The sequence below is a fragment of the Pseudomonas sp. NS1(2017) genome, assembly GCF_002269425.1.
In the GTDB taxonomy this organism is placed as follows: domain Bacteria; phylum Pseudomonadota; class Gammaproteobacteria; order Pseudomonadales; family Pseudomonadaceae; genus Aquipseudomonas; species Aquipseudomonas reactans.
Window position 1 is genome coordinate 2,958,389 of record NZ_CP022960.1, and the last position, 56,043, is coordinate 3,014,431.

Annotated in this window: 53 protein-coding genes, 1 tRNA gene and 1 pseudogene (1 of these 55 running past the window's edge); 28 read left to right on the forward strand and 27 right to left on the reverse strand. The window is 59.3% G+C overall.

What is annotated here, in order from left to right:
* Positions 1-35: 35 nt before the first annotated feature.
* Positions 36-1,052, reverse strand: a complete 1,017-nt coding sequence (locus tag CI807_RS13945; protein ID WP_095015049.1) for a DUF4917 family protein — start codon at positions 1,050-1,052, stop codon at positions 36-38.
* A 123-nt stretch (positions 1,053-1,175) separates the two neighbouring features.
* On the opposite strand from CI807_RS13945, the gene yiaY reads away from it, so the two are divergent.
* The 6 genes from yiaY to CI807_RS13975 all read left to right on the forward strand — a co-directional run bounded on the left by yiaY (position 1,176) and on the right by CI807_RS13975 (position 7,610).
* A complete protein-coding gene (yiaY, locus tag CI807_RS13950; RefSeq protein WP_095015050.1) occupies positions 1,176-2,324 on the forward strand; it encodes an L-threonine dehydrogenase in 1,149 nt (382 codons plus the stop codon).
* Between the two features lie 91 nt (positions 2,325-2,415).
* Positions 2,416-3,090, forward strand: coding sequence for an NAD(P)H-binding protein (locus CI807_RS13955; RefSeq protein WP_095015051.1), 675 nt, complete (start codon positions 2,416-2,418; stop codon positions 3,088-3,090).
* Positions 3,090-3,998, forward strand: a complete 909-nt coding sequence (locus tag CI807_RS13960; protein WP_095015052.1) for a LysR family transcriptional regulator — start codon at positions 3,090-3,092, stop codon at positions 3,996-3,998. The genes CI807_RS13955 and CI807_RS13960 overlap by 1 nt, the downstream gene beginning before the upstream one ends.
* Positions 3,999-4,087: 89 nt before the next feature.
* Positions 4,088-5,281: a CaiB/BaiF CoA-transferase family protein gene (locus CI807_RS13965; protein WP_095015053.1), complete on the forward strand. Its 1,194-nt coding sequence runs from the start codon at positions 4,088-4,090 to the stop codon at positions 5,279-5,281.
* The gene (locus CI807_RS13970; RefSeq protein WP_095015054.1) at positions 5,278-6,219 is read left to right on the forward strand and encodes a hydroxymethylglutaryl-CoA lyase; all 942 of its coding nucleotides are present in this window, start codon (positions 5,278-5,280) and stop codon (positions 6,217-6,219) included. The genes CI807_RS13965 and CI807_RS13970 overlap by 4 nt, the downstream gene beginning before the upstream one ends.
* A gap of 59 nt (positions 6,220-6,278) precedes the next feature.
* Entirely contained in the window at positions 6,279-7,610 is a 1,332-nt protein-coding gene (locus CI807_RS13975) for an MFS transporter (RefSeq protein WP_095015055.1), read from the forward strand.
* Here CI807_RS13975 and CI807_RS13980 read toward each other — a convergent pair whose 3' ends face one another.
* The gene (locus CI807_RS13980) at positions 7,611-8,099 is read right to left on the reverse strand and encodes a DMT family transporter (RefSeq protein ID WP_095015056.1); all 489 of its coding nucleotides are present in this window, start codon (positions 8,097-8,099) and stop codon (positions 7,611-7,613) included.
* A gap of 77 nt (positions 8,100-8,176) precedes the next feature.
* On the opposite strand from CI807_RS13980, the gene CI807_RS13985 reads away from it, so the two are divergent.
* Positions 8,177-9,085, forward strand: a complete 909-nt coding sequence (locus tag CI807_RS13985) for a LysR family transcriptional regulator (protein ID WP_256578761.1) — start codon at positions 8,177-8,179, stop codon at positions 9,083-9,085.
* A gap of 8 nt (positions 9,086-9,093) precedes the next feature.
* Here CI807_RS13985 and CI807_RS13990 read toward each other — a convergent pair whose 3' ends face one another.
* Both CI807_RS13990 and CI807_RS13995 read right to left on the reverse strand, forming a co-directional pair.
* Complete coding sequence (locus tag CI807_RS13990; protein WP_025855368.1) at positions 9,094-9,378, reverse strand: type II toxin-antitoxin system RelE/ParE family toxin; 285 nt, start codon at positions 9,376-9,378, stop codon at positions 9,094-9,096.
* Positions 9,368-9,607 (reverse strand): CopG family ribbon-helix-helix protein, encoded by a 240-nt coding sequence (locus CI807_RS13995; protein WP_016975132.1) that lies wholly within the window; start codon positions 9,605-9,607, stop codon positions 9,368-9,370. Before CI807_RS13995 ends, CI807_RS13990 begins: the two co-directional genes overlap by 11 nt.
* Before the next feature lie 104 nt (positions 9,608-9,711).
* Between CI807_RS13995 and fos the strand changes: the two genes are divergently transcribed.
* The 3 genes and pseudogenes from fos to CI807_RS14010 all read left to right on the forward strand — a co-directional run bounded on the left by fos (position 9,712) and on the right by CI807_RS14010 (position 11,197).
* The gene (gene fos / locus CI807_RS14000) at positions 9,712-10,122 is read left to right on the forward strand and encodes a fosfomycin resistance glutathione transferase (RefSeq protein ID WP_095015058.1); all 411 of its coding nucleotides are present in this window, start codon (positions 9,712-9,714) and stop codon (positions 10,120-10,122) included.
* Between the two features lie 5 nt (positions 10,123-10,127).
* A pseudogene (locus CI807_RS14005) lies at positions 10,128-10,550 on the forward strand (LysE family translocator); the annotation flags it as partial.
* A 119-nt stretch (positions 10,551-10,669) separates the two neighbouring features.
* Positions 10,670-11,197 carry a DUF4142 domain-containing protein gene (locus CI807_RS14010; protein ID WP_016975135.1) on the forward strand — a complete coding sequence of 176 codons (528 nt, stop codon included), beginning with the start codon at positions 10,670-10,672 and terminating at the stop codon, positions 11,195-11,197.
* 54 nt (positions 11,198-11,251) lie between these two features.
* On the opposite strand, the gene CI807_RS14015 is transcribed toward CI807_RS14010, so the two are convergent.
* From CI807_RS14015 to CI807_RS14030, 4 genes are all read right to left on the reverse strand, one after another.
* Positions 11,252-11,677 carry a low affinity iron permease family protein gene (locus CI807_RS14015; protein WP_038842343.1) on the reverse strand — a complete coding sequence of 142 codons (426 nt, stop codon included), beginning with the start codon at positions 11,675-11,677 and terminating at the stop codon, positions 11,252-11,254.
* 82 nt (positions 11,678-11,759) lie between these two features.
* Positions 11,760-12,260 (reverse strand): methylated-DNA--[protein]-cysteine S-methyltransferase, encoded by a 501-nt coding sequence (locus CI807_RS14020; protein ID WP_028619316.1) that lies wholly within the window; start codon positions 12,258-12,260, stop codon positions 11,760-11,762.
* 79 nt (positions 12,261-12,339) lie between these two features.
* A complete protein-coding gene (locus tag CI807_RS14025; RefSeq protein WP_095015059.1) occupies positions 12,340-12,660 on the reverse strand; it encodes a hypothetical protein in 321 nt (106 codons plus the stop codon).
* 142 nt (positions 12,661-12,802) lie between these two features.
* On the reverse strand, positions 12,803-13,696 hold the full coding sequence (locus tag CI807_RS14030; protein WP_095015060.1) for a LysR family transcriptional regulator: 894 nt from the start codon (positions 13,694-13,696) through the stop codon (positions 12,803-12,805).
* A gap of 95 nt (positions 13,697-13,791) precedes the next feature.
* On the opposite strand from CI807_RS14030, the gene CI807_RS14035 reads away from it, so the two are divergent.
* Both CI807_RS14035 and CI807_RS14040 read left to right on the forward strand, forming a co-directional pair.
* On the forward strand, positions 13,792-14,955 hold the full coding sequence (locus CI807_RS14035; RefSeq protein ID WP_095015061.1) for an MFS transporter: 1,164 nt from the start codon (positions 13,792-13,794) through the stop codon (positions 14,953-14,955).
* Positions 14,952-16,118: an MFS transporter gene (locus CI807_RS14040; RefSeq protein ID WP_095015062.1), complete on the forward strand. Its 1,167-nt coding sequence runs from the start codon at positions 14,952-14,954 to the stop codon at positions 16,116-16,118. Before CI807_RS14035 ends, CI807_RS14040 begins: the two co-directional genes overlap by 4 nt.
* Here the strand turns inward: CI807_RS14040 and CI807_RS14045 are convergent.
* Both CI807_RS14045 and CI807_RS14050 read right to left on the reverse strand, forming a co-directional pair.
* Positions 16,111-16,419, reverse strand: a complete 309-nt coding sequence (locus CI807_RS14045) for an addiction module antidote protein (RefSeq protein WP_016975142.1) — start codon at positions 16,417-16,419, stop codon at positions 16,111-16,113. The genes CI807_RS14040 and CI807_RS14045 overlap by 8 nt on opposite strands.
* 2 nt (positions 16,420-16,421) lie before the next feature.
* Positions 16,422-16,715: a type II toxin-antitoxin system RelE/ParE family toxin gene (locus CI807_RS14050; RefSeq protein WP_095015063.1), complete on the reverse strand. Its 294-nt coding sequence runs from the start codon at positions 16,713-16,715 to the stop codon at positions 16,422-16,424.
* 468 nt (positions 16,716-17,183) lie between these two features.
* Here CI807_RS14050 and CI807_RS14060 point away from each other — a divergent pair, with 468 nt between their 5' ends.
* Complete coding sequence (locus CI807_RS14060) at positions 17,184-17,423, forward strand: DUF6124 family protein (protein WP_095015065.1); 240 nt, start codon at positions 17,184-17,186, stop codon at positions 17,421-17,423.
* A gap of 218 nt (positions 17,424-17,641) precedes the next feature.
* Here the strand turns inward: CI807_RS14060 and CI807_RS14065 are convergent.
* The 4 genes from CI807_RS14065 to CI807_RS14080 form a co-directional block, all read right to left on the reverse strand.
* Positions 17,642-17,715, reverse strand: a tRNA-Gly gene (locus CI807_RS14065).
* Between the two features lie 210 nt (positions 17,716-17,925).
* The gene (locus CI807_RS14070) at positions 17,926-18,810 is read right to left on the reverse strand and encodes an alpha/beta fold hydrolase (RefSeq protein WP_016975147.1); all 885 of its coding nucleotides are present in this window, start codon (positions 18,808-18,810) and stop codon (positions 17,926-17,928) included.
* A 305-nt stretch (positions 18,811-19,115) separates the two neighbouring features.
* Positions 19,116-19,808, reverse strand: a complete 693-nt coding sequence (locus CI807_RS14075) for a 16S rRNA pseudouridine(516) synthase (RefSeq protein WP_095015066.1) — start codon at positions 19,806-19,808, stop codon at positions 19,116-19,118.
* Positions 19,808-20,020, reverse strand: a complete 213-nt coding sequence (locus CI807_RS14080; protein WP_095017545.1) for a cysteine-rich CWC family protein — start codon at positions 20,018-20,020, stop codon at positions 19,808-19,810. The genes CI807_RS14075 and CI807_RS14080 overlap by 1 nt, the downstream gene beginning before the upstream one ends.
* Before the next feature lie 185 nt (positions 20,021-20,205).
* Here CI807_RS14080 and CI807_RS14085 point away from each other — a divergent pair, with 185 nt between their 5' ends.
* Entirely contained in the window at positions 20,206-20,568 is a 363-nt protein-coding gene (locus CI807_RS14085; protein WP_095015067.1) for a hypothetical protein, read from the forward strand.
* Between the two features lie 48 nt (positions 20,569-20,616).
* Here CI807_RS14085 and CI807_RS14090 read toward each other — a convergent pair whose 3' ends face one another.
* Positions 20,617-21,729 (reverse strand): enoyl-CoA hydratase/isomerase family protein, encoded by a 1,113-nt coding sequence (locus CI807_RS14090; protein WP_095015068.1) that lies wholly within the window; start codon positions 21,727-21,729, stop codon positions 20,617-20,619.
* 136 nt (positions 21,730-21,865) lie between these two features.
* Here CI807_RS14090 and ung point away from each other — a divergent pair, with 136 nt between their 5' ends.
* The 4 genes from ung to CI807_RS14110 all read left to right on the forward strand — a co-directional run bounded on the left by ung (position 21,866) and on the right by CI807_RS14110 (position 29,640).
* Positions 21,866-22,558: a uracil-DNA glycosylase gene (ung, locus tag CI807_RS14095; protein WP_095015069.1), complete on the forward strand. Its 693-nt coding sequence runs from the start codon at positions 21,866-21,868 to the stop codon at positions 22,556-22,558.
* A 230-nt stretch (positions 22,559-22,788) separates the two neighbouring features.
* Positions 22,789-24,819: a hypothetical protein gene (locus CI807_RS14100; protein ID WP_095015070.1), complete on the forward strand. Its 2,031-nt coding sequence runs from the start codon at positions 22,789-22,791 to the stop codon at positions 24,817-24,819.
* A gap of 361 nt (positions 24,820-25,180) precedes the next feature.
* Positions 25,181-27,139, forward strand: coding sequence for a hypothetical protein (locus CI807_RS14105; RefSeq protein ID WP_095015071.1), 1,959 nt, complete (start codon positions 25,181-25,183; stop codon positions 27,137-27,139).
* Between the two features lie 206 nt (positions 27,140-27,345).
* On the forward strand, positions 27,346-29,640 hold the full coding sequence (locus CI807_RS14110; RefSeq protein ID WP_095015072.1) for an autotransporter outer membrane beta-barrel domain-containing protein: 2,295 nt from the start codon (positions 27,346-27,348) through the stop codon (positions 29,638-29,640).
* Between the two features lie 112 nt (positions 29,641-29,752).
* On the opposite strand, the gene CI807_RS14115 is transcribed toward CI807_RS14110, so the two are convergent.
* From CI807_RS14115 to CI807_RS14145, 7 genes are all read right to left on the reverse strand, one after another.
* Complete coding sequence (locus tag CI807_RS14115) at positions 29,753-33,364, reverse strand: YncE family protein (protein WP_095015073.1); 3,612 nt, start codon at positions 33,362-33,364, stop codon at positions 29,753-29,755.
* A 141-nt stretch (positions 33,365-33,505) separates the two neighbouring features.
* Entirely contained in the window at positions 33,506-36,115 is a 2,610-nt protein-coding gene (locus CI807_RS14120) for a YncE family protein (RefSeq protein WP_256578762.1), read from the reverse strand.
* Between the two features lie 391 nt (positions 36,116-36,506).
* Positions 36,507-37,535: an AbrB family transcriptional regulator gene (locus CI807_RS14125; RefSeq protein WP_095015074.1), complete on the reverse strand. Its 1,029-nt coding sequence runs from the start codon at positions 37,533-37,535 to the stop codon at positions 36,507-36,509.
* Positions 37,528-39,042: a tripartite tricarboxylate transporter permease gene (locus CI807_RS14130; RefSeq protein ID WP_012722750.1), complete on the reverse strand. Its 1,515-nt coding sequence runs from the start codon at positions 39,040-39,042 to the stop codon at positions 37,528-37,530. Before CI807_RS14130 ends, CI807_RS14125 begins: the two co-directional genes overlap by 8 nt.
* Position 39,043: 1 nt before the next feature.
* On the reverse strand, positions 39,044-39,502 hold the full coding sequence (locus tag CI807_RS14135; protein ID WP_016975160.1) for a tripartite tricarboxylate transporter TctB family protein: 459 nt from the start codon (positions 39,500-39,502) through the stop codon (positions 39,044-39,046).
* Positions 39,503-39,561: 59 nt separating this feature from the next.
* Positions 39,562-40,545, reverse strand: a complete 984-nt coding sequence (locus CI807_RS14140) for a tripartite tricarboxylate transporter substrate binding protein (RefSeq protein WP_033902662.1) — start codon at positions 40,543-40,545, stop codon at positions 39,562-39,564.
* A 33-nt stretch (positions 40,546-40,578) separates the two neighbouring features.
* Positions 40,579-41,871: an OprD family porin gene (locus CI807_RS14145; RefSeq protein ID WP_095015075.1), complete on the reverse strand. Its 1,293-nt coding sequence runs from the start codon at positions 41,869-41,871 to the stop codon at positions 40,579-40,581.
* A 234-nt stretch (positions 41,872-42,105) separates the two neighbouring features.
* Here CI807_RS14145 and CI807_RS14150 point away from each other — a divergent pair, with 234 nt between their 5' ends.
* Together CI807_RS14150 and CI807_RS14155 are read left to right on the forward strand one after the other, a co-directional pair.
* Entirely contained in the window at positions 42,106-42,777 is a 672-nt protein-coding gene (locus tag CI807_RS14150) for a response regulator (RefSeq protein WP_010212220.1), read from the forward strand.
* Complete coding sequence (locus tag CI807_RS14155; RefSeq protein ID WP_095015076.1) at positions 42,770-44,155, forward strand: sensor histidine kinase; 1,386 nt, start codon at positions 42,770-42,772, stop codon at positions 44,153-44,155. Before CI807_RS14150 ends, CI807_RS14155 begins: the two co-directional genes overlap by 8 nt.
* Here CI807_RS14155 and CI807_RS14160 read toward each other — a convergent pair whose 3' ends face one another.
* Together CI807_RS14160 and CI807_RS14165 are read right to left on the reverse strand one after the other, a co-directional pair.
* Complete coding sequence (locus CI807_RS14160; protein WP_095015077.1) at positions 44,156-44,977, reverse strand: HDOD domain-containing protein; 822 nt, start codon at positions 44,975-44,977, stop codon at positions 44,156-44,158. It lies immediately after the preceding gene.
* A 36-nt stretch (positions 44,978-45,013) separates the two neighbouring features.
* Positions 45,014-45,955, reverse strand: coding sequence for a folate-binding protein YgfZ (locus tag CI807_RS14165; protein ID WP_095015078.1), 942 nt, complete (start codon positions 45,953-45,955; stop codon positions 45,014-45,016).
* Positions 45,956-46,095: 140 nt separating this feature from the next.
* Here CI807_RS14165 and CI807_RS14170 point away from each other — a divergent pair, with 140 nt between their 5' ends.
* Both CI807_RS14170 and CI807_RS14175 read left to right on the forward strand, forming a co-directional pair.
* A complete protein-coding gene (locus CI807_RS14170; RefSeq protein WP_014717362.1) occupies positions 46,096-46,350 on the forward strand; it encodes a succinate dehydrogenase assembly factor 2 in 255 nt (84 codons plus the stop codon).
* Entirely contained in the window at positions 46,334-46,780 is a 447-nt protein-coding gene (locus CI807_RS14175; protein ID WP_095015079.1) for a protein YgfX, read from the forward strand. The genes CI807_RS14170 and CI807_RS14175 overlap by 17 nt, the downstream gene beginning before the upstream one ends.
* On the opposite strand, the gene nadB is transcribed toward CI807_RS14175, so the two are convergent.
* Positions 46,749-48,365: an L-aspartate oxidase gene (gene nadB / locus CI807_RS14180; RefSeq protein WP_095015080.1), complete on the reverse strand. Its 1,617-nt coding sequence runs from the start codon at positions 48,363-48,365 to the stop codon at positions 46,749-46,751. The genes CI807_RS14175 and nadB overlap by 32 nt on opposite strands.
* 463 nt (positions 48,366-48,828) lie before the next feature.
* Here nadB and rpoE point away from each other — a divergent pair, with 463 nt between their 5' ends.
* The 4 genes from rpoE (at position 48,829) to CI807_RS14200 (ending at position 52,682) form a co-directional block, all read left to right on the forward strand.
* Positions 48,829-49,410: an RNA polymerase sigma factor RpoE gene (gene rpoE, locus CI807_RS14185; RefSeq protein WP_003172477.1), complete on the forward strand. Its 582-nt coding sequence runs from the start codon at positions 48,829-48,831 to the stop codon at positions 49,408-49,410.
* Positions 49,411-49,442: 32 nt separating this feature from the next.
* On the forward strand, positions 49,443-50,030 hold the full coding sequence (locus CI807_RS14190; RefSeq protein WP_016975168.1) for a sigma-E factor negative regulatory protein: 588 nt from the start codon (positions 49,443-49,445) through the stop codon (positions 50,028-50,030).
* Positions 50,031-50,045: 15 nt separating this feature from the next.
* Positions 50,046-51,008 carry a MucB/RseB C-terminal domain-containing protein gene (locus CI807_RS14195; RefSeq protein WP_095015081.1) on the forward strand — a complete coding sequence of 321 codons (963 nt, stop codon included), beginning with the start codon at positions 50,046-50,048 and terminating at the stop codon, positions 51,006-51,008.
* Between the two features lie 234 nt (positions 51,009-51,242).
* A complete protein-coding gene (locus CI807_RS14200; RefSeq protein ID WP_016975170.1) occupies positions 51,243-52,682 on the forward strand; it encodes a DegQ family serine endoprotease in 1,440 nt (479 codons plus the stop codon).
* Between the two features lie 65 nt (positions 52,683-52,747).
* On the opposite strand, the gene CI807_RS14205 is transcribed toward CI807_RS14200, so the two are convergent.
* A complete protein-coding gene (locus CI807_RS14205) occupies positions 52,748-54,181 on the reverse strand; it encodes a M48 family metalloprotease (RefSeq protein WP_016975171.1) in 1,434 nt (477 codons plus the stop codon).
* A gap of 94 nt (positions 54,182-54,275) precedes the next feature.
* Between CI807_RS14205 and CI807_RS14210 the strand changes: the two genes are divergently transcribed.
* Both CI807_RS14210 and CI807_RS14215 read left to right on the forward strand, forming a co-directional pair.
* Positions 54,276-54,515 carry a sulfurtransferase TusA family protein gene (locus tag CI807_RS14210; protein WP_095015082.1) on the forward strand — a complete coding sequence of 80 codons (240 nt, stop codon included), beginning with the start codon at positions 54,276-54,278 and terminating at the stop codon, positions 54,513-54,515.
* Positions 54,516-54,546: 31 nt separating this feature from the next.
* Positions 54,547-55,617: an AI-2E family transporter gene (locus CI807_RS14215; protein ID WP_016975172.1), complete on the forward strand. Its 1,071-nt coding sequence runs from the start codon at positions 54,547-54,549 to the stop codon at positions 55,615-55,617.
* Positions 55,618-55,743: 126 nt separating this feature from the next.
* On the opposite strand, the gene CI807_RS14220 is transcribed toward CI807_RS14215, so the two are convergent.
* Positions 55,744-56,043: the 3' portion of a peroxiredoxin gene (locus CI807_RS14220; protein WP_016975173.1), read on the reverse strand. The gene runs 174 nt beyond the window's last position; 300 of the gene's 474 nt are visible here — the last part of the coding sequence; its start codon lies beyond the right edge, outside the window; its stop codon occupies positions 55,744-55,746.

A 56,043-nucleotide genomic window follows, 5' to 3' on the forward strand; every position in this document is an offset into this window, starting at 1 on the left:
CCGCATTCGCGAGCAAGCCCGCTCCCACATTTTGATCAGCGTTCGACAGGCACTGACAGCGCTGAATTGCCCAATGGATGCGTGCGCGCCGCAAAAAACTTCAGTTCTACACCCGTCCCATCGAACAACTCCGAATACCGCCGCTTCTGCTGACGGATAAATCCCTCACTGCGTCCCGACACCGAGATCGCCAATGTAGTCAGCCTGGCCTGGCGAATCGCATCCACCAGGTGTTTATCCTGCGTTCCCAGGTCATGGCCAAAGATGCACAGTGCACCTTCGTGGCTGAGCAACTGCTCATAGCAGAACGACAGGTAATCCGAACTGCGGATGGTCTTGAGCTTCTCCTCAACCTTGCCCTCGCTGACAAACAGCGGCACGTCATCAAGAGTCTTGATCGTGTTGTTGATCGCAAAGCTGCTGAGCAAGGTGCTGTCGGTGGTCGGCAATTTGCGCGCGGTACCATCCAGGTTGCGCACCAGGTGCAGGCCGCCGTGCAGGTAGAGGATGCGCGTGGCGTCGGTGCGGGTATTGCGCAGGTCGAAGCTGGCGTCGGCGCTGCGGAACAGGTCATCGATGCCTGGCGTGTGCAGGATCGCCCAGTAGTTGAGCAGGTCATAATTGCTGGTGAATACCGTTGAGTAATGTTTCAGCTCAGCGTTGATCGTCGCCAGCGTCGACGGCTGCACCAGGCGCCACGGGATATGCACCGCGTGGATGGTATTGATCAAGGCTTCCTTGATCGCGTAATAGCGATTGCGCGGCGCCGCCGAGCTGACCGCCAGGGCCTTGTTGACCCGGCTGGTGGTCTTCAACGCGCCCAGGGCTTGCTCGAAACTGCGGGTTTGCAGGGCGTCGAATACGCTGAGCTCGGACTGGCTCAGGGGCTTTTCCTCAACGGTACGGGCGTTTTCGAACAGCGAGTCGTAGGCAAAGTCTTCCCAAATGGCACGGCTCGCACCATTGCCGATCAGAATCCCGTTGAAGTCCGTACTGCTGCGCAGGGCGCTCCAGTCTTCAAGGTGGGCGTCAATATCCTGGAAATCCTTCATTGCGGCGGGTCTACTCGAAATCGGCTGGACGGAGACTTTATCACGGGTCGGTGTTGATCCTGATCAAGATGCGGCGGGTAGCGCAGGTTGATGCTGTAGGCATAAAGCCTCTGAGGATTGACCATGAGCAGCACCTTCTTTATCCCCGCCGTGAACATCATGGGCACCGACTGCCTCGACGAAGCCATGACCGCCATTCGCAACTATGGTTTTCACAAAGCGCTGATCGTTACCGACGCTGGCCTGGCCAAGGCCGGCATCGCGAGCATGATCGCCGAGAAACTGGCGATGCAGGACATCGACTCGGTGATCTACGACGGCGCCAAGCCCAACCCGAATGTGGAAAACGTCGAGAAAGGCCTGGCACTGTTGCAGGAAAGCGCCTGCGATTTCGTGGTGTCCCTGGGCGGCGGTTCACCCCATGACTGCGCCAAAGGCATCGCCCTGTGTGCCACCAACGGTGGGCATATCGGCGACTACGAAGGCGTTGACCAGTCCGGCAAACCGCAACTGCCCCTGGTGGCCATCAACACCACCGCCGGCACCGCCAGCGAGATGACACGTTTCTGCATCATCACCGACGAAAACCGCCATGTGAAAATGGCCATCGTCGACCGCAACGTCACGCCGCTGCTGTCGGTCAACGACCCGGCGCTGATGGTCGGCATGCCCAAGGGGCTTACCGCCGCCACCGGCATGGATGCGTTGACCCATGCCATCGAAGCCTACGTGTCCACCGCCGCCAACCCGATCACCGACGCCTGTGCCATCAAAGCCATCGAACTGATCAGCGCCAACCTGCGCCTGGCGGTACGCGACGGCAGCGACAAGGCCGCCCGAGAAAACATGGCCTATGCGCAATTCCTCGCCGGCATGGCCTTCAACAACGCATCCCTGGGTTTTGTGCATGCCATGGCGCACCAATTGGGTGGTTTCTACGACCTGCCCCACGGTGTCTGCAACGCGGTGTTGCTGCCCCATGTGCAAAGCTTCAACGCCAGCGTCAGCGCCAAACGCCTGAGCGACGTGGGTCGTGCGTTGGGGGCCGACGTCAAGGGCATCACCGACGAAGAGGGCGCCCAGGCCGCTATCGCCGCGATTCGCAGCCTGGCCCACGATGTAGAAATCCCGGCCGGACTGCGCGAACTGGGCGCCAAGTTGCAGGACATTCCTTTACTGGCGACCAACGCGCTGAAAGATGCCTGCGGCCTGACCAACCCTCGGCGGGCGGATCAGCGTCAGATCGAGGAGATCTTTCGCAGCGCGTTTTGATAGGGGCAGCCTTTAGCCGCAAGCGTTAAGCTACACGCTGAATGCGTTCAACTTGAGCTTGAAGCTTGCGGCTTGCCGCTGAGGTCCCCCTATGAGAGTTCTGTTATTCGGCGCCACCGGCATGGTCGGCCAGGGCGTGCTGCGTGAGTGCCTGTTGGCCGCCGACGTGCAGGAAGTCGTCGCCGTCGGCCGCACAGCCCTGACCCAGGAACACGGCAAGCTGCATCAGGTGCTGCACAGCGACATGCTGGATTTCCAGCCGTTGGAAAACCTGTTGCAAGGCTTTGATGCGTGTTTTTTCTGCCTCGGCGTTTCGTCGGCGGGGATGAATGAAGTCAAGTACACCCACCTCACCTACGACCTCACCTTGGTCGCCGCCAGCACGTTGGCGCGGCTCAATCCACACATGACGTTTATCTATGTGTCCGGCGCCGGTACCGACAGCTCCGAGGCGGGCAAGTCGATGTGGGCACGGGTCAAGGGCAAGACCGAGAACGCGTTGCTGCGCCTGCCATTCAAAGCGGTGTACCTGTTCCGTCCGGGCGTCATCCAGCCGTTGCATGGCGTGCGTTCGAAGACGCCGCTTTACCAATCCTTCTACTCGGTGCTTGGCCCCCTGTTGACGTTTGTGCGGCGGCTGAAACCGGGTTGGGTGGTGAGCACCGAGACGGTGGGCCGGGCGATGTTGCAGGCCGCGAGCCAAGGCGCGCCGCAGCCGGTGGTGGAGCAGGCCGAGATCAATCGGCTGGCCAGCGAGCGTCGCTGATGCTGCACAAGAGCCTGGTGCGGCGGCTGGACCTGATCACGCTGCAGCTGTTCGTCGCGGTATTTGAGGAAGGCACGCTGACCCGCGCCGCCAACCGCGAAGCCATTGCCGTGTCGGCCGCCAGTAAGCGCTTGATGGAATTGGAGCAGGTGCTGGGCGTCAGCCTGTTCGTGCGGCGGGCCAAGGGCATGGACCTGACGGCCGCTGGCGAAACCCTGTTGCACCATGCACGGCAGATGCTGTTCAACGTCGAGAAGATGGGCCTGGAGTTGGGCGAGCACAGCCACGGCGTACGGGGCTACGTGCGGATGCTGGCCAATCTGTCGGCAATCATTCAGTTTCTTCCGGAAGACCTGCGGGACTTTTCCGAGCGGCATCCGGAAGTGAAAACCGACCTGGAAGAGCGTCCCAGCAAGGGTGTGGTGCAAGGCGTGCTGGATGGCGTGGCGGACCTGGGCATTTGCTCCAGCGACACCGATACCAAAGGCCTGCCCAGCGTGACTTATCGCCACGATAAGCTGGTGGTGCTGATGCCTGCGGATCACCCATTGGCGGCGCGCAAAACCTTGGCCTTTGTCGACACCCTAGACAGTGATTACGTCGGCCTGCACGCCGCCAGCTCCATCAACATGCGCACCCACGCCGCCGCGCGCGAGGCGGGCAGGATGCTGCGCCTGCGCATTCATGTGCCAGGGTTCGATGCAATGTGCCGGATGGTCCAGGCGAACATGGGTATCGGTATCTTGCCGCAAAAAGCCTATGAACTGTTTGGTCGTGCATTGGGTTTGCATGCCGTGCCGCTGACGGATGACTGGTCGGATCGCAGCCTGATCCTGGTGGTGCGCGATGAGGCGCAGTTGTCGCCGGTCAGTCGGTTGCTGTTTGATTACCTGAGTGTTCGCGTTTAGCGAACGCTCCTTGCCAACTGACGGTTGGATTTCTCCTGCACCTGACCTCTAGTCTTGGCATCACATTCCAAGAATAAGAGGTACACCCCATGACGGCTCCCCTGAGCGGTATCAAGGTGATCGAGATCGGCACCCTGATTGCCGCGCCGTTCGCCGCCCGGCTGATGGCCGAGTTTGGCGCCGAGGTGATCAAGATCGAAGCCATGGGCCAGGGCGACCCGCTTCGCAAATGGCGAAAGCTGCATGAAGGCACGTCGCTGTGGTGGTACCTGCAATCGCGCAACAAGAAGTCGCTGGCGCTGGATCTCAAGTCGCCGGAAGGCTTGGACCTGATCAAGCAACTGCTCGGCGACGCCGACGTCCTCATTGAAAACCTGCGTCCCGGCGGCCTGGAGAAACTCGGCCTCGGCTGGGACGTGCTACACGCCCTCAACCCCAAGCTGACCCTGGTGCGCATCTCCGGCTATGGCCAGACCGGCCCTTACCGCGACCGTCCGGGTTTCGGAGCCATCGGCGAGGCCATGGGCGGTATCCGTTACACCACCGGCAATCCGGATTCGCCGCCGGCACGCGTGGGTGTGAGCCTGGGCGATTCCCTGGCCTCGTTGCACGGCGTGATCGGCGCGCTGATGTCGCTGCTGCGGGTCAAGACGGGGCAGGGCGATGGGCAGATTGTCGATGTGTCACTGGCCGAAAGTGTGTTCAACCTGATGGAAAGCCTGGTGCCGGAATACGACATGCTTGGCCATGTGCGCGAACGCAGCGGCGGCGCCTTGCCGGGCATTGCGCCGTCCAACACCTACCTCACGGCCGACGGTGCCTACGTGGTGATCGCCGGCAACAGCGACCCGATCTACAAACGCCTGATGACTACCATCGGCCGCGCCGACCTGGCTGACGCGCCTGAGTTCGCCCACAACGATGGCCGCGCGGCCAAGAGTGGATTGCTCGACGCCGCGATCACCCACTGGACCAGCAGCCTGCCCATCGAGCAGGTACTCAGCGCCCTGGAAGCCGCTGAAGTACCCGCCGGGCGTATCTACTCCGTGGCCGATATCGTCAGCGACCCGCACTACCAGGCGCGTGACATGTTGCTCACTGCGCAACTGCCGGGCGGTGTGTCGGTGAAGATGCCGGGCATTGTGCCCAAACTCTCGGAAACCCCTGGCGGCGTGAACTGGCAGGGCCCGACGTTGGGCCAGCACACCGACGCGATCCTTGGCGATCTGGGCCTGACGGTTGCCGATATCCAACGCCTGAAAACCTCGGGAGTGGTGCAATGATTTCTGACTATTCCGACGCGCTGATTGTGCAGGAAGTGTCGCCGCGCGACGGCCTGCAGATCGAGCCGACCTGGGTCGAGACGACCGACAAGATCGCCCTGATCGACCAGCTTTCCCTCGCCGGTTTTTCGCGGATCGAAGCCGGTTCGTTCGTCTCGCCCAAGGCTATCCCCGCATTGCGCGATGGCGAGCAAGTGTTCCAGGGCATTGAGCGCAAGCCGGGAGTGATCTACGTGGCGCTGATCCCCAACCTCAAGGGCGCGCAGCGTGCCGTCGCGTCTCGCGCCGATGAACTGAACCTGGTGATGTCCGCCAGCCAGACCCACAACCTGGCCAATATGCGCATGCGCTGCGAGGCGTCGTTGGCGGCGTTTGATGACATCGTCAGTTTTGCCCGTGATTACCCGGTAAGGCTCAACGGCAGCATCGCCACGACCTTCGGTTGCCCGTTCGAAGGCAAAATTGATGAAGACCGCGTGTTGCAGATTGTCGAGGCGTATCAAGCGCTGGGCATCCAGGGTATCAGCCTGGCGGACACCACTGGCATGGCCAATCCGCGTCAGGTGGCACGCCTGGTCAAACGCGTGCTGGAACGTGTGTCCGCCAGCGATCTGACCCTGCATTTCCACAACACGCGAGGCCTGGGCTTGTGCAACGTGCTGGCCGCCTATGAGGCCGGCGCTCGTCGTTTTGACGCAGCGCTGGGTGGCTTGGGCGGTTGCCCGTTTGCGCCGGGGGCGTCGGGCAATATCTGCACCGAAGACCTGGTGAACCTGTGTGATGAAGTCGGGATTCATACCGGTATCGACCTGCCGCACCTGCTGCATATGTCCCGCCGTCTTCCCGCTTTGCTTGGACATGAGTTGCCCGGCCAGGTCGCCAAGGCCGGACGCAACTGCGATCTGCATCCACCGCCTGCCTACATCGCCACGCTGTAACACCGCACCAGACAACAAAAACAATCGGGCGCCTGTGAGCAGCCCGCTGGAGAGAAACCATGAGCACTAATACGTTGGAGGCCGGCGCGCGCCCGGCCGCTGAAATCGATGCTGAAAAAGCCCTGGTCAGCAAGGTCGCCTGGCGCCTGATGCCGCTGATCATGGTGTGTTATCTGTTCGCGTTTTTTGACCGGATCAACATCAGCTTCGCCAAGTTCCAGTTGCAGGCTGACCTGAGCCTGAGCGACACCGCCTACGGCCTGGGGGCCGGGCTGTTTGTGGTGGGGTATGTGATCTTCGAAGTGCCGAGCAACATGATGCTGTACAAGGTCGGCGCGCGGCGCTGGATTGCGCGGATCATGATGTCGTGGGGGCTGGCGACGGCGGCCATGGTGTTTGTCACCGCCGAATGGCAGTTCTACGGCCTGCGCTTCATCATCGGCGCGATGGAGGCGGGTTTTGCCCCAGGCGTGCTGTATTACCTGACCTTATGGTTCCCGCAGCACTTCCGTGGGCGCATCACCTCGATGCTGTTCCTGGCCTCGGCCTTCGCGGGCCTGGTGGGCGCACCGTTTTCCGGCCTGGTGCTGGAACACCTCGACGGTGTTTTGCAAATGCGCGGCTGGCACTGGTTGTTCCTGCTCGGCGGCTTGCCGTGTATCGGCCTGGGTTTCCTGGTGCTGACCTTGCTCAAGGATCGCATCGAAGACGCCCACTGGCTGACGGCGGCGGAGAAGACCCTGCTGTCGAGCCGCATCGCCAAGCATGAGCCGACCCAGCACGGTGGCTCGCTGTTGTCGGCGATCCGTATTCCAGGGTTCCTGATGCTCGGTTTCATCTACTTTCTGATCCAGGTGGCGTCCTACGGTCTCAACTTCTGGGCGCCGCAGTTGATCCGCAGCGCGGGCACCCAGAGCCCGGTGATGATCGGCCTGCTCACGGCGATTCCTTATGTGTGTGGCGCCATCAGCATGGTGGTGATCGGGCGGCTGTCGGATGCCACGGGCGAACGGCGTAAGTTTGTCTGCGGCCTGGTGGTGCTCGGTGCAGTGGGCTTTTTCAGTGCCGGCATTTTTGCCGATCACACCACCTTCCTGATCATTGCCCTGGGCATGTTGGGCGCGGGCATCATTGCGTCGATCCCGACCTTCTGGACGCTGCCACCCAAGCTACTGGCCGGTGCTGGCGCCGGCGCGGCGGGCGGGATTGCGGTGATCAATACCCTCGGTCAGTTTGGTGGCATTGTCAGCCCGGTGATGGTGGGGCGGATCAAGGACCTCACCGGCAGCACCACGCCAGCGCTTTACGTAATTGGCGTGTGTGCGTTGCTGGCGGCGGCGTTGCTGCTGTGGGGCCTGCCGCAAAAACTGCGCACCCTCGACAAGGGCTGATCAGCCAGTGGTTGCCAAGGCGCGAGTGGGCGCGGCGCTGAACTGAATCAACACCACGCCGCCGATCAATAACAACGCCCCTAGCACACGGGGCGTTGTCAGTTGGCGCTCCTCCAGGCCGAACAGGCCGAAGTGATCCAGCACCAGCGACGCCAGAATCTGCCCGGCCATGGCCAGCGCAATAAACCCCGAGGCGCCAAGCTTGGGCAACAGCATCAATGCCAGGGAAATAAAGCACACGCCAAACGCGCCACCGGCCCACATCCACAGCGGCGCCTTGCTGATAAACGCCAGGCTCGGCAACGGCAGGCGCAGCGCCAGAATCACCGGCAGCAACACGATGATGCTCACCAGCAACGACGCCAGCGTAGCCCACAACGGGTGGCCGAGGCCGCGTCCGAGGTTGGCGTTGATCGCACTTTGAAACGGCACCACCGCTCCGGCGATAACCGCCAGCGCCAATAAGCCCACCCAATGCAACGTCGTCATGTCGAATCTCCCAGAGGTTTTGCTGGACTCTAGGCTATTCGTCGCGCAAATTTAAATTCCAAGTTCTTATGCTGAGCATGCAGCTAATGAATGATCTGCGCCGCATCGACCTCAACCTGCTGGTGATCCTCGACGCCTTGCTCAGCGAGCAACACGTCACCCGTGCGGCTGAGCGTTTGCACCTGAGCCAGCCGGCAGTCAGCCATGCGTTGGCGCGTCTGCGTGAGCTGCTCGGTGATCCGCTGCTGGTGCGCCAAGGCGGCAGCCTGGTGCCGACCGCCCGCGCGCTGGAGTTGGCCGCGCCACTGGCTGAAGCCCTGGCCAAGGTGCAGGCCTTGCTGGCGCCGAATCGCTTTGACCCGGCGTCGGCCAAGCGCAGGTTTAGGGTGGCAATGTCTGACTACAGCGCGGCGATTTTCTTACCCGACCTGGTGCGAACGCTGCGCAGTGAAGCGCCAGGTATCGACCTGCAAATCATCCAGGCCAGCCGTGAAGGCATGGTGGATGGCGTGCTCAATGGCGACCTCGACCTGGCGGCAGGAGTGTTCCCTGACATACCGGCCGAACTGCGGACTACGCCATTGTTCGAAGAGCACTATATCTGCCTGGTGGACCGCAACAGCCTGCCGGCAAGCGGCTTATTGGATCTGCCCACCTATCTGTCACGCCCCCATGTATTGCTGGAAATGCGCGGCAGCGGCACGCCGGAAATCGAGCGGGCGCTGACGGCGATTCGCGAGCGTCGGCATGTGGCGATCAGCCTGCCGCACTGGGGCGTGGCGCCGCAGTTGATCCGGGGCACGGACTTGATCCTGACCGTGTCTTCCCGAGGCGTGCTAGCGATTGATCAAGAGTATTTGCTGGCGGTGCCGCCGCCCTTTCATATTCCGTCGTTTGCGTTCGAGCTGGCGTGGCATGCACGGCGGGGTGGGGATTCGGGGTTGCAGTGGTTGATTGGGCGGGTGCAGGGGGTGTTACAAATCTGAGCCATTCATCACCAGGATGCGGGTGGCTGGCGTCGGGTATGGAAGATCCGCATGACTTGCAATCGGCCCTCTCGGATGCGATACGGGACAATGTAGGGCCATCTAGGCACGACCCATTCGCGAGTCCCTGGCACGCGTCCCTCTTTTCCCATCGCTGGAAATTCAGCAATCTGTTGGAGCCCAGTCAAGATCGCCTGGACAAATTCATGGGCAGCTTTTGGATTTTCTTCGGCAATGTAAGCCGCTTCGTCGTCAAGGTTCCTGAGGGCTGCCCTCAGCCACTCAACCTGCATTGGTGCGCCATTTATCAGCGACAGCTTTTACCTCGGCAGCGGTAGCGAAATCACCCGCATCCGCTTCTTTCAGGGCTTTTTGAATTTCCTCAATTTGCCAGGCTTCGCGCGTGAGGTATTCGCGCAATGCGTCAACCGCCAGAAAGGATTTGCTGCGCCCGGTGGCCTTGGCGAGACTGGCAAGCGTATCGGCGATATCTTCCGGTATACGTAGGGACATGACAGACATGACAACCTCGTTGTAGTGACATGTAGTGCAACATACTACATTGTCACCGCGTCCCTGGTTTCCCCCGTTCGTCAGGGGGCGCTCCGATTGTGAAAGGAGTATCCATGCTCTCTGGCTTCAACCACCTGACCCTGGCCGTCACCGACTTGCCGCGCAGCATCCGTTTCTACCATGAGCTGCTGCAACTTCACCTCGACGCCACCTGGGACGCCGGCGCCTATCTCTCACTGCCGAGCCTTTGGTTGTGCTTATCGCTCGATCCGCTGCGCGACTCGAAGCCGGCCGCCGATTACTCCCATTACGCGTTTACCGTGGCTGCGGCTGATTTCACCAGGTTCGTAGAGCGCCTGCGAGCAGCCCAGGTAGAAGAGTGGCGCGACAACCGCAGTGAAGGTGCCTCGTTCTATTTTCTCGACCCCGATGGCCACAAGCTCGAAGCCCATGTCGGCGACCTGGCCTCGCGGCTGCAAGCCTGTCGCGCCAAGCCCTATGCCGGAATGAAGTTTTACCCGTAGCACGGGTGCTCGGTGTACTCAGCGGCCTGTATCTGTTCTGGCTCGGCTGGCGCGCGATCCGCACCCAGCGTCGCAGCAGTGACGCGCCTCAGGGGGCGGCGCGGCATCCGTTCTGGCACGGCATCCTGTTCGGCCTGACCAACCCCAAGGCGTACCCGGTGGCGGTGGCGACGTTTACGGCGTTGTTGTCCAGCCGTGCCGAGTTACTGACCTGGTCGATGCTGCCGTCGCTGATCTTCCTGAGCTTCGTCGGCGGCCTGCTGGCCTACGCGATCCTGATCGGCGTGGTCGGCGCGCAGAGGGTGCGTACGGTGTATCAACGCCATGAAATCCTGATCACCAAGCTCTGTGGTGTGATGTTTATCGGCTTCGCCATCAATGCTCTGGCGCACGCGTTGCCGGGCCTGTTTGGCAGCAAACCCGCTTGATTTAACGATGACCGTTCGTCGCACTGGCGAGTTTTTTCTAAACCTTTGCCGCCCTGAAAATTCGAATTGAGGGCGGGGTGTGTTCCCCCGCCCTTATTTTCAGCCTGGAGGAACCCATCATGAGCCGCATGGCTATCCGGTTACGCACCGCCAGTTTCGCGATGCTGCTGGGCCTCGGCGCCAGCAATGCTTTCGCCCAGTCGCCTGCCGAATTCATCGAGCAGGCTTCGGCCAAAGGGATGGCCGATATCGAAACCAGTCGCATGGCCCACGCCAAGACCTCTTCCCAAGAGATCAAGGACTACACCATCGAGGTGATCAACGAGCGCACCCTGGCCAACCAGCACCTGGCGGCCATCGCCAAGAAGCTTGATCTGCCGGTGGCGCCGCGGGAAAAGATCGTCGACAAAGCCGAAACCCTGATGCCCGAACTCAAGGACGGCGACTCGTTTGATGCGGCCTACACCGCACAGCAGGTGAAGGAAAACGAAGACGCCATCGCGCTGTTCAAACAGGAAGGCGCGGCGTCGGATGTGCCGGAAATAAAAGCGCTGGTCGATGAGACGCTGCCCAAGCTGGAAGAACGTTTGCAGAAGGCTCGCGCCTTGGCGTCGACCTACGGTAAAGGTCATCAAGGCGACGGTTAAGTGCGTCACCTGAAATAAAACAACGGCGGTTGGATCAGATCCAACCGCCGTTTTTTATGCCTGGTTCAAATCGGTCTTGGTCGGTGCCGCATCGTCGGCAGCATGACCGCAACTGCTATTCAGGCTCACCGTACCCGTGTTGCCGATGCTGCGGTATTCCTGGCGCAGTTTTTCCAGTTCCTTGCGGTCCAGGCCGTCGAGGCTGAGCACGGCATTTTGTGCATCCTTGGACACGCGCAGCAGTTCATCGATCTTGATATGCAGGATGTCGTTGTCGCGGTTTTGCGTGTTCTGGATCAGGAACACCATCAGGAAGGTGATGATGGTGGTCGAGGTGTTGATGATCAGTTGCCACGTATCGTTGTAGTGGAAATACGGCCCGCTCAGGCTCCACGCCAGGATCAACGCCACTGCCGCGTAGAACGTGCGCGGGCTGCCGGCCCAACGGGACAGGGATTGGGAGACTGCGGAGAATTTCATGACCGTTTTCCTTGGAAGGGGGTGATGAAATAATGGACCGCAGGGATTCTTTGAAATTTCTTTTTACATTTGCTGAGGGCCTTCAGAACGCCAACTCAGCCTGGCCTGTACCTTCCAGCGCCAGCAAATACTGTTTGGCCTCCAACCCTCCTGCAAAGCCGGTGAGCCCACCCGACGCACCAATCACACGATGGCACGGCGCAATGATCGATATGGGGTTACGCCCATTGGCGGCACCCACTGCGCGTACCGCTTTCGGGTTGCCGATCTGCTGGGCGATCTGGCTGTAGCTGCGGGTTTCGCCGAAGGGAATCGTTAGCAGCGCCTGCCAGACTTGTTTCTGGAAGTCAGTGCCGGCGAAATCCAGCTCCAGCTCGAAATGGTTGCGGGTGCCGGCGAAATACTCCTGCAACTGGCGTTGGGTTTCCACCAGCACCGGGCTTTCAGGCGCTTCGTACAATTCACCCAGGCGTACACGGTTGGCGCGCTCGGTTTCCCACAGGATGGCGCTGAGTTTGCCGTCGCGTGCCACCAGGGTAAGTTGGCCGACCGGGGAGGGCATGAGTTTGTATTCGTAGGTCATGAGCGGGCTCCTGAAGGTGGGTGTAGTGGGAGTCTAGAGTGGAGCGCTGATCGGCAAACTACGTTTCTTGCGATCAAATTCAGCGCCGCCAGTAGAGCCACTCCGAGAACGCCGGATAAGCGAACAACCACGCGATGTAACCGAGGGCCATCAACACCGAGGGAGTCGATAGCAACACCGTTGAGAGGATATTGAGCAACGTGACCAGCACAGCCGTCACCTTTAGCCCCGTACTGGCGTACCGAACCGCGAACCAGACGCCATAGGCTGAAGTCGCAAGGGCGAATAGCACACCCGTTCCACCCAGCCTCATCAACGAGATCATCAGCGGCAGGATCAGTACCAGGCCGATCACCTTGTAGGTGGGGTGTCTGGAGTGGCTGGGCTTGAGTAGGAGCATCGTTACCTTTCCTGTTGCAGCACTTTAAAATCTACCCTCAAAAGGGTACTAACCACCAAAGCTTGGTAATCAACGCGATCGCATCCTTTCATAGTGAACGACAGAGAGACCTACGAGGGCTCTTTTAGAACCTTTAAATACGCTATCTAGGCTGTATCACTCCATTTATGACGTTCATAAAGGCTTGGATCAATAAGTTGTGTTCTTGTTTTCGGGTAAGAACTAACAGTTGCGCACACGCATCCACTTCCGCCAGCGGCCGGTACGTCACGCCTTTATTCATCAAACTCTGCGTACATGCCGGCACCAACGCCACACCTTGCCCGGCTGCTACCAGCGCGATGATCGACGTGATCTGCCGCCCGGTCGGGCCCGGGCGCAAAGGTTGGCCGTGATGCCGATAAAGCTGCTCGATGGACTGGTTGAGCCCCGATCCATAATCCGCCGGAAACAGGATCAACGGGTAGGCACTGAGCTGCGCCAAGTTGACGCTTGCCTGGCGGGCCAACGGGCTCTCACTGGACACGGCGGCCACCAGCCTTTCTTCGCCCAGGGACAGCGCTTGCACCGCTTCGCCTTGCGGCAACAGGCGACTCAAGCCGATATCCAGCCGCCCGTCCGCCACCTGCGCGCCGAGGCTGCCCGAGGCGCATTCCACCAGGGTCAATTGCACATCGGGAAAACGCAGGGCAAACGCCTGGATCGCTTGGCTGAACAGGTCCGACAGCGCGATCGAACTCACATACCCCAGCGTCAGTTGCCCTGCAGTGCCCGCCGCCAGTTTGCCGGCGATCACTTGCGCCAACTCAACCTGCTCCAGCACACCACGGGCATAGGGCAGGAACGAGCGGCCTTGCGCGGTGAGGGTAACCGTGCGGCTGGTGCGATCAAACAACTTGAAGCCCAACTCGGTCTCCAGTGCCGAGATCTGGCGGGTCAGCGGCGGCTGCGCCAGGTGCAGGCGAATGGCCGCGCGGCCGAAGTGCAATTCTTCGGCGACCGTCAGAAAGTAACGCAGCTTGCGTAGGTCGAGCATCCTGGTCCTTGGGTATCGATCGGTCCGAAATCGGTATTGGTTCTAGACCTGCCGGCCATTCTATAAAGACCTCACAAAATAAAACGAGAGGTTTCATGAAACCGCGCCTGCATTGTGCCCGTCTTGCCCTGTTCCTGTGTGGCTGCGCGGCGTTTCTCAATCTGTATGCCACCCAGAGCATTCTCCAGACGTTCGCCGCGCAGTTTCACATCAGCGCCAAGGCGGCGGGGTGGAGTATCACCGTGACGACCCTGGCGGTGGCGATCACTGCGCCTTTTGTCAGCCGGCTGACCGGGCGCTTTGAGCAACGCACGGTGATCAGCGCTGCGGCGTTGTTGCTGGCGGTGCCTGCGTTGATGACAGCCTATGCCGACAGCTTTGCCGAGGTGCTGGTGTGGCGGTTTGTGGAGGGCATGCTGATTCCGGTGGTGTTCGCTACCAGCGTGGCGTACATCGGCGACCGCTGGCGTGGCGGCACGGTCACGGAGGTCACCAGTCTTTACGTGGCCGGGACGGTGTTGGGTGGGTTTGCCGGGCGCTTCGTCACGGGTGTGATGACGGAGTACGTGGGCTGGCGCGAAGCCTTTGAATTGATGGCGGTGCTAAGCCTGATGGTGGGTGGGTTTATCCAGTTCCTGTTGCCGGTCAGCCGTGCGCGCTCCGTGAGGGTTGAAACTGCGTTTTCGGCGGTATTTCGCAAGCCTTTATTGGCCGCCTACGCAGTAGGTTTTTGCGTGCTGTTTTCCCAGGTGGCAGCGTTTACCTACGCAGGTTTGTACCTTGGCTTACCGCCGTTCAGCCTGGGGTCTGCGGCGTTGGGCACGCTGTACATGGTGTTCTTGCTGGCGCTGATCGTAATCCCCATTGCCGGTCGTCTCAGCAAGGCTCGACCACATGCTGAACTGCTGAGCGTGGCTGCGGTGCTGGGTATTACCGGCTCCGCGCTGACGCTGTTGCCCTCTTTGTGGTGCATCGTTGCAGGCCTGGCCCTCAGCTCGACTGGCGTGTTCCTGGCCCAGGCGGCGGCCAACGCATTCACCACCGCGACCGCAGGTGACAACAAAGCAGGCGCCGTGGGCGTGTACCTCACCTGTTACTACCTGGGCGGCAGTTGCGGCGCGATTGTCCCTGCGTTGATCTGGGAGCGTTGGGGCTGGGCCGGGTGCGTGGCACTGATTATTACTTTCCAGGTGCTGACCTTGTTGATCGCGCTCACTGGCTGGAAGCCCGTTAAACCTCAACGGGTCCCCACGTCATGAACGACACCTCAACCCGCCGCCGTACCTTGATCGCCGGCTGCAGCGCCCATGCCGTGCATGATGGCCTTACCGATGTCATCTACGTGCTATTGCCGATCTGGCAGGCGCAGTTCGCGCTGTCCTACGCCCAGATCGGACTGTTACGCGGTGCCTATTCCGGGATGATGGCAGTGTTCCAACTCATGGCCAGTCGCGCCGCGAAACGCTGGGGCCGTGTATCGATGCTGGTGGGCGGCACAGCACTTGCCGGTGCGGCTTATCTAATGGTGGGCCAAGCCACTGGATGGGGGATGTTGCTGCTGGCACTTCTATTAGGTGGCTTGGGCGCCAGCACCCAACACCCACTGGCCTCTTCGATGATCAGCGACGCCTACGAGGACGGTGGCGGAATCAAGCAGGCACTGTCCCAGTACAACTTTTCCGGCGATATCGGCAAAACGCTGATTCCGGGTTTGGTTGGCCTGCTGCTCACCGTCATTAGCTGGCGTGCCAGCGCGACGTTGCTGGGGTTGCTCGGCTTGGCAGCGGCAGGATTGCTGTGGTGGTTGGTTCCTGCAAAAGCATCCGAATCCATCTCAACAAAACACACCAAATCCTTCAGCGGAAGTGGCTCTGTCACCGGCCTGCGCGCCTTGATTCTCACAGGCACCCTCGACAGCGCCGTGCGCATGGGTTTTCTGACCTTCCTGCCGTTTCTGCTGCAAGCGAAAGGCGCGGGTACTGCCGGTATTGGCGTGGCTCTGACGTTGCTGTTTATCGGGGGCGCATTCGGCAAATTGCTCTGCGGTTACCTGGGGGCGCGCATCGGCATGATGAAAACCGTATGGCTGACGGAAACCAGCACCGCGTTGCTGATCGTTGCCGCGGTGTATGTGCCGCTGGCCGGGTTGATGGCGATGCTGCCGTTGCTGGGCTTGGTGCTCAATGGCACGTCATCCGTGCTTTACGGCGCCGTGCCGGACCTGGCGGGCGCGGGGAAGCGGGAACAGGCGTTTGCGGTGTTCTACACCGGCACCATTGGGGGTGGTGCGCTTGCGCCGGTGGTGTTCGGCGGGGTGGGGGATGCGCTGGGTGTTTCGGTGGCGGTGATGGTATTGGCGGGGGTGTTGTTGGTGACGTTGCCGTTGGCGTGGGTGGTGCGGCGGGGCTTCGAGCTCAAATAATCGAGCGGTCGACCGGATGTCCAGCCCGCGCAAATAGATCGATACCGAGGGAGTGGAGTACTTTGAGTACAGTTTCGAAGCGAGGTTTTGCGCCAGGGGCGAATGCCTTATAAAGGCTCTCACGACCCATGCCCGCTTCGGCAGCGATCTTGGTCATTCCTCGGGCTTTAGCCACGTAGCCGATGGCGCGAAGAAATTCTTGATTGTCGCCGTCGGCCAGAACCTGAGAGAGGTATTCACTGATGGCCTCGTCGCTGTCGAGCAGTTCAGCCATATCAAATGTCGTCAGCGTTTGTTTCATGATCAAACCTCTTTTGCCAATTTTTTGGCTCTACGGATATCAGTGTCCTGGGAAGACTTGTCACCGCCTACCAGCAAGATGACGATCACCTTACCTCGCAAAGTGAAATAAATTCGATAACCCGAACCAACGTCTATCCGCATTTCTGAGATGCCGTTACCTAGTGTCTTGATATCGCCCAGGTTACCCATGCTGGCTCTTTCGATACGTCGACCTATCGCGATCTTTGCTCGTAGGTCGCGTACTTCTGAACGCCAGTTAATGAAGACTTGGGTTTGCTGGATCAGATAGCTCACAGGACCTCGCAAGGCCTAACTGTATCCAAGTGGATACTTGTTGGCAATAAGAATGGCGGATGGCAAAGGCTGGGGAGGATGCGTGGGGAGCGCTTCAGTTTCAAACGTTCTTGAAGGCTTTCCTGTTGCCAAAATTTGCAGTGGCAGTTCGGGGAGAGAGGCTGTATTCGAACCTTGCGGCATTGCCTACACAACGATCAGAATCGTCCGAGTTGTGCGTCTTGGGCGACCTCTTTAAGGTTCGTCTGCCGCTGCCCATCAGCGGTCGGGTTTAGTAGCCCGTTGAAAATTTATCCGGCGTACGGCTGTCCTTACCGTCAGGCACTTTCATGCCTGTGCTTATTGGTAGCTGTACGTAGGGCGTCTTCGGGCGCGCCGGTTTTTTCGGATGAATTTTCCCGGTCTACTAACCTGCGTACAGCTGCCACCCTAACCCTGTGGGTGGTGGTCCTTACCGAGGATCAACAGATGTGTAATGACTCATGTAATCCATCCGTAAAACTGTTCAGCGTCCGTCCCGAAGCCAACACCGAAGCACTGCTCGCCAACGCCTACGAAACCATCGCCGGCGCGGGAGCCATGACCAATGAGTTCGCCGAAACCCTGCCTTCCCAACAGCGCTACCTGGCCCTTGCGATCCAGCAAATGATCGAGTTGGGGCTGATGCTGGTGGAAGCGGCGCAGGACCGCGTGGATCAAGTCGCCTAGGCGAACCGCATAGGCTTGCCTTCCCAGGCCGCCCATACCAAGGGGGAGGGGAGCCATGAATACTGTTCCTGCGGCGCGGCCCACATAACTTTTGGAGCGTGCGGGTTATGCACCCCGGTCGACTCATCAAATGCCAGGCATAAAAAAACCGGCCATCCAGGACCGGTTTTTTATGCATCCCCCGTCAAACACAACTTGACGCGGGAGCAGAATTTGAGTGGAGCGGGTAGAGGGAATCGAACCCTCGTCGGAAGCTTGGGAAGCTACTGTTCTACCATTAAACTATACCCGCTCAGAGCGGCTGACTTTGTACCAGATGTTCGCGGGGATTTGAAGTTTTTCTTCAAAAATGTGTGGGTTATAAGTGCCCTACATGACGAAATGACCCAGTGTAGGAGCGAGCTTGCTCGCGAAAGACTCAAGAGCGCCGCGTTCCTCCAGAAAGCGAGCGTTATCGTTGACGTTCTTCGCGAGCAAGCTCACTCCTACAAGGGAGTGTATTTCAGAGTGCAAAGGCATGCTGTGCCTGACCCTGGTGATAGCGCAACCGGCTGACTTGCCGCTGCGGTTTCAAGAAGCCCACCACCGCCTCCCGGCTGTCCCGGCACGCCGCTTTGTGCTCCATGTCCAGGAAATGCCCCGTCGCCTGAATCGTACTGAAGCTGCTGTTGGCCACATGCTGGCCGAACAGCTTGGCGTCCTGGGCGCTGGTGTATTCGTCCCATTCACCGTTGAGAAACAGCACCGGAATATCAATTTGCTTGGCCGCCTTCAGGTAACACAGGCGATCACTGTTCAGCACATGACTGATGTGAAAGTGCATCTGCCCATACTCATGCTCGGCCAGGCTGCTCACGTGCTTGTAGTTGAAGCGCTTGAACAGTGACGGCAGGTGTTTGCCGATGGTGCTGTTGACGAGGTGGCCGACGCGGTCGCGGTCGAGGTTGCCGAGGTAGTCGACGCCGCGCTCCAGGTAGTCGCGCATCGGGGCGTTGATCACCGGGGAGAAGGAACTGATCACTGCTTTTTCCACCCGCCGAGGGCGATGGGCGAGGGCAACCAGGGTGGCGGCGCCGCCCCAGGAAAAGGACAGTACGTGTTCGGCGGCAAAGTGATCGATGAGTTCCAGCAGGAGCTGGCCCTCGACTTCTTTCGTGAGCATTTGCTCATGGCGGTTATGGATTTTGGAGCGGCCAGCGTAGGGTTGGTCGTACAAAACCACATTGAATTGCGGGTACAGGCTTTTCACGGTTTGGGCGAAGGATGCCGTGGTGGCCATGGAGCCGTTGACCAGGATGATGGTCTTTGCAGCAGCGTCCGCGCGATAGAACTCCGTGTAAACCCGATACTGACCCTGTATATCCAACACAGCGATTTCTGGCCTCATGTCGTAAGACTCCTGGCAAGCGGGTAGGGCGCGCAGATCACTCTGCACGAGCTTTGTGACAGGTAGGCATACGCCTGGAAAAGGAGGGCCCATGTCGGTCCGATGACGGCTGGCCGACGGCTGTTGTTATGGCGGGCTGTTTGCCTGAGAGGCCCGTAGATCAAACGCGGGCGGGGCAAGTTGTTTCTTGGAGGTTATAGGCGACTCGCCAGTCATATTTAAACTGGTGATCCTGATTCAAGCAGCAGAGGTGCGACCCCGCAAGGCGACAGGGCGGTTTTTTGCCATCACCGGCTGAACGGTCGTCAGACCTGTCGGATTTCGTCGTCAGTCAGCGCCCGATACTGGCCCGGCGCAAGAGCCACATCCAGCACCAAAGGGCCCATCCGCTCGCGGTGCAGGCTGATCACCTTGTTATCAAAGTGCCCGAACATGCGTTTCACTTGGTGGTAGCGGCCTTCGACAATGCTCAGCCGTGCGGTGGTCGGCCCTAGCAATTCCAACTCGGCGGGTTGGGTGGTGAGGTCTTCGAATGCGAAGTACAGACCCTCGGCAAAGGTACTTGCATACTCAGGGCCGATAGCCTGCTCGGTTTCCACGAGGTAGACCTTAGGCAGTTTGGTCTGTGGCTGCGTCAGCCGCCGCGACCATTGGCCATCGTTGGTGATCAGCATCAGACCGGTGGTGTTGAAATCCAGACGACCGGCAATGTGCAGCTCACCTTTGTCCGGCTCATCAAGTAAATCCAGCACGGTTGGGTGCTGCGGGTCTGCGGTGGCACTCACGCAACCCTGGGGCTTGTGCAGCATGAAGTAGCGCGCTGGTTTGCCGGCCTGCAGCACTTCATCGTCAACGCACACACGGCTGAACTCGCGAACCTCATGATGAGGATCGCTGACGGCAACGCCATCAACCGACACACGCCGTTCAACCAGCAGCAGGCGAACTTGCTGGCGATTGAAACGCGGCAGGTTACTGAGGAAGCGATCAACCCGCATTACTTCGGCTCAGCCTCGCGTAACTGCTCATCCACCTGGGCACAGCGCGGACACAGGCAGGCCTTGTTGCGCAGCGCCATCGGGAGGGCTTCGAGCACTGCCGGGTCGATGGTCACGCCGTAGCACCAACAGGCTTGGTCGGCTGTGCGCGGGTCGGCCAGGGTGCAGTCGTTGCGCGCGCCGCAGGCGGGGCAGTGAGTGGGCGTGGTCATGGTGGGTTCAGGCAACATCGCGGAAGTCCTCGCACGATACCAGATCGTCGGAAACAGATGTTTCAGCCTATGTCCAAAACGCACCAGATTCAGTTTTTGATGTCAGATATTTCGTCATTCGGTGAAAGCCGAATGCCGCCCTCCAGCGTCGCTGGAGGCGCTCTTCCGCGGTCCAGGAGGCCGCCATGTATCGACGACTGCTGCTCAGCGCTTTACTCGGTCTGACCCTTTCCGCTTGCGTGCCCTATTACGATGGCGGCCAGAGCTATTACCGTTCCGAGGTCTACACCTCACCGGCGCCGGTGTACTACTACGGCGGCGGCACGGCGTACCAATACCGCCGTGATTACTACCCTGCACCGCGCTATTACGCGCCACAACCGCGCTACTACTCGGCGCCACGTTATTACCAGCCAGCACCTCGCTATTATGGGCCGCGTGCCGGTTACCGGCCGTATCCAAACCAGGGCTGGGGCGGTGAACGTTGGGGCAATGGTGGGCATGGACGCGGTTCCGACCATGGAGGTGGCCGCGGCGGTCACCGTTGACAGGCCTGTATTACAAGCGGCGCATGAAGCGCCGCTTTTTTATGGGTGTCAGTAATCCGACAGGTCGGCCAACGGATGGCGGCCTTCCCACGCCTTGTTGAAATGCGCCTGCACCACCGCCTCCGGAATCGTATTGATATCCGGCCAATGCCAATGCGGCGTCTGGTCCTTATCGATCAACCGCGCGCGTACCCCTTCACTGAATTCCGGATGACGGCAGCAGTTGAGGCTCATCGTGTATTCCATCTGGAACACCTGCGCCAGGGAAAGGTGCCGGGCACGCTGGATTTGTTCCCACACCAGATGAGCGGTCAACGGGCAGCCTTCGCTCAGCGTTTTGCCGGCACGGCTGAACAGGGGATCGGCATGCTCACGCAGTGGGCTCAAATTACGCCAGGCACACCGCACATCGCCCACGTCCAGCCATTCGTCGATCTGGGCCCGTCGCGGCAGCCACTGCGCTTCGGGTTGCTGGTCGACAGCTTCCTGGGCCAGCGCCTTGAGCAGGCTGTTGAGTTGCATGGCGGTCTGTTCCTGCCAGTTCAATTGCAGCAAACCATCAAGCAACTCGTCTTGTTGATCATCGCGCAGGAAGCGGTCGGCCAGGCCCAGGTCCAGAGCGTCGCGGCCATTGATATGCGCGCCGGTAAGGCCGAGGAACAACCCCAGCTTGCCCGGCAGGCGTGACAGAAACCAACTGGCGCCGACGTCCGGGTACAGGCCGATGCTGATCTCCGGCATGGCCAACCGGCTGCTCGGCGTGACGATGCGCACTGCGGCACTTTGCAACAGGCCCATGCCGCCCCCCAGCACATAGCCGTGGCCCCAGCAAATCACCGGTTTTGGGTAAGTGTGCAGGCGATAATCCAAACGGTATTCCGCCGCGAAAAATTGCGCCGCCAGGGCCGGCACCACGCCAGGTTGTTCCCGACAGGCCTGCGCCAGGCTGCGCACTTCGCCCCCGGCGCAAAACGCCTTGGGGCCGTTGCCGCGCAGCAGTACACAGTGGATGTTCGGATCCTTGGCCCAGGCGTCAAGGCGTTCGCCCAGGGCCAGGATCATCGGCAGGGACAGGGCATTGAGGGATTTTTCAGCGTCGAGGCTGGCGACGCCAATGCGGGCACCGTCGCTGCCGGTCAGCTCTTCGAAGTGCAGGTTCATCGTGACCTCAATCGAGAAGGTGAAGGATGAGTATGATCGCTTCGTAGGAAAGCGCCGTTGGTGTGTCAGATCAATTGACAAGCGGGGTCGGCTTTCCTAGGGTTCGCCTCATTCTTTTTTACAAGACTATTCAACCATGACCGAAGACGACCGTATCAAACTCGAACCCAGCTGGAAGCACGCCCTGCGGGATCAGTTCGAGCAGCCGTACATGGCCCAGCTGCGCGAGTTCCTGCGCCAGGAACATGCCGCCGGCAAAGAGATCTACCCGCCGGGCCCGCTGATTTTCAACGCGCTCAATTCCACACCGCTGGACAAGGTGAAAGTCGTGATCCTCGGCCAGGACCCGTACCACGGCCCCGGCCAGGCCCACGGCCTGTGCTTCTCGGTGCAACCGGGCGTGCCGGCGCCGCCGTCGCTGGTCAATATCTACAAAGAGCTCAAGCGCGACCTGAACATCGACATCCCCAACCACGGCTACCTGCAAAGCTGGGCCGACCAGGGCGTGCTGATGCTCAACACCACCATGACCGTCGAGCGCGCCAATGCCAACGCCCATGCGGGCAAGGGCTGGCAGTTCTTTACCGACCGCATTATCGAGGTGGTCAGCGAGCACCAGCCGCATCTGGTGTTTTTGCTGTGGGGCGCCCATGCCCAAGGCAAGCAGAAGCTGATCGATGCGACCAAGCATCTGGTATTGACCTCGGTGCACCCGTCGCCGTTGTCGGCGTACCGCGGGTTTTTGGGGTGCGGGCATTTCAGCCGGACCAACAAGTTTCTTGAGCAAAATGGCGAGACGCCGATTGATTGGGTTTTGCCACCTGTCTGAGCGGCAGAAGTGCTGGACTCCCGCCTTATGGCATAAAAGCCCCGGTTTACTGGGGCCTTACATTGGTCGTGACGGCAGTGCAACGCGCTGGCGCTGGCCCTACCTGTTATTTCTGACAGTATCCGACTGTGCGTTTTGCCCCTTAACTGTTCTCCCGGCCTTTTTGCTCTGCTGTTTATCAGCAGGCAGTCGGTGGCCGGTCACTGAACATAGTGTTGAGGAGAGTGGAAATGCCAAAGAACGCACTGTCGGACACGAATCATTACAAGAGTGACCCTCCGACTCCGAAAATGGCGGCTGAACCCGTGGTACCGCAGCCCTTTGCGTTGCCTTTACTGAATGATGAGACAGCGTACACCATACCGCTCTCCGCTCAGGCGGCGGACTTACCGGTAGAGGTGCAGACCTTATGGGGCGGTTCAGATGGCTTGGATCCGGGTGAGGTCACTTGGATCCACTTCTATTGGGACGATGAGCGGACGCCATTCGATAGCCAGTCCATTACCGCCCCTTACGATGCTTCGGACCTGCCCTTGACCGGTCATGTGCCGCAGATAAAACTGAATGCGCCTGGCTTGCATCTGTTGCGTTACACGGTTGTGTTGGTGCCAGGTGATACTGCCGGCCCATCCAGTCCGATTCTGATCAATATCGATAAGACGGCTCCTAACCAGAACAATCGGGGGGATGCATTGATCTTTCCGCCAGAGATAGATTCTCTTGGGGTGACGGATGCGTATCTGGCCGCCAATGGTGACCAGGTCGTCGCAGAGGTTCGGCGCTGGCCGGACATTCGCCTTGAGGATCAAGTGAGTTGTGATTTGGTGCTTCTACCCTTGAGCAAACTCAAGTCCAAGCGCCGGGTACTTGCGGAAGGGGTTGCTCATACCTCGATCACTCAGGCGCATCTGGATGGCGATCCTATTGAACTGGTCCTGACAGGCGACGTGCTCCGGGGCCATCCCAATGGCGAATACAACGCCCGATATTTTCTGAATGACAGGGCGGGAAATGAAGGTCCGCCTTCACGTACTTCAGTCCTGCTGATAGACCTTACCCCCACACCGAGCCTTCTCAGAGCGGTGGAAGTTCCTCAGTTATTGATCGACGGCCTGATCGACCTGGAGGATGCTCGGGACCCGGGCCCTCCGGGTGGGGTCTACATGCTTATCCTAGAGATAGTGGGGGCTGCGCCAGGCGACGTCGTGGTGCCGTTGTGGGACGGTATCCGCTTGCCTTCGATTGTCATTGGCTCAGGTCAAGTGTGGCCGATCGTTGTGCAGATCGACTACCCGACCCTTGCCTCTGGTGGGTTTGAGTTTGTTCCTGGCACGATCCGGGCGGACTACACTTGGCAGCGCGGGACCGGCGCACCCAGGCGCTCAGCCCCCAGGTTTGTGCGTGTTAACCTGACCGTCGCAGGCCCGGTGAGTCCGACGAATCCGGACCCGGTGAACCTGTTGCTGAAAAGGGTCACGGTCAAGGGCCGGGACGGCGATAACCTGCTGACTATCAATGACCGCGACCAACCTGCCCGCGTTATCGTGCCGCTGTATGTCGGCCCCGTCGAGAGCGAGGTTCTGGAGTTGATGTGGGGCAGTCCTCCTGTGCTTGCCGACACCTATATCGTGCGGCGCGAAGACAGGGCTGGTGACGAAATTGAGTTTTTCGTCCAGTGGTCACTGATCGAGCAGACCCCAGGCGGCACTGTACCCACGTTTTATTGGACATTTAACGGGGTTAACCGGCAGCGCTCACCCGATACCGACGTGACGATCAATATCGTACCGATCATCGGGTTGCTTGACCCAGAGTTTCCAGATGTCACCTATGGCCCGGGCCCCGGAGCGGGCTTTATTAACTGCGATCTGCGACCCTGGGAACGAGGTGCGCGTGTGCGAGTTCCGGGTGATGTCAGCCGGTTATCGGGGGGCGATGAGGTGGTGTTGTCCTGGGAGAGTTACCGTAATACCAACGGCCACCCCAGCGGGGTCATCCCGGAAACCATCGAAACGTTCCGCCATACATTGTCGCAACAAGAGGCTGAGGATGGGTATGACTTCTGGGTGCCGTTTGACCCTTATATCCTGGCGCCGGGGCTGGTGAAACCGGCTGACGGCCAGACCAATCCGCGTCATGGCTCGGCGGTTGTGCGGTACCGGGTTATCAAAAGCGGTGGAGGCGGTATGGGCGATTCAAACCGCAGGCTGGTGTTTATATCGCTGAACCAGCCCAACAGCCCTCCCTGTATTGGGGATTAACCGAAGCTTGGCAGTGGTAAACGATCGGGGGGCGCAATGCTTCCCCGATTGTGTTCAACGTAGATGAGCCCCTCAGTTTATTTCGCAATAAAAAAACGCCATTTAGATGAGTCTGACCAATAGCGGGTGGCCGTTGCCTGATGCCTCAAGGTCGATTCAGTTATCTGCGATTCTGGGTTGATTAACCTGTCAACTTTGACAGTTACGACATTTTTTTTTTACGTGTTAACTGCGTATGAAATCAGTGTGCAGTCGCCGAGCAGTAGCAGGTAGAGCTGATTAATGACGGTTCCAGCTTATCGAATTCCGCAAGCCCCAATACGGGTGGCTTACGGTTATTTCTACTAGGGAGTTTGTAAAAATGGCAAACCCAAAACGTTTCACTGACGCCAAGGCGCTTAAAGCGGCTGTGAACAAACCTAACACATGGCCCACTGCTCTTACCCCGCCTGCACCTGCTGATATCGATACGCTGCCTGATGTAGTAGGTGATGATCAAACTAATGTGGTGAAAGCCGAGTATCAGAGGAATGGGTTGCCGATCACGCTTCCGCTATGGCCGAATGCGGCAGAGTTCCCCGGGGAATTCGACACGGTTCGCATAGCGATTGACAGTAACGAGGTTTTTCTTGATGAGTTCGAAGGCCCTATTACGGGTGACGTGGACATCGTTCTCAAGTCCAATCGACTTAGAAGCCACGGGAGCAAATTGATTACTTACTCCGTTACGCTCGACGGCTTGCCCAATGGCGAATTTTCCTTGCCGCAGGAGGTCACTGTCGACGCGATCGATCCCAACGGCAACAATCGGCCGGGGGCACTTTTGCTGCCAATTGACTTGCCGGCCTCCGGAGTCACACCCGCATACCTGGCGGCCAATGGCGGAGTCACGCTGACCGTGCCTCGTCCCGTGGACTCAAAGCCCGGAGATATCCTCGTTGTCTTTTACGGTGAGACAGATGATACGGGTACGACCGTTACGGTCCCGACGACGGGGCCGATTACGATCACCTTTACCACCGCTCAGATTGTGGCCGCTGGAGAAGGTGATTTTTTAGTCACCTATCAATTCCTCGACCGGGCCGGGAACGCGACACAGGCGTCGATTCCTCGTACGCTGTCGGTTAAGACGAGCAACCCGCCAGTCCTTTTGGCGCCTGTAATTCCCAATGCCGCACCCCTGATCGACAAGGAAGAAGCGCGAAGCGGAGTGTTGGTGACGGTGCCTACCATCGTCGACTTCAACCCAAACGACAGGTTGTTCATATTCGCGAACGGTATTGAGTTCGGTAATACTCAACTTGGGGTCACCCCTGTATTTCCTTTGGAGTTTGTTGTTGGCTACGCCACACTCCGTGCGGGTGGCACGTTATATACTGCTCGTTTCAAGTACGAAATTCGTCGTGGCACGGATACCTTCCCCTCTCCGGAGGCCCCAGTCGACGTCGACTTTGTGGAGCCAGGTGAGGAGATCGTCGGGCCGGGGCCAGTGGACCCAACACTCGTATTGCCTGTGGTAAGGGGGGATTCGGCGGTTGATAACGCGTTGATTGCAACCGATCTGGACGGTGAAATTCATGTCAGGTTTCCCATCTACGCGGGGCGTACAACGCTTCCGGCAACCGAGTTTATTGAGGTCTTTTACGGAACGATGGGCGGGCGACACGTCGCTACGTACCCGCTCAACGGTACGGAACCTGATGACTACATTGTGGATGTGATTATTCAGCGGGACGCAGTAGAAGAATACGGCAACGGTGAGAATCCCTGTTGGTACCTGGTACGCAACGCCAACAACTACAAGCAATCCCGGCCACAGAACGTTTCGGTTAACGTCTTTTCGCTAGATGGCTTGGCCGACCCTATCTTTACTGATCTGTTCACTCCGCCGCCGCCTTCCACCAGCCCTCCCTTTATTTCCTGTGATCAAAGGCCTTGGTTGAAAGTGCCCGTCAGAATTTTTGATCCAGCTTCGCTGGAAGTCGGCGACACTGTCATTATTCACGCCGTACGCTATCTCTATTCCGGTGCGGTTAAACCTCCGACACCAGTGGCGGGCAGTGAGGTAAACAGTCTGCCACAGGGGATCGGGTTTGCTGAAAAGACAAACGGCTTTACCTACGATTTTGTCTTGCCTTATTTTGACGGCGATCCGACACGGCGACGCGGCTGGCTGGAAATCAGTTGGAGCATCGTTCGCGAAGGGCCACCGCCTGAGAGTGGCACCTCTGATACGGTGACCGTGCTTTGGGATGTTCGCAGCAGTGGTGCAACAGGGACGTGTGCACCCATTACACTGCGACGGGGTTCATTGGTCTGAGGCTTGGACAAACACGTTCCAGTAAATACATTCATTCTGATACTTAGAGATCCCCTCGCACGAGGGGATTTTTTTAGGTCAGAGATAAGGAAATTCCTACATATCCTTTCTGTTTCGATCTCTAGTCTCTGCGTCTCTTGAAAACGGCAACCTATTCGATATGGGCCCGATTTCGAACTGGAACTTTTTCTGAGAGTCGCAAAAACATGAGCCCTATCTCCATTACTTCGCGTTTGCGTTATTCGCGTTTATCCACCGCGATCAGATTTATTGTTGCCGCCCCAATGGTATTGTTGGGCGAGCAAGCCATGGCCGTTAAAGTCGTCGACGGGCAGAATGGCCCGGGCTTCTATGATGTTATCCCTGGCTCACACACCGACAATTATGTTGTGCAACGCGGCGGCGTGTTGAATGTGAAGCCAGGTGGTGTCACGCGTGAAATTCGCGTGACCGGTGCGTCTAGCTTGAATATGGACGGTGGTCGCGTCGACGGTTACTCCACCTCTGATTCGGCTGTGTTTCTGCACCAGAGCAATGCCCACATTGCCAACTCGCAAATTACCAGCCACTTCAAGGGCGGTATGGATTTGGGTCGCTCCATGTCAGAAGACATTGGCTCCGAAGCCGTGGTGAGCAACAGTCATATCAAGGGCGCTACCTATGGTGCGACGGTCACTGCGTTCAGCCACCTGCAGTTACTCAATGGTTCGACGTTGACCGGAGATAGCGAGGAAGGCCTGAAGTTGATGGGCGGCAAGGCCACCGTGGTAGGCAGCATTATCACCGGCGCTACCAGCGGTGTAACGATGACCCGCGAACATCGCACGGTAACCGAGTCTCCGGTGTTGATACTGGAAGGTTCGCGTGTTGAAGGCGTGGAGGGGCCGGCCATTCTGGTGAACCAGGCAATTACTGCCGAAATCGATGTGAACAACGGTTCCACGCTGATCGGCGGCAACGGCAACATGCTGGAGCTGATCAACGGCGGCAACGCCAACATGCGTGTCAACAACAGCGCCCTGACCGGTAACATCCAGGTCGGCGCCGGCAGCGCCCTGGACCTGAACCTGGACGGCGCGTTCATGAACGGCGACGTGATCAACACCGGCGGCTCGGCCAGTGTTGGGCTCAACAATGGCTCGGTCCTCACCGGCCGCCTGGAGAACGTCGACAAGCTGGCGATCAACAGCGACGCCATGTGGGTGATGGTCGACGATCAGCGCGTGGGCGACCTGTCCCTGGCGGGCGGTAACGTCAAGTTCGGTGACCCGGGCGTGTTCTACCAACTGGACGTGGAAAACCTGTCGGGTAACGGCACCTTCATGATGAGTGCCGACTTCTCCACCTTGACCGGCGATTTCCTCAACGTCACCGGCACGTCTTCGGGTGACCATAAACTGCTGATCGCCAGCAGCGGCGCCGACCCGTTGAGCGATGACCGCCTGCACGTGGTACACACCGAAGACGGTGTTGCCCAGTTCAGCCTGGTCGGCGACCGCGTGGATGTGGGCACCTACTCCTACAGCCTGATCAATGACAACGAGGGCCAGGACTGGCTGCTCGACCCAAGCAACAAAGTGATCAGCCCAAGCACCAACTCGGTCCTGGCGTTGTTCAACGCAGCGCCAAGCGTATTGCTGGGTGAAATGACCACTCTGCGTACCCGTATGGGCGAGTTGCGCTTCAGCGAAGGCCAGTCGGCCGGGCTGTGGACGCGTGCGTATGGCAACAAGTATGAAGTGGGCAATGACAAGACCGGCCTGGGTTACAACCAGTCGCAACGCGGCTTCACCCTCGGTGCTGATGCCCCGATAGACGGCGGCGACGGCCAGTGGTTGATCGGTGCGATGGTCGGTCACAGCACCTCGGACCTGGACCTCAACCGTGGCAGCAGCGCCACCATCAACAGCTACTACGTGGGTGGTTACGCCACCTGGCTGGATGCCGAGAGCGGCTTCTACTTCGACGGCGTGCTCAAGTTCAACCGCTTGCACAACGAGTCCGATGTCGCCATGAGCGACGGCAAGAAAGCCAAAGGTAACTACACGCAAAACGCGGTAACCGCGTCGGCTGAAGTGGGCCGCCATATCACGCTGGACGATGGTTTCTTCGTCGAGCCTTACGGCCAAGTCTCTGCTGCCATCACCCAGGCTCAGAGCTACACGCTGGACAACGGCCTGGATGCCAAGGGCGATCGTTCAAGTTCGGTGATCGGTGAAATCGGTACCACCGTAGGGCGTAATATCCAGCTGGAAAGCGGCGAAGTATTGCAGCCGTACTTGAAGGCGGCCGTGGCGCATGAGTTCGACCAGAGCAACAAGGTGTTCGTTAATGACAATTCGTTCAACAATGATATGTCGGGTTCGCGCCTGAAGTTTGGGGCGGGTATGGCGATGTCGGTGTCGCAGAATTTGAAGCTGCATGCGGATGTGGAGCACAGCGTGGGTAAGAATATCAAGCAGCCGTATGGGGTGAATGTGGGGTTGCGGTATGACTTCTAAACGGATAGCCCATATGTAGTTTTATCTGGCGAGTAATTAAAAATGCCCCGTCTCGAAAGAGACGGGGCATTTTTTAGGGTTTAAGTTGGTTTAAGGGCTGTCGAGTATAGGTTTAAATACTCACCACCGATAATGTGTTGCCGCCGTAGTTAGTGACTAATAAAAATTTTTCGTCAGGTGTGAAAGTGATTCCTCGAGGTTGGTTGAAACCATAAATACTGCCGATGAATTCTTCAGTGATCGTATCAATTACTCTCACGCAGTTATTGGCGAGCTCTGTCACATAGGCCCGAGTTTGAGAGGGGTGAAAAGCAACGGCTCTGGGGTCCGAAATTCCCGTGAGGGTTTTGCTGAGCGTTAGCCCATTGTTTTCAGTGTTGAAGATTAGAACACTGTTCGCGCCGGAGTTGGCGACATAGAGTCGTTCGGGACCTACATTAAGTCGACTGTGAGCCAGTCCTTGAGCAAGTGCAGCGTTGTTATGGTTGTGAGTACGAACTCCGCTGCTCAGAGTAAAACGTTGCGTAAACGTACCTGTTAAGAATAAAGCGGTGTCCCTTGGGTTTGTGATGACCTCCGTTTGGGTTTGAGCTTGTCCGCCGTAGTAGTAAACACGACTAGAGTAATTGCTGGTGTCGAAGTTATAAATCGTGGGGGCGGTAGTTGTGGTGCTCACGGGGCCGACACACAGTTGTGTGCCTGTGAAGTTTAGGCAAATGGGGCGAAGTACACCGCCGATATTAAAGGGGGCTGTGTAGGTGAAGCTGTTGGTGTTGTAGACGTACAGTGTTTTTCCGGTAGAGGTGGTGTTGCCTGCGAGGTAGAGCAGCGGGAGTTTAGGGTGTAATGCTATGTCAAAGAGGGAGTAGTAGTAACTGATTGTTCTGACCGTGCTATTCGCAAGGGTGACTATTGAGATACCGGAGGGCTGAAGGCTATTTACGACATAAGCGGTTGTTCCGTCAGTACTGATTAAAACTTTGGCAGGGCCATTGCCAACCGTAATTTCACGAATGATCTCTCCTTGCCCTTTCCTGACCCCATACGTTATCCATGTGAAATGCACCATCGTCGCCTCGTCGCCCGTACCATCGAGCGAAACGCTAGCTTTCACTGTCAGCGAGCCACCATTGTTGAGTTGACGCAGATACTCTTGCGGAATCTGATCCAGCGTTCGACCGGCATTGAACTCGGCGAGCGTCACCGGTCCAGCAGCGCGTAGCTGAAGGTCCACATCGCCATGCAGAGAAATCCAGACCCTCTGGCCTAGACGGAAAAACGACCAGGCGTCAATTTCCACACTATTGGTCGAATTAGCATCGATCACCCCAGTCGCTTCCGCTTCAGGAATACTGACCACATCCAGCAACTGCTGCGGCAGCTTCTTGACCTCCAGCGTCAACTCCCTGGAGGGGGTAGTGGCGCCGTCGCGAACCACCTCGAAAAATACCCGGCACGTGCGCCCCAGGAACACCCCTACAAATCTGTTGGGTGTGGTGAAAGTGATGTAGCTCTCCCCTGCATCAGGTATGCCGGGCTTCATGGCGATATCCTGATGCTCACTGCCGTCTTCGCCGATGATGCGCACCTTGACGTTATCGCTGGCGAGCATGGCGTAGGTCACGCGAATAGTGACAACTTCGGGGCGCGGCGGCAGTACATTTATAGGGTCGATCTCGGCGAGGGAGGGCGGCTTGATCAGGGTAGCCTCCAATACGTGCGGTTCTGCCAAATCCAGTGCGCTGCCTATGGTAATTACCAGGTCATGGGAGATGAGTTGGCCTGGTTGCCCAGGTACATCGACGGTGTAGTAGAGTTTTGCCGAGCCGTTCAGGTTATTCAGGAGGATATTTCGGGCAATTGTGAAGGCCAGGTCTTTCCCAACCCAGTTTGAATCGATCGTAAAACGAATCGGCGGATTGCTACCGCTCGGTTTACTACCTTCAAAATGCAGGGTAACAATGGCATTCCGTACAAAGCTGGCATGTTGGCGAACGATGACATTCAGATTGGCCTTGCTGATTAGGGGGTCGAAGATGTGGCTCGGCGGCACAGCCTGCCGGGTTGTCGGTGCAGGCAATGAGGCTTGGGGCGCGCCGATATTAAGCGTCAGCTTGATTGACGGTGGCCGATCGTTGACTTCGTAGTGGATGTCAAGGAAGCCGCCCGCCAATGGGGCGATGGGCCCGTTGGGTCCGTTGCGTATGTCAAAGAAAATATCGCCGGTGCCTGCCTGATCGCTGTATTCGGCGTAGAAGGAGCTGCCGTTGGCGCGGGTGCCTTGCAGTACCAGTTTGACGTAATCGTTGAAAAGCTGGCCAGGGTAGGACTTGATGCGCACTAAAAACGGATCGACGTCGGGGTCGGGCAGCGTGCCGCCAATGGCGTCCTCAACAATGGGGGCTGGCAGGTCTGACTCTCCAGGAGTGCCGACGATGTTGACGGTCGTGCCATTGGAGTTGCGCGGTAGAACGCCTGTGCGTAGGCGCTGATAGATGATATGAATGCGGCCTTTGACCAGAGGCAGGATGTCTGCGAACGGCCAGAGGATCCTCGCGGTATTGATGGTATTTGAGACGACAGGGAAATCGTAAAACTTGATGAGCCCAATACCCCCACCGGTTACGCCGTTGACCCTCACACGAATCGTATCGTCGACGAGATAACCTTCATTTCGTACGGGAATAATAATCGTCGCCGGATTGCCATTGAGATGATCAGCATTGAGTTGATCCCTACCCTCGGCATCCTGTTCGGACTCATCAATATAGGCTGCACGCAACAGCGGCTCTGCCCCATCGTCAAGGCGCACTTCCAATTCTTGTGCAGGTGAGAACCCACGGGACGCGTTGCCTACCTCGTCGATAACGTTGTATTCACAGAGATGAACCCCGCTGCCCACCAAAGCCCAGGTGGCCGCGTAGACCCAAATAGTAATGGACGCACTACCCGATGCTTCAAATTCGGTGACGCTGTGTTCAAGTATTACCCCGCCGATACTCAGGCGAATGCGATCACGCACCTTACGGTGGTAAACGTTGGGCAACGAGCGATTTACCGGGTAATTGTCGATGATTACCGGTACGCCTCTACCCGCGGTTTCGCTGTCCACGCCAAAATCTATGACCTTTTGGGGTAATATGGGTTTGGCTAGGTTTTCGTTTTCCGGTGTACTGGGCTGCGGGTCAAGTCCAGCGGGGTGATTGTCATCAACCTTGATATTGAAGAGCTGGGTTTGTTGTTTGTTGCCTGAGACAGGCGTTACGAATGCCTGCAGCCTATTGCCCGCCTCCCTGATGAAATACTGACTGAGTGCGTACAGGACAATCTGCGCGCCGTCACGGGCTTCCTCTTCTGTCACCGTGTGAAATGCAACCCGAACGTCGTTGAGCATCAACTCGATGAAGTCGTTTTCTGTCTGGCCCAGATAGCTGAGCAGAATACAGGCGACACCTTTTTCACTCACCTCCAGCGCCGCCGAGTTAAGCCCCCCGTGGAAACCGACGACAGGGTTGCTTTGCGTCGGTAAGTACAAAGGAAGGTCGGCGAACTGCGTCTGGCGAAACGATTGAGGGGTCAATAACGCGTCGTCAGGCTGAGGCAACGTGAAGCATTCACGCCGGAGATTGTCTGGCTTACGTGTGCTGTGCTCATCGCTTGGGGGAACGTAGGGCAACACAGCGTTGCTGGGAGTGGGCACTTGGTCATCGGAGGTTGTGGTCATGATCGTAATCCTGCTCAGACAGTTGATTGGACGGCTGCCGCGAGGCGTCGGCTCGCTCGATTCAACATCTCCTGCACGGGGCTGCCTAGCTGTGAGAATTGACAGCGCCGACGAACGGTCACGCCCCATGTTTGCGGTCAGCTAAAACACCACCAGGGAAACGGAGTCATCGCCAATGTTGGCCACGTACCCGTGGGAGCCGCCTGGGTCTATGACGACCGCGCGCGGCTTGTCAAACCCTGCATACGAGCCGATGACCCGCCGGGTACGTGTATCGATAATGCTCAGCAGGTCGCCGTCTGTCTGCGACACGTAGGCACGATCACGTACGCGTTCGAAGGCGATGTCGTAAGGGCCTTGCATACCGGTCAGTGTTTCTTCGATGCGCTGAGTCAGCGTATGACCGGTCGTGACGAGGCCGTTGTTTCGCCCGGTGATGTACACCTGCGAACCACGGGGGTTATGGGCAATGGTCACTGGTTGTGAGTGCGTGTCTACGCTGTTGATCAGGGTGTTGTTCAGCAGGTTGATGATGGACCAGTTAAAGAATGTGGCGACGTGCGCGCGCGTGTTATCCGGGCTGATAACGACATCGTAAGGGTCACGCACGGCGATTGAGGCCACGGGTTGGTGGTTGTTGGTATCGATGACTACCAACTGTGATGCACCACCATCCGCCACATACAGGCGCGAGCCGCTGCTGTTGAAGGCGAGGCCCCGGACGGTGGTGAACCCCGTCAGCGTTTCAACCAGTGAATGATCCTGGGTGCTGTAGATGCGAATCGGTGTGTCGGTGGCGCTGCTGTTGTCGGTCACGTACAGGCGCTGGGCCGTTGGGTGAATGGCAATCCGCAGGGGCGAACCCGGTACGTCGAAGTTATTGATAACGCGGTTACGCAAGGTATCGATCACCCAGATCGAGGGGCGGCCAAAGGCGCAGGCTACGTAGAGTCGTGTGCCGTCAGGGCTCAGTACAAGGGCGTTTGGCGAACTACCCACCGGGATCCTGGCAAAAATTCCGACGGTGTTGGTGATCCGGTAGTTGACGGTACGAAAGGCAACGGCGAACTCCTTATGTGTGCTGCCGTTCAGCGAAACCCGCGCCTCAATGCTCAGGTTGCTCTGGGTGGGCAACGAACGCAGGTAGTCGGCGGGCAGAGCGACTTCGATACGCTTGGTACTGAACTCTATGGCACTCAGCGGCGTACCGTCACGCAACACCAGATTGGCCGCTGCCTTGATATTGATCCACACCGGAAGTCCGACGCGCATGAACGGCCAGGCAAGTATCAGTACGCTGTGCGTCGCATTGGCGTTGATGATGCCGTTCGACTCCGTGGGCACGCTGACCACGTCCAGCACTTGCTCGGCCAACGGGTCAATGGTCAAAGTCAACACCTGGGACGCGGTCGTGGCACCGGCGCGGGTGACGGTGTAGGACAAACGAGCATTTCTGCCCAGGTTGGCGGCAACTACCTGGTTACTGACGTTGAAGTCGACATGCCCCCGCTGCGGATCGCCTGGTTTTGGATGGATAAGCGGCGTTCCGGGGCCGTATGTGCCCATGAACTGCGGCTGGATATCATCGCTGGCCAGCATCGGGCTGTAGCTTACCCGGAAGGTGCCTATCGGAGGGTTCAGCACGTGAAGCGGGTTGAGACTGGCGGTGCCCGGACCGGTGACGGTGCTTTCAAGAATATGCGGCACCGGCAGTTGCAGCCCGCTGCCGACTTTCATCACCAGTGCCTGCGAATAGCGGGTACGCTGGCCGGGTTTTTCCACCCGGTAGTAAATGCGTGCCGAGCCGTTGAGGTTGGCCACGACGAAGACTCTAGCGATGACAAACAACAGATTCTGGCCGACCCGCGGCAGTGTGATGGGAAAGCGGTCGGGTGGCGCACTGCCGCCCATGGCGCTGCCTTCGACATACAAGGTGACTGTGGCGCCTTCAGTGAACGAAGCGTGCGCCGGTACCGTCACGTTGGCATTGCCTCGGGATACCTCAGGGTCGAAAGTGAAGCCGGGTGCCGGTGCTTGCTGGACCTGCGGCCGGCGGAGGGCGTCCTGGGGTTCGCCGATGGCGAGTGTCAGGCTGGCAGACGGTGGGCGAGCCCCGGCCATGTTGATGTAGTAGTAGAGCATGAGGCTGCCGCCATCGAGTTGACGAATATCGCCATTTGCGCCGTTGGGCAGGTCGAAAATGATAGTGTCCTGGCCGGCCGGCAGCGCATGTTCCTGATAAAAACGGTGGCCATTGGCGGAGGTCCCTTTGAGCACGAGCACGACTCGATCATTGGGCAGTTGGCCGGTGTAGGCGGCTATCGTGATGGTCACTGGATCCGTCAAGGGATGTAGCACGCCTGCGCTGGCAGCGGTTACTTCGGGGGCCGGCAGGCCAGCGTAGTCCGGGGTGCCCTCCACCTGTACGAAGGTGTTTTCCGAAGGCAGGTTGACCTGTCCCGCGCGAATTCGCTCATAGCTCAGTTGGATCAATGCGCCGATCAGCAAACGCAGGTCTGCGTTGGGCCATGGGACGTCGGCGAAAGTGATTGTGGTCGAAGTGATGCTGGCGTCGTAGCGCTGTTCAATGTCGACGCCTTCCTGCGTGCGACCCCGAATCGTCAGCCTTAGCCCATCGCCCGCGGCCCAGCCTTTACCCGCAATGGCAACCCGGAGTGTCGCGTCTTGTCCTGCCAGCCTGTCTGCATCGAGAGTGCCGGTGGGGGCCTCGACGATTTGCGCGGAGAACAATCAGCTTTTCTTCGCGGGCCTCCTGTTCGGTCACGGTATGAAAATCGACCGGTACCTGATTGCCGCAGAACAACTCGATGAAATCACCTTCAAGCTGGCCCGCGTAGGCGCGCAAGATGCAAATCAAGCCCGCGCTGCCGTGGCCCTCCAGAAGTTGTTGAGATACACCTCCAGAGAACCCCACTACCGGGGTCGTCATGCCGGGAATGTAAGGCGATAACTGCGAGACGGGAGGTAGTGCGTTCAGGGCTGGAGTCATGGTCAACATCTCGTGCAGAGCAGCTGAGTTGAGCAGGATTGAGCCCAGAATGACCGAGGGGTGTATAGCTGTGAGAGCTGACAGTGCCGACAGGCGGTAGTGGCCCGGGGTGGGCCACCTCTGGTGCAGAAGCTAGGGCTGGCGGTTCCAGTGCCGGAACAACGGCTCCGCCAAAAACAACACGAACAACAAGCGCATCACTTGCATCGCCGTCACCAATGGCACCGACAGTTGCAGGGTCTCGGCCGTGAGGCTCATCTCGGCAATCCCGCCGGGCATCATGCCCAAGGTCAACGAGCGCAGGTCGAGATGAGTCAGCGCGCTCAACCCCACCGCGGCCAATGTGGCCAGCGCCATGGTCAAGGCTGTGCCGATCAAAGTGCGGCCCATGAACGACGGTGCACGCCGAAAGAACTGGCGGTTGAAATGGCAGCCCAGGCCGCTGCCGATCAACCATTGGCCAATCTGGCTGCCGCCATCGGGCAGGCCGATATGCAAATCCCACACGACGCTGGCCGTCGCACTCACCAGCAACGGCCCGAACAACCATGGGTTTGGCTGACGCAACCGCTGCCAACCCCAGGCCACTAGCGCGCCTATCGGAAACAACGCCAACAGCCAAGGCCAACTCACCGGCGCCGGATGAAACTGCGGCGTGCCGCCTTCCAGCAGATATTTGAAGATCGCCGGCACACACAGCACCACTACCAGCACTCGTAGACTCTGCCCCGCCGCGACACGGCTAAGCACCGCGCCATTACGGGCGCCAAGGTTGACCATCTCGCCGGAACCGCCCGGCATGCTCGAGAAAAACGCGGTGGCGCGGTCTTCACCGCTGCGCCGCATCAGCCACACGCCGACCACGCTCGACAAACTGGTGACCAGCGCGCCGAAGAAGATCAGCCCGAAGTGGCTCATCACCTGCTCGATCACCACGGGCGTAAAGTGCAGGCCGATGCCGATCCCCACCACCCATTGGCCGCATTTGCGCCCGCCGGGAATCTCCGCCAACTGCCACGGCGTGAGGCAGCGCACCAGGATGATCGCCAGCAACGAGCCGACCATGTATGGCAAAGGCCAGCCGACGAGGCTGGCCAGGTAACCGCCGGCCAAGCCGACCAGCGGTGTTCCCCACCAATGTTTAAAGGTGACCTCAGACATCGGCCACGGCACGACGCTGCAGGGCACGTTTGCGGTAGATGCGGATCAACGGGAAAGCCAGCATCAGCGCCGTCAGTACCCACACACCAAAGGTGATCGGGCTCGACCAGAGGATCTGCAGGTCACCGTTGGAGATCGACAGCGCACGGCGCAGGTTCTGTTCCATCAAGCCGCCGAGGATAAAGCCCAGCAGCACCGGCGACAGCGGGAAGTCGAGCTTGCGCAAGATGTAGCCGAAGATGCCGATACCGACCATCAGGAACAGGTCGAAGGTGGTGGCGTGAACCGCGTAAACACCAATCGCCGTGATGATGGCAATCACCGGCACCAGCGCCCAGTTCGGCACGGCGAGGATACGGGTGAAGATGCGGATCATCGGGATGTTGAGGATCACCAGCATGATGTTGGCGATAAACAACGAGGCGATCAGACCCCAGACGATGTCCGGTTGCTGTTGGAACAGCAGCGGACCCGGGGTGATGTTGTACAGCGACAGCGCGCCGATCATCACCGCCGTGGTGCCCGAACCGGGTACGCCGAGGGTCAGCATGGGCACCAGGGCGCCGCAGGCGGATGCGCCGATGGCGGTTTCTGGAGCAGCGAGGCCGCGCATGTCGCCCTGGCCGAACTTGCCGCTGGCACCGGCCAGGCGTTTTTCAGTCATGTAGGCAACGGCCGAGGCCAAGGTCGCGCCGGCACCCGGCAATACGCCCATGATGAAACCCAGCAAACCGCAGCGGATGTTGACGACAAAGACCGCGCCCGCTTCTTTGAGGTTGAACATCATGCGGCCCGTGGCCTTCACGGCTTCCTGGCCACGGTGGGTTTTTTCCAGCAGTAACAGGATCTCACTGATGGAGAACAGGCCCAGCACCAACACCACAAACTGGATACCGTCGGTGAGGTGGATGTTGTCGCCGGTAAACCGGTACACGCCGCTGTTGGCGTCAATGCCGACCGCCGACAGGAACAGGCCGATCAGCGCTGCAACAAAGGTCTTCAAGGGTTTGTCACCGGCCATACCGCCGAGACAGACAATCGCGAACACCATCAGGACGAAATACTCCGCCGGCCCGAAGGCAATCGCCCATTTGGCCAGCAACGGCGCAAACAGCACCATGCCGCAGGTGGCGATAAACGCGCCGATGAACGAACTCCACGCCGACAACGACAGCGCCACACCGGCCAGGCCTTTGCGGGCCATCGGGTAGCCGTCGAGGGTGGTCATCACGGTGGAGGCTTCGCCCGGGATGTTCAACAAGATCGAGCTGATACGCCCGCCGTATTCGCAGCCCAGGTACACGGCTGCCAGCAGGATCAGCGCCGATTCCGGCGGCAGGCCCAGGGCGAACGCGATGGGGATCAACAGCGCCACGCCGTTGATCGGGCCCAGGCCCGGCAACAGGCCGACCACGGTGCCGATCAGGGTGCCGCACAGTGCGGTCACCAGGTTGTACGGGGACAGTGCAACGCCGAAGCCCTGGCCCAAGTAGCCGAAAGTATCCATATCAGTTCTCCAGAACGTCGAGCAGGCCGAGGGGCAGCGGCACATCCATGGCTTTATCGAACAGCAGGTAAAGACCAATCGCCATCAGGCTGACGATCACCACACTCGGCAACCAGCGACCGCCATACAGGCGCGCCATCGGAATGCCGATCAGCATGCTGCTGAGGATGAAACCCAGGGATTCGAAGGTGCCGGCGAACACGATCAACAGGCCGACGCAGATGCCGATCTTGATCAGGGTTTCGCGGTCCAGCGCGGGTTCTTCTTCAGTGTGTTTGGTCGGCTGTGGGCGAAACAGCATGTAGATCAGTGCCAGGCTCATCAGCCCGAGCATCAGCAGCGGGTAGGCGCGAGGTCCTACCGGCTCGTAGGAAAACGACGCCTGATACGGCCAGGCCATCAGTGCCAGGGCGGCACAGGCCAGCAATAGCACAGAGGCGAAAATGCGTTGTAAGAGCATGTTGAACTCCTGGGCCACGCCGCGTGTTCAACGGGCGTGACCGGGCAAAAGAGGGGCGATTACTGGATCAGGCCGAACTCTTTGGCCAGCACTTTGTAGTCAGCCACCTGTTTCTTCACGTAGGTGTCCAGCTCCGGGCCGGTCATGGCGAACGGGAACAGCTCGCGCTGGTCACGCAGTTTGGCGAACTCTTCCGAGGCCAGCAGTTTGTCGAACGCGTCTTTCCACCAGGCGTAGTCGGCATCGCTGACTTTTGGCCCGAGGTAGAAACCACGCACCACCGGCCAGACGATGTCGTAGCCTTGCTCTTTGGCGGTCGGAATATTCTTCATTTCCGGCTCGTCCAGGCGCTGCTCGGAGAACACGGCCAGCAGGCGCATGTCACCGCTCAGGATGTGCGGCATGGAGTCGGAGATGTCGGTACTGCCTACCTGGATGTGACCGCCGAGCAGGGCGGTGGCGATTTCGCCGCCGCCTTCGAGGGCCACGTAACGCAGTTCGCGCGGGTTGATCCCGGCGGCCTTGGCGATCAGCGCGGTTTGCATCCAGTCCTGACTGCCGACGGTGCCGCCGGAACCGATCACTACGCTGCCCGGATCTTTTTTCAGAGCTTTGACCAAATCGTCCAAGGTCTTGTAGGGCGAGTCGGCTTTCACTGCGATGGCCCCGTAGCTGGTGCCGACCGCTGCCAACCAACGCACGGCGCTTTCATCGAAGCGACCGAACTTGCCCTGGGCCAGGTTCAGCAGCGAACCGCTGGACCAGGCCACCAAGGTGCCGGCATCGGCTGGACGCTGGGCGACCACGGCGTTGTAGGCCACTGCGCCCACGCCGCCTGGCATGTAGGTCACGCGCATCGGCTTGCTCAGCAGCTTCTCGTTGACCAGCGCGCTTTGCGCCAGTTTGCACGTCAGGTCAAAACCACCGCCCGGCGAGGCCGGGGCGATGCATTCCGGGCGCTTGGGTTCGTCGGCAGCCAGCAGTTGGCCGGCGAACAGCATGCAGCCGGCAGCGAGGGCCAATTTACGCAGTGAAGGGGTCATGGTTATCTCCATCTTTGTTGTTATGAGGGGGTACTACCAAAGTGCGACGCTATAGCTGACCAGCAAGCGCATTTCATCCGCATCACGGGCTGAGTAGTTGGAACGATACGTGGCATTACGCAGACGCACGGCTACATCCTTGAATGTGCCGGTCTGCACTACGTACTTGATCTCGCTGTTGCGCTCCCACTCCCTGCCGGTCTCGCCGTTCTTGAGCTTGATGTTGTCACCCGAGAGATAACGGCTCATGAAGCTCAAACCGGGGATGCCCAGTTTGGCGAAGTCGTAGTCGTAGCGCGCCTGCCAGGAGCGTTCTTCGGCGCCGGCAAAGTCGTTGATCTGCACGAAGTTGACCAGGTACGGGTCGCTGCCATCCACATACGGGAAGGCGCTGTCGCCGGACATGTGCTGGTAGCCGGCGCTGAGCTTATGGCCATTGAGGGCATAGCTGAACAGACCGTTGAGGGATTTGTTGTCGATTTTGCCGCCGCGCGCGCTGCCAGTGTCATCACTGATGGCCAGGCGCAGGTCGGTGCCGAAGGTGCCGGGGCCCATCGGGCGCGCAGCCACCAGGCCGAGGAAGTGCTGGCGGTACACGTCATCGAGTTGGGCGAAGTGGTAGCTGCCGGTGATCTTGTCGGCGAACTTGTAGTCGGCGCCGCCAAAGTTGAAGTGCTTGCCGGTGGCGCCGCTGACGAAGCGGCTGTTCTTGTTGTTGAGCGCGATGTCTTCGTAGTTGCTGTCGTCGCGGTCTTTGGCTTTGTCCAGGCGGCCGCCGGTGAACACCAGGTTCTTGAATTCCTTGGAGGTGATCAGGCCACCATTGAAAGTCTGCGGCAGGATGCGGCCGTCGTTGGGCTTGAGGATCGGCAGTTCGGGGATCAGCGAGCCGATCTTCAGCTCGGTGGCCGAGATCTTCACTTTGCCGGTCAGGCCCAGCTTGGAGTACTCGTCGGCGGCGCGGCCATCGTCATGCGTGGGCAGCAGGCCGGTGCCGGTGCGGTCGGGGCTGGAGTCGAGCTTGACCCCGAGCATGCCCAGCGCATCCACGCCAAAACCGACGGTGCCGTCGGTGTAGCCCGATTGCAGGTTGAGCATGAAGCCCTGGGCCCATTCGTCGCGCTTGGATTGCTGGGCGCTGGTGCCATCGCGAAAGTCGCGGTTGAAGTACATGTTGCGGGTTTCCAGGGTCGCGCTACTGTCTTCGAAGAAGGCAGCCTGGCTAAGCGGCGAAAAGCCGGCAAGGGTAGCAGCACTGGCGAGGGCGGTCTGGGTCAGGCGAGAAAAACGAACAGGCGAGGGGGCCTGGGGCTGTGTCGACAGCATCGTTGTGTACTCCGTTATTGTTCTTATTTTGGCGAAAACGCTTCGAGGCGTTTTTCGGGCGCGACGCTGAGGTCGCTCGGCGGGCATAGACCACCGTGGCTGGATGCTAAAGGGCGAAGCTTTCACTAACCTTTCAGCGGCCTTTCAATGTTTTCGGGCTTCACAGGCCAGGCGGCGCCTGTAAACTGCCCGCCAAAGCGTGGCGCCGACCACCCCTGAACGAGGTAGAAATCCATGCGTGTCCTGCTGGTTGAAGACCATCTGCAACTTGCCGAAAGTGTCGCGCAAGCGCTCAAGAGCACGGGTCTCACCGTCGACGTGCTGCACGACGGCGTGGCGGCAGACCTGGCCCTGAGCAGCGAGGAATACGCGGCGGCGATCCTTGATGTGGGACTGCCGCGCATGGACGGTTTCGAGGTGCTTGCACGCCTGCGCGCCCGTGGGAAAAATCTGCCAGTGCTGATGCTGACGGCGCGCAGTGATGTGAAAGACCGCGTGCACGGTCTTAATCTTGGGGCGGACGACTACCTTGCCAAACCTTTCGAACTCACGGAGTTGGAGGCGCGGGTCAAGGCGTTGTTGCGGCGTAGCGTGCTGGGCGGCGAGCGCCAGCAGGCCTGCGGCGTGTTGGTCTATGACCTCGACACCCGACGTTTCACCGTGGGCGGCGAGCTGATGACGCTCACCTCCCGTGAACAAGCGGTGCTTGAGGCGCTGATTGCGCGGCCAGGCCGGGTGATGAGCAAGGAGCAACTGGCTTCCCAGGTGTTCGGCCTGGACGAAGAAGCCAGCCCCGACGCCATCGAAATCTACGTGCATCGCCTGCGCAAGAAACTCGACGGCCAGCCCATCGCCATCGTGACCTTCCGCGGCCTCGGCTACTTGCTGGAAGCCCGCGATGCATAAGCCCAGCAGCCTGCGTTGGCGCCTGCTGTGGAACCTGGCGTTGTTGCTGGTGCTGTTGATGCTCGCTAGTGGCATGAGCGCGTACTGGAATGGTCGTGAAGCCGCTGACACTGCCTATGACCGCACGCTGTTGGCCTCGGCGCGCACCATCGCCGCCGGATTGACCCAGGTGGACGGCACTCTAAGCGCTAATGTTCCCTATGTGGCGCTGGACACCTTTGCCTACGACAGCGCCGGGCGTATCTATTATCAGGTCAATGACATCGACCAGAAGCTGATTTCCGGCTATGAAAACCTCCCCGGTCCGCCGCCTGGCACGCCGCGTACCGATGACTATCCGGCGCTGGCACGCTTCTATGACGCCATGTATCAGGGCCAGCAGGTGCGCGTGGTGAGTCTGCTCAAGGCGGTCTCCGAACCGAACATGAACGGCATGGCAGAAATCCGTGTCGCTGAAACTGATGAGGCGCGCGTGAGTATGGCCCGCAGCTTGATGGCAGACACCTTGCTGCGCCTGGGGATGCTCGCCATCGGTGCGTTGTTGTTGGTGTGGTTTGCCGTCAGCGCGGCGTTGCGCCCACTGGAGCGCCTGCGCACGGCGGTCGAAGAGCGTCAGCCTGACGACTTGCGCCCATTGCCCTTGGTGGAAGTGCAGCATGAGTTCGGGCCGCTGGTGCGCTCGCTCAACCACTTTACCGAACGCCTGCGCGGACAGTTCGAACGGCAGGCGCAGTTCATCGCCGATGCAGCCCATGAATTACGCACGCCACTGGCCGCGCTCAAGGCCCGGCTGGAGCTAGGCTTGCGCGCCGAGGATCCGGCCACCTGGCGCAGTACCCTGGAAACCGCAGCCCAGGGCACTGACCGCCTGACCCATCTGGCCAATCAATTGCTGTCTCTGGCACGTATCGAAAACGGTGCCCGCGCCATTGCCGAGGGCGGCGCACAGTTACTTGACCTCAGCCAGTTGGCGCGCGAGTTGGGCATGGCCATGGCGCCGTTGGCCCACGCACGCGGCGTGGCGCTGGCGTTGGAGGCCGACGAACCGGTGTGGTTGCGCGGTGAGCCGACCCTGTTGAATGAGTTGCTGAGCAACCTGGTGGACAACGCCCTGGCTCACACACCACCGGGCGGCAATGTGATCCTGCGCGTGACAGCGCCGGCGGTGCTGGAAGTGGAAGACGATGGCCCAGGCATCCCGCTCGATGAACGGGACCGCGTGTTCGAGCGTTTCTACCGTCGCAGTCAGCAGGGCATGGGTTCTGGCCTGGGGCTGGCAATTGTGGGAGAGATCTGCCGGGCGCACCTGGCGCAGATCAGCCTGCACGATGGCGAGCAGGCCGGACTGAAAGTGCGGGTAAGCTTTATTGCGGGTTGATCAGTAGAACATCGAACGGGCTTCATCCAACTCGGCGCGCAAGGCGTCGCTGTAAGGATCGACCCGCAGCTTCTTAATCGCCGGCAGCGCCGAGACCGGTACGCTGGCCAAGGGGTGATGAGTGCCGCGATGGCAATACAGCACGGCAACCTGCACCAGATCGATGTAGTCGAGGCTGGCCGAGTCGCGTTCCAGGTTGAGGTATTGGCCGGGCAGTTTGGCGAGCATTTCCGGGAAATCCCAACCGCTCAGCAGTTTGTCGCCCAGTTGCGGGTGGATGCTTTCGATGACGTGGTTGAGACTCACCGGGTCCGCGAGCAACTCATAGTGGTCCTCGGCGTACGTCAGGATTGGCAGCACACCGATCTGGTGCACAAGGCCGCCGAGAGCCGCCTGGTCCGGCTTGAGCTGGCTGTGGCTGCGGCACAGCGCGTAACTCACCCCCGCCACTTCCAGGCTGCGGCGCCATACATCACGCATCTTCTGTTCGACCACATCGGAGCGGGCGTGGAAGATTTGCTCCATCACCAGGCCGATCGCCAGGTTGCTGCTGTAGTTGGTGCCCAGCCGGGTGATGGCGGTGTGCAGGTCGGTGACTTCCTGGGTGGCGCGCAACAACGGGCTGTTGACCACTTTGATCAGGCGTGCCGACAGCGCAGTATCGCGACCGATCACTTTGCTCAAGTGGCTGATGCTGATCTCCGGGTCTTCAGCGGCCTGACGAATATTCAGGGCCACTTCCGGCAATGTCGGCAGAACCAGGTCATCGTTGTCGATGGCCGTTACTAAAGCCTGTTGGACTTTTTCCGCCAGCTTGTTCATTCATGCTCTCTAGGGTGTTGCAAAAAGGTACGGCGACTAGCGTTGGATCTCTCGATCACGGTCGAGCGTGTAAGGCAGGTCGAGCAGTTGCAAACCGGGGCCTTCCAGGGTGCCTACGTGCACGTCGCCACTATCGGCAGCTTCGGCTTGCAACACGGCCAGAAGTTCAATGCTCTCGCCGGCTTTTGCGGCAAGCACCACTTCGCCGATTGCACTGTTGTGGCTGGGGGAAAACAGCGGGGTGCCTGGCTCGGGCAGTTCAGGCGCATCGAGGCTCAAACGGTACAGGCGACGCTTGAGTTTGCCCAAGTACTGCATGCGCGCAACGATTTCCTGGCCGGTGTAGCAGCCTTTCTTGAAGCTGACGCCACCGACGGCCTGCAGGTTGAGCATCTGCGGGATAAACAGCTCGCGGGTTTGCGGCATGACCTGGCCGATGCCGGCGCGGATTTGCCCCAGCAGCCACTCATTCAGACTGGCTTGTTCAAGGGTTGCAGCCAATTGACCGCGTACGGCGTCGCCTTGCTCGGCTGGCACCCAGAGTTCAGCGCGATCTGGGGAGATACGGATGGCGATCAACGTATCGTTGCGGGCGACGCTGTCGGTGTCGGCGGGCAGTTCAAGGCCAAGGCTGGCCAGGGCCGTGTCCGCATTCACCAGGCCGAAGCGCACCCAGGCGGCGCTTTCGTCGGTGAGCTTGGATTTGGAGAACACGGCGTACTTCTTCAGGTCGGCCAGTTGCGGTTCCAGCAGATCGGTGGCCATGGCCAGCAACACGCCGTCACCTTGCAGCAGGATGCGGAAGCTCGACTGCATGCGCCCTTTTTGCGTGCAGCGCGCGCCGAGGCTGGCCTGGGTATCGCTCAGGTAATTGAGGTTGCAGGTCAGTTGGCCCTGAAGGAATTTGGCGGCATCAGAGCCGCGGACGGCGAGAACGCCTTCGTGGGACAGGGGGCAGAAGAAAGCAGAGTCAGCCATGGGTCATCGCAGGTCAAAAAGTCATGGGTGCATCATAGAGGGGCGCCCGGCAAATGGATAGTTTCCGTATGGGGCGACCAAAGCCGACTGTTCCGGTGCCGTCGGGCCTGTATACTTGCCGCCTATTTGAGGAGCGCTCCATGGTCGAAGATGTAGAAATCAATCGTCTCTACTGGCACAGCCGTCGTGGCATGCTGGAGTTGGATGTGTTGCTGGTGCCGTTCACCAAAGAGGTCTATGCAACGCTCAATCAGGTGGATCGCGACCTCTACGTCAGGCTGCTGACTTGTGAAGACCAGGACATGTTCGGCTGGTTCATGGAGCGCGCCGAATCCGAAGATCCAGAGCTGCAGCGCATGGTTCGGATGATCCTGGACCGTGTCCAGCCCAAGTAATACCTTTGAATGCCGCTGGCAGGCCTCACGGCTGTTGCTGGCGGCGTATCTCCTTGCCCAGCTGTTCGCGCTGGGTGCGCTTTTGTTTCTTGATCTGTCCTATTCAAGCCTTGGCCTGCTGGTGTGTCTGGCGCACGCGGCCTGGGTTTTGCCGCGCGCTGTCCTGCTGACTCACCGTTCGTCGATTCGTGGCCTGCGCCGCGACGCCGACGGCTGGCAGTTGCTCAATGCGCAGCGGGGCTGGCACAGCGTGCAATTACGTCCCGACAGCCTCGCCTTGCCATTGATCGTCGTTTTGCGTTACCGGGTGCCGGGCGAATGGCGGATACGTTCTGTGTGTGTGCCCAGGGATTCGCAGGTCGCCGATGTGCATCGGCGCCTGCGGGTACGCCTGAAGTTCAGCCGCCGTAGGTGGCTGGCACCAGGATAGTGTCGCGGGCTTCGGGCAGCATCTGTGGGTAGTCGAGGGTGTAATGCAGGCCGCGGCTTTCCTTGCGCTCCATGGCCGAGCGGATCATCAACTCCGCCACCTGGGCCAGGTTGCGCAGTTCGATCAGGTCGCGGCTGACCTTGTAGTTGCTATAGAACTCGTCGATTTCATCCAGCAGCAACCGCACCCGATGCTGCGCGCGTTGCAGGCGCTTGTTGGTGCGTACGATCCCCACGTAGTCCCACATGAAGCGGCGCAGCTCGTCCCAGTTGTGGGCGATGATCACGTCTTCATCCGAGTCGGTGACCTGGCTGGCGTCCCAGCGGGGCAGGGCGGCCGGCACCGGTATACGCGGCAGTTGTTCAAGGATGTCTGCCGCCGCCGAGCGCGCATACACGAAACACTCCAGCAGCGAGTTGCTGGCCATGCGGTTGGCGCCGTGCAAGCCGGTGAAGCTGGTTTCGCCAATTGCATACAGGCCTGGGACGTCAGTGCGACCGTGCTGGTCGACCATCACGCCACCACAGGTATAGTGCGCGGCCGGCACTACGGGGATCGGGCCTTGGGTGATGTCGATGTTGAACGCCAGGCAACGCTCATAGACGGTGGGGAAGTGAGTCTTGATGAAGGCTTCGGGCTTGTGGCTGATGTCCAGGTAGACGCAGTCGATGCCCAGGCGCTTCATTTCATGGTCAATGGCGCGGGCGACGATATCGCGCGGGGCCAATTCGGCGCGTGGGTCGAAGCGCTGCATGAAGCGCTCGCCGTTGGGCAGTTTCAGGTGGGCGCCTTCGCCGCGCAGGGCTTCGGTAATCAGGAAACTCTTGGCTTGCGGGTGATACAGGCAAGTGGGGTGGAACTGGTTGAATTCCAGGTTCGCCACCCGGCAGCCCGAACGCCAGGCCATGGCAATGCCGTCGCCACAGGCACCGTCGGGGTTGCTGGTATAGAGGTAGACCTTGGCCGCGCCGCCAGAGGCAAGAATGGTGAAGCGCGCGCCGTACGTATCGACTTCGCCGCTGACGCGGTTGAGCACGTAGGCGCCGAGGCAGCGTTCGCCATCCAGGCCCAGGCGTTTTTCGGTGATCAGGTCGACCGCGACGCGTTGTTCCAGTAATTCGATATTGGGGCGTTGTCGGGCTTGTTCGAGCAGGGTTTTGAAGATCGCAGCGCCGGTCGCATCGGCAGCATGGATGATACGGCGGTGGCTGTGACCGCCTTCGCGAGTCAGATGGAACTCAAAACCGCCGTCGTCGCTGCCGGCGTGTTCGTCACGAGTAAACGGCACGCCCTGGTCGATCAGCCATTGGATGGCTTCACGGCTGTGCTCGACGGTGAAGCGCACCGCCTCTTCATTGCACAGGCCACCGCCGGCATTGAGGGTGTCCTCGACGTGGGATTGCACCGTGTCGGTGTCGTCAAGCACGGCGGCGACACCGCCCTGGGCCCAGAATGTCGAGCCGTTGGCCAGGTCGCCTTTGCTCAATACCGCAATGCGCAGGTGGCTGGGGAGGGTCAGCGCAAGGCTCAAACCGGCCGCGCCGCTGCCGATCACCAGGACATCGTGTTGAAACTGTTGGCTCATTGGAAGGATTCCGCAAAAAGCGATCCGAAGAGGTGGCGCAAACAGGACGCCTGGATCGGCGAATCAAAGGGTCACACGGGCTACTAGTATATAGAGGGGTGGAGCGGCACAATAGCCGGGCATTCGTGGCAATGTGAGATTACGGTGCACGGCTAGGGTAAAATCGCCAGGTTATTGAGGTGGGAACTTTTTGCATAAGCCCCGACTCAATAGCAGGTTGCCCGAAAGCTGGGAAAACGTTGAGTTTATTGGCCCGTCGGGAGCATTGGACGCGTCAGAAAACCGGCGACAAGATTATTCGCGCAGTCGGCCATGCCCGTGCTGCGTTTTTCGTGTGTGCCAAATCAGTGCGTGCCGGAAACTTGCTTGAAGGGGGAGAACTTTTGCGAAAAGACCGAGTCTATGTTTGCAAGCCTGATCGTTTAGTTATGCAAGCCTCCTTCAAGTACAACGAGGAGTGTTCATGCTAACCCAGGAAGAGGATCAGCAGCTGGTCGAGCGCGTTCAACGCGGCGACAAGCGAGCTTTTGATCTGCTAGTGCTGAAATACCAGCACAAAATTCTCGGGTTGATCGTGCGGTTTGTGCACGACACCCATGAAGCGCAGGACGTTGCACAGGAAGCCTTTATCAAGGCTTACCGTGCACTTGGTAACTTTCGCGGTGATAGTGCGTTTTACACGTGGCTATACCGAATCGCCATCAACACGGCGAAAAACTATCTGGTGTCTCGCGGACGCCGCCCACCGGATAGTGATGTCAGTTCAGAAGATGCGGAATTTTATGATGGTGATCACGGCCTCAAGGATCTCGAGTCGCCGGAGCGTGCATTGCTGCGCGACGAGATCGAAGGCACCGTTCATCGCACTATTCAGCAACTGCCAGAAGATTTGCGTACGGCGTTAACTTTACGTGAATTCGATGGTCTGAGTTACGAAGACATTGCGAGCGTCATGCAGTGTCCGGTGGGGACTGTAAGGTCACGGATTTTCCGGGCCCGGGAAGCCATCGATAAAGCCTTGCAACCGTTGTTGCAGGAAAACTAAAGACAGCGGCGACAGCCAAGAGAGGAACCGCCATGAGTCGTGATGCCCTGCAGGAATCGCTGTCCGCAGTGATGGATAACGAAGCGGATGAACTGGAACTTCGTCGAGTGCTCAACGCATTTGATGATGCCGAAACCCGTGATACCTGGTCTCGTTACCAAGTCGCTCGGGCGGTGATGCACAAGGATCTTCTAATCCCTCGTCTGGATATTGCTGCGGCCGTTTCTGCCGCGCTGGCTGATGAAGCCGTTCCGGCAAAAGCTGCTCGTGGTCCATGGCGTAGCCTGGGTCGCCTGGCAGTCGCTGCCTCGGTGACCGTTGCTGTATTGGCAGGTGTTCGCCTGTACAACCAGGACGAAATCGCCGGTGCCGAACTGGCCCAGCAGACTCAGCAACCGGTGATGGCTGGACCCCAGGTCAAAGGCCCAGCGGTACTGGCCGGCTACAAGGAAAGCTCTGACACCACCGGCCCGATGGCCAATGGTGTTCTGCAAGGGCAATCCGGCTGGCAGGACCAGCGTCTTCCAGGCTACCTGCGCCAACACGCTCAGGAATCAGCTCTGAAAGGCACTGAAACCGCTCTGCCATACGCTCGCGCAGCAAGCCTGGAAAACCGCTAATCCGTAAGGAGCTCTATGCGAGCCATACCGCTCCTTACGCTTTTGCTCAGTGGTTGGTTTGCACTCCCCGCCCACGCCGATGAAGCCCAAGACTGGCTGACTCGACTTGGGCGTGCAGAGCAGCAGCAAAGCTTTCAAGGTACGTTCGTCTACGAGCGTAACGGCAGTTTTTCCACTCATGACATCTGGCATCGTGTCCAGAATGGTCAGGTCCGTGAGCGGCTTTTGCAGCTTGATGGTTCTGCCCAGGAAGTCGTGCGGCTGGATGGCCGGACCCAATGTGTCAGCGGCACCCTTGTCGCAGGCCTCGGCAACTCGCGTGATGCGCCGTCCCGTGCGCTGGATCCGCAAAAACTCAATCAATTCTACGAACTGGCCGTCATCGGAAAATCCCGCGTGGCCGGGCGTAACGCGGTGATCGTGTCGATCACGCCGCGTGACCAGTATCGTTACGGTTTTGAACTGCACCTGGATCGTGAAACCGCGCTGCCGCTCAAATCGCTTTTGCTGAATGACCAAGGGCAGTTGCTGGAGCGATTCCAGTTCACGCGTTTGAACACGTCAATCGTCCCGGATGATCGCGACCTGCAGCCCAGCAGCGAATGCACACCTGTATCGGTCGCCAGTGACAAAGCACCCGAGGTGCAGTCTACCGAGGCGTGGCATTTGGAGTGGCTACCGCCGGGCTTTCAGTTGACCAATACCAGCGCCCGCAAAGACACCCAGACCAAGGCAACAGTCGACAGCCTGATGTACGAGGACGGGCTGGCGCGTTTCTCCGTGTTCCTGGAGCCGATCAGTGACGCGAGTGTCACGGAAACCCGCACCCAGCTCGGCCCAACGGTGGCTGTATCCCGTCGCCTCAATACGGTAGACGGCGAAATGATGGTGACGGTGGTGGGCGAAATTCCCATTGGCACCGCAGAACGTATCGCGTTATCAGTGCGCGGTGAAAAAAAGCCAGCCACCCAGCCGTGAGCCGTTAATCCTATGTTCATCCTGACGTTTCACTGTATTTGCATGCCAGGTTGGCTGTCGAGAGCATGAAATGTCTGGATCAGCATTTTCACTTGCAAAAATCTCTTATGTTTTTTATAGGTCAGGGCTTGTCGGCTCTGGCCTTGTTTTGTTCGCGGAACAAAGATGTCGGTCGCAGTTTTCGGCGTTTCTTGAACCCTGTCGCTCAACCCTGCTCGTCGTAACGGGAGCTGTATGTCGATACCACGTTTGAAGTCTTACCTATCCATAGTCGCCACGGTATTGGTGCTGGGTCAGGCCTTGCCCGCGCAAGCGGCCGAGCTGCCTGACTTCACCCAATTGGTTGAGCAGGCCTCGCCGGCCGTGGTGAACATCAGTACCACGCAAAAACTGCCGGATCGCAAAGTCTCCAATCAGCAGATGCCGGACCTGGAAGGCCTGCCGCCGATGTTGCGCGAGTTCTTCGAGCGTGGCATGCCGCAACCGCGCGCACCTCGTGGTGGCGGTGGTGGCCAGCGTGAGGCTCAGTCCCTGGGCTCGGGCTTCATCATCTCGCCGGATGGCTACATCCTCACCAATAACCACGTGATTGCTGACGCCGATGAAATTCTCGTGCGCCTGGCGGATCGCAGTGAACTGAAAGCCAAGCTGGTGGGCACCGATCCACGTTCCGACGTGGCCTTGCTGAAGATCGAAGGCAAGGACCTGCCGGTGTTGAAACTGGGTAAATCCCAGGACCTGAAGGCCGGGCAGTGGGTCGTCGCCATCGGTTCGCCGTTTGGTTTTGACCACACTGTGACCCAAGGTATTGTCAGCGCCATCGGCCGCAGCCTGCCGAACGAGAACTACGTGCCATTCATCCAGACTGACGTGCCGATCAATCCGGGTAACTCCGGTGGTCCGCTGTTCAACCTGGCGGGCGAAGTGGTAGGCATCAACTCGCAGATCTACACCCGTTCCGGCGGTTTCATGGGCGTGTCGTTCGCTATCCCGATCGACGTCGCCATGGATGTTTCCAACCAATTGAAAAGCGGCGGCAAAGTCAGCCGTGGCTGGTTGGGCGTGGTGATCCAGGAAGTGAACAAAGACCTGGCTGAATCCTTCGGTCTCGACAAGCCGGCCGGTGCCCTGGTCGCGCAGATCCAGGACGACGGCCCGGCTGCCAAAGGTGGCCTGCAGGTCGGCGACGTGATCCTGAGCATGAACGGCCAGCCGATTGTCATGTCGGCTGACCTGCCGCACCTGGTCGGTGCTCTCAAGGCCGGCAGCAAGGCCAAACTGGAAGTCATTCGTGAAGGCAAGCGCCAGACCGTTGAGCTGACCGTGGGGGCCATCCCTGAAGAGGGCGCAACCCTGGATGCTCTGGGCAACGCCAAGCCAGGTGCTGAGCGCAGCAGCAACCGCCTGGGCATTGCCGTGGCCGAGCTGACCGATGAGCAGAAGAAAACCTTCGACCTCAAGAGTGGTGTAGTGATCAAGGAGGTGCAGGACGGTCCTGCCTCCCTGATCGGTCTGCAGCCGGGTGACGTCATTACCCACCTGAACAACCAGGCTATCGACAGCACCAAGCAATTCACCGACATCGCCAAGGCGTTGCCGAAGAATCGTTCGGTGTCGATGCGCGTGCTGCGTCAGGGGCGTGCAAGCTTCATTACCTTCAAGCTCGCCGAATAAGTCGGTAGAAACAAAAAGCCCCGCCTTCGTTAAACGAGGGCGGGGCTTTTTTGTGGGCGAGAGGTTTAGCTCATCATCCCTTTGACCAGGCGTTCCTGCTCGATCAGTTCGCGTTGACGGGCGTCGATGCGCGACGACAGCGGGAAGTTGTTGCCGGCGCGACGCTTGGCAAAGTCCAACTGCTGGATGGCCTGTTGAAAGTCACCCACTAGGGCAAAGTATTCGGCGCGGGCTTGGTGCAGGCCGATAATATTGCCGGACAAGCCGCGTGTCTCTGCGACCTGGTACCAGACGTCCGGATCATCCGGACGAGACTTGAGCAAGCTGTCCAGCGCCTTTTCCGCATCGGCGGTACGGTTCTGCTTGAGCAGAAGATCCACGCGTAGCTGATTCAGTGGGTAGTTGCCCGGATACTGAGTCAGCATTCGATCAGTACGTTGCTGGGCATCAGGCAGATGGTTGTTGTCTATCTCAAGCTGGATCAGCGCCAGGTTGTAGGTGATGTCGTTCGGCGCCTTGGCCAGTAACGCTGTCAGGTTTTCACGTGCTTGCTTGAACTGAGAACCCTTGATCTGGGCGATAGCCAGGCCATAACGCGCCACATCGTTTTTCGGGTTTTCGTCCAACTGCGCCTGGAAGCGCTTGGCAGCGAGTCCTGACGTGTCTTCGTATTGCAGCTGCACCCGTGCGCGAATCAGTTGATAACGCAGGCTGTCTTCCTTGCCGCCGGCTTTAGCTTGCTCGGCGCGGTTGCGGGTGTCGGCAATACGCGATTCGGTGACTGGGTGGGTCAGCAGGAATTCCGGCGGCTTGGCATCGAAGCGGTATTGGCGCATCAGGCGTTCGAACATGGTCGGCATGGACCGCGGGTCGTAACCGGCTTTTTCCAGGTTGAGGATGCCGATACGGTCGGCCTCTTGTTCGTTCTGACGCGAGAATCGGCGTTGTTCCTGGATAGCAGCGGCCTGGGTGCCGGCAATGGCGGCAATACCCGCGTCGCCCGCGCCGGCTGCTGCGGCAATGATGCCACCCAGCAGGGCCGCCATCATCGGGATCTGCATGCGCTGCTGGGCTTCCACGCCACGGGCGAAGTGGCGTTGGGATAAGTGCGCCAATTCGTGAGCCAGTACCGAGGCGTACTCCCCTTCGGTCTGGGCGTTGAGGAACAGGCCGCCGTTGACCCCGACAATCCCGCCAGGCGCGGCAAAGGCGTTCAATTGCGGGCTGTTGATCAGGATGAACTCCAGGCGCCGGTCGTTGACCTGGCTGGTTTCCACCAGCTTGTACACGCTGGTTTCGACGTAGTCCTTGAGCTGCGGATCGTTGAGTTGCGAGACTTGGCCTCGAAGGTAGGCCAGCCAGGCGCGACCCAACTGGTATTCCTGTTGTGGCGAGACAATGGCAGAACTGGCGTCGCCGAGTGACGGCAGGTCGTCAGCGAAGCCTGGGGAGGCCAGCAGGCAAGCCAGCGTCAGCAGGGTAGGGCGCAAAAAAGTCATGCACAAAGCCTTTCGACAAAGAGCTTACTGTAGCCGGACACTGAGCTTCGGACCAGATATTCTAAGCATCCCCGATGCTTGCCTGGAGTAAACCATGACCGACGCTGTAGCCTTTGATGCCGAACTCAATGCCAGCGGCCTCAATTGCCCGTTGCCTTTGCTCAAGGCCAAGCTGGAGCTCAATCGATTGGCCAGTGGCGCAGTGCTCAAGGTGATCGCCACGGACGCGGGCTCCCAGCGTGATTTTCGCACCTTTGCCAAGCTGGCCGGCCACGCGCTGTTGCATGAAGAAGATGCTGGCGGCGTGTACCGTTACTGGTTGCGCAAGGCTTGAACCGTTTGCCCCCACCCGCCGAGGTTGATTGATGTTCAAAGTGTTACGAGACTGGATCCAGCGCTACTTCTCTGATGAGGAGGCCGTGGTGCTGGCGGTCCTGCTGTTTCTGGCCTTTACGGCCGTGCTCACCTTGGGCGGCATGCTGGCGCCGGTACTGGCGGGGATGGTATTGGCGTATCTGATGCAAGGCTTGGTCACCACACTGGAGCGCTTGCGCTTGCCAGGCGGAGCCGCCGTGGGCCTGGTGTTCGCCTTGTTCATGGGGCTGCTGGTGCTGTTTATCGTGGTGGTACTGCCGTTACTGTGGCATCAGTTGATCACGCTGTTCAACGAACTGCCGGGCATGCTTGCCAAATGGCAGTCACTGTTGCTGCTGTTGCCGGAGCGCTACCCGCATCTGGTCTCGGACGAACAGGTGTTGCAGGCCATCGAAGCGGCACGCGGCGAGATCGGAAAATTCGGGCAATGGGCACTGACCTTTTCCCTGTCCAGCCTGCCGTTGCTGGTCAACATCATGATCTACCTGGTACTGGTGCCGATCCTGGTGTTCTTCTTCCTCAAGGACCGCGCCATGATTGGCCGCTGGGTGCGTGGCTACCTACCGCGCGAACGTGCGTTGATTACCCGGGTGGCGGAGGAAATGAACCGGCAGATTGCCAACTACATTCGCGGCAAGGTCATCGAGATCATTATCTGCGGGGGCGTGACTTATATCGCCTTCATTGCCCTGGACCTGAACTACGCGGCCTTGCTGGCGTTGCTGGTGGGGATTTCGGTGGTGGTGCCGTACGTCGGCGCCGTTGTGGTGACCGTGCCGGTGGCGCTGATTGCGCTGTTCCAGTGGGGCTGGAGCGACCAGTTCATCTACCTGATGGCGGTGTACGGGATCATCCAGACCCTGGACGGCAACGTGCTGGTGCCGCTGCTGTTCTCGGAGGCCGTCAACCTGCACCCGGTAGCGATCATCTGCGCGGTGTTGTTGTTCGGTGGGCTGTGGGGGTTTTGGGGTGTGTTCTTCGCGATCCCCCTGGCGACGCTGTTCAAGGCGGTGCTGGATGCTTGGCCTCGGCAAGAACCAGTGGTAGCACCAATGTTGTAGCAGTGTAGCCTTCTGTGGCGAGGGAGCTTGCTCCCGCTGGGCTGCGCAGCGGCCCCAAAAAAGCTGGGAGCGCTTCGCACTGGAGCGCCAGCCCGGTCCAGCGGGAGCAAGCTCCCTCGCCACAATTTATGCTTTGTTCAACGCCTGCGCTGCTGCCAAAACAGCATCCACATGCCCTGGCACTTTCACGCCACGCCATTCCTGACGCAACACTCCATCCTTGTCGATCAGAAAGGTGCTGCGATCCACACCCAGGTATTCCTTGCCGTACAGCTTCTTCAACTTGATCACATCAAACAGCTGGCAGACTGCTTCGTCCTTGTCGCTGATCAGCTCGAAGGGGAATGCCTGCTTGCCCTTGAAGTTCTCGTGGGACTTCACGCTGTCCCGCGACACACCAAACACTTCGGTGTTGGCCGCCTTGAA

What these genes read in the sequence shown, in the direction of transcription:
- CI807_RS13945 (WP_095015049.1), bottom strand. Translation starts at nt 1,052, where the DNA reads ATGAAGGATTTCCAGGATATTGACGCCCACCTTGAAGACTGGAGCGCC.
- yiaY (WP_095015050.1), top strand. Translation starts at nt 1,176, where the DNA reads ATGAGCAGCACCTTCTTTATCCCCGCCGTGAACATCATGGGCACCGAC.
- CI807_RS13955 (WP_095015051.1), top strand. Translation starts at nt 2,416, where the DNA reads ATGAGAGTTCTGTTATTCGGCGCCACCGGCATGGTCGGCCAGGGCGTG.
- CI807_RS13960 (WP_095015052.1), top strand. Translation starts at nt 3,090, where the DNA reads ATGCTGCACAAGAGCCTGGTGCGGCGGCTGGACCTGATCACGCTGCAG.
- CI807_RS13965 (WP_095015053.1), top strand. Translation starts at nt 4,088, where the DNA reads ATGACGGCTCCCCTGAGCGGTATCAAGGTGATCGAGATCGGCACCCTG.
- CI807_RS13970 (WP_095015054.1), top strand. Translation starts at nt 5,278, where the DNA reads ATGATTTCTGACTATTCCGACGCGCTGATTGTGCAGGAAGTGTCGCCG.
- CI807_RS13975 (WP_095015055.1), top strand. Translation starts at nt 6,279, where the DNA reads ATGAGCACTAATACGTTGGAGGCCGGCGCGCGCCCGGCCGCTGAAATC.
- CI807_RS13980 (WP_095015056.1), bottom strand. Translation starts at nt 8,099, where the DNA reads ATGACGACGTTGCATTGGGTGGGCTTATTGGCGCTGGCGGTTATCGCC.
- CI807_RS13985 (WP_256578761.1), top strand. Translation starts at nt 8,177, where the DNA reads ATGCAGCTAATGAATGATCTGCGCCGCATCGACCTCAACCTGCTGGTG.
- CI807_RS13990 (WP_025855368.1), bottom strand. Translation starts at nt 9,378, where the DNA reads ATGCAGGTTGAGTGGCTGAGGGCAGCCCTCAGGAACCTTGACGACGAA.
- CI807_RS13995 (WP_016975132.1), bottom strand. Translation starts at nt 9,607, where the DNA reads ATGTCTGTCATGTCCCTACGTATACCGGAAGATATCGCCGATACGCTT.
- fos (WP_095015058.1), top strand. Translation starts at nt 9,712, where the DNA reads ATGCTCTCTGGCTTCAACCACCTGACCCTGGCCGTCACCGACTTGCCG.
- CI807_RS14010 (WP_016975135.1), top strand. Translation starts at nt 10,670, where the DNA reads ATGAGCCGCATGGCTATCCGGTTACGCACCGCCAGTTTCGCGATGCTG.
- CI807_RS14015 (WP_038842343.1), bottom strand. Translation starts at nt 11,677, where the DNA reads ATGAAATTCTCCGCAGTCTCCCAATCCCTGTCCCGTTGGGCCGGCAGC.
- CI807_RS14020 (WP_028619316.1), bottom strand. Translation starts at nt 12,260, where the DNA reads ATGACCTACGAATACAAACTCATGCCCTCCCCGGTCGGCCAACTTACC.
- CI807_RS14025 (WP_095015059.1), bottom strand. Translation starts at nt 12,660, where the DNA reads ATGCTCCTACTCAAGCCCAGCCACTCCAGACACCCCACCTACAAGGTG.
- CI807_RS14030 (WP_095015060.1), bottom strand. Translation starts at nt 13,696, where the DNA reads ATGCTCGACCTACGCAAGCTGCGTTACTTTCTGACGGTCGCCGAAGAA.
- CI807_RS14035 (WP_095015061.1), top strand. Translation starts at nt 13,792, where the DNA reads ATGAAACCGCGCCTGCATTGTGCCCGTCTTGCCCTGTTCCTGTGTGGC.
- CI807_RS14040 (WP_095015062.1), top strand. Translation starts at nt 14,952, where the DNA reads ATGAACGACACCTCAACCCGCCGCCGTACCTTGATCGCCGGCTGCAGC.
- CI807_RS14045 (WP_016975142.1), bottom strand. Translation starts at nt 16,419, where the DNA reads ATGAAACAAACGCTGACGACATTTGATATGGCTGAACTGCTCGACAGC.
- CI807_RS14060 (WP_095015065.1), top strand. Translation starts at nt 17,184, where the DNA reads ATGTGTAATGACTCATGTAATCCATCCGTAAAACTGTTCAGCGTCCGT.
- CI807_RS14070 (WP_016975147.1), bottom strand. Translation starts at nt 18,810, where the DNA reads ATGAGGCCAGAAATCGCTGTGTTGGATATACAGGGTCAGTATCGGGTT.
- CI807_RS14075 (WP_095015066.1), bottom strand. Translation starts at nt 19,808, where the DNA reads ATGCGGGTTGATCGCTTCCTCAGTAACCTGCCGCGTTTCAATCGCCAG.
- CI807_RS14080 (WP_095017545.1), bottom strand. Translation starts at nt 20,020, where the DNA reads ATGACCACGCCCACTCACTGCCCCGCCTGCGGCGCGCGCAACGACTGC.
- CI807_RS14085 (WP_095015067.1), top strand. Translation starts at nt 20,206, where the DNA reads ATGTATCGACGACTGCTGCTCAGCGCTTTACTCGGTCTGACCCTTTCC.
- CI807_RS14090 (WP_095015068.1), bottom strand. Translation starts at nt 21,729, where the DNA reads ATGAACCTGCACTTCGAAGAGCTGACCGGCAGCGACGGTGCCCGCATT.
- ung (WP_095015069.1), top strand. Translation starts at nt 21,866, where the DNA reads ATGACCGAAGACGACCGTATCAAACTCGAACCCAGCTGGAAGCACGCC.
- CI807_RS14100 (WP_095015070.1), top strand. Translation starts at nt 22,789, where the DNA reads ATGCCAAAGAACGCACTGTCGGACACGAATCATTACAAGAGTGACCCT.
- CI807_RS14105 (WP_095015071.1), top strand. Translation starts at nt 25,181, where the DNA reads ATGGCAAACCCAAAACGTTTCACTGACGCCAAGGCGCTTAAAGCGGCT.
- CI807_RS14110 (WP_095015072.1), top strand. Translation starts at nt 27,346, where the DNA reads ATGAGCCCTATCTCCATTACTTCGCGTTTGCGTTATTCGCGTTTATCC.
- CI807_RS14115 (WP_095015073.1), bottom strand. Translation starts at nt 33,364, where the DNA reads ATGACCACAACCTCCGATGACCAAGTGCCCACTCCCAGCAACGCTGTG.
- CI807_RS14125 (WP_095015074.1), bottom strand. Translation starts at nt 37,535, where the DNA reads ATGTCTGAGGTCACCTTTAAACATTGGTGGGGAACACCGCTGGTCGGC.
- CI807_RS14130 (WP_012722750.1), bottom strand. Translation starts at nt 39,042, where the DNA reads ATGGATACTTTCGGCTACTTGGGCCAGGGCTTCGGCGTTGCACTGTCC.
- CI807_RS14135 (WP_016975160.1), bottom strand. Translation starts at nt 39,502, where the DNA reads ATGCTCTTACAACGCATTTTCGCCTCTGTGCTATTGCTGGCCTGTGCC.
- CI807_RS14140 (WP_033902662.1), bottom strand. Translation starts at nt 40,545, where the DNA reads ATGACCCCTTCACTGCGTAAATTGGCCCTCGCTGCCGGCTGCATGCTG.
- CI807_RS14145 (WP_095015075.1), bottom strand. Translation starts at nt 41,871, where the DNA reads ATGCTGTCGACACAGCCCCAGGCCCCCTCGCCTGTTCGTTTTTCTCGC.
- CI807_RS14150 (WP_010212220.1), top strand. Translation starts at nt 42,106, where the DNA reads ATGCGTGTCCTGCTGGTTGAAGACCATCTGCAACTTGCCGAAAGTGTC.
- CI807_RS14155 (WP_095015076.1), top strand. Translation starts at nt 42,770, where the DNA reads ATGCATAAGCCCAGCAGCCTGCGTTGGCGCCTGCTGTGGAACCTGGCG.
- CI807_RS14160 (WP_095015077.1), bottom strand. Translation starts at nt 44,977, where the DNA reads ATGAACAAGCTGGCGGAAAAAGTCCAACAGGCTTTAGTAACGGCCATC.
- CI807_RS14165 (WP_095015078.1), bottom strand. Translation starts at nt 45,955, where the DNA reads ATGGCTGACTCTGCTTTCTTCTGCCCCCTGTCCCACGAAGGCGTTCTC.
- CI807_RS14170 (WP_014717362.1), top strand. Translation starts at nt 46,096, where the DNA reads ATGGTCGAAGATGTAGAAATCAATCGTCTCTACTGGCACAGCCGTCGT.
- nadB (WP_095015080.1), bottom strand. Translation starts at nt 48,365, where the DNA reads ATGAGCCAACAGTTTCAACACGATGTCCTGGTGATCGGCAGCGGCGCG.
- rpoE (WP_003172477.1), top strand. Translation starts at nt 48,829, where the DNA reads ATGCTAACCCAGGAAGAGGATCAGCAGCTGGTCGAGCGCGTTCAACGC.
- CI807_RS14190 (WP_016975168.1), top strand. Translation starts at nt 49,443, where the DNA reads ATGAGTCGTGATGCCCTGCAGGAATCGCTGTCCGCAGTGATGGATAAC.
- CI807_RS14195 (WP_095015081.1), top strand. Translation starts at nt 50,046, where the DNA reads ATGCGAGCCATACCGCTCCTTACGCTTTTGCTCAGTGGTTGGTTTGCA.
- CI807_RS14200 (WP_016975170.1), top strand. Translation starts at nt 51,243, where the DNA reads ATGTCGATACCACGTTTGAAGTCTTACCTATCCATAGTCGCCACGGTA.
- CI807_RS14205 (WP_016975171.1), bottom strand. Translation starts at nt 54,181, where the DNA reads ATGACTTTTTTGCGCCCTACCCTGCTGACGCTGGCTTGCCTGCTGGCC.
- CI807_RS14210 (WP_095015082.1), top strand. Translation starts at nt 54,276, where the DNA reads ATGACCGACGCTGTAGCCTTTGATGCCGAACTCAATGCCAGCGGCCTC.
- CI807_RS14215 (WP_016975172.1), top strand. Translation starts at nt 54,547, where the DNA reads ATGTTCAAAGTGTTACGAGACTGGATCCAGCGCTACTTCTCTGATGAG.